General features: G+C 69.9%; 49 protein-coding genes and 2 tRNA genes (2 of these 51 cut by a window edge). 30 read left to right on the top strand and 21 right to left on the bottom strand.

Features of this window, described 5'->3' with window-relative positions; translation table 11 throughout:
* Positions 1-749: the 3' portion of a GNAT family N-acetyltransferase gene (locus tag ACO0LU_RS14420; RefSeq protein WP_424792037.1), read on the top strand. 181 nt of this gene lie to the left of the window's left edge; the window shows 749 of its 930 coding nt (coding positions 182-930); its start codon lies off the left edge, out of view; the stop codon is at positions 747-749.
* 82 nt (positions 750-831) lie between these two features.
* Entirely contained in the window at positions 832-2250 is a 1419-nt protein-coding gene (locus ACO0LU_RS14415) for a plasmid pRiA4b ORF-3 family protein (RefSeq protein WP_424792036.1), read from the top strand.
* 18 nt (positions 2251-2268) lie between these two features.
* Here the strand turns inward: ACO0LU_RS14415 and ACO0LU_RS14410 are convergent, their stop codons facing one another.
* Positions 2269-5703 (bottom strand): SNF2-related protein, encoded by a 3435-nt coding sequence (locus ACO0LU_RS14410; RefSeq protein ID WP_424792035.1) that lies wholly within the window; start codon positions 5701-5703, stop codon positions 2269-2271.
* A gap of 202 nt (positions 5704-5905) precedes the next feature.
* On the opposite strand from ACO0LU_RS14410, the gene ACO0LU_RS14405 reads away from it, so the two are divergent.
* On the top strand, positions 5906-7327 hold the full coding sequence (locus ACO0LU_RS14405) for an L-lactate permease (RefSeq protein ID WP_424792034.1): 1422 nt from the start codon (positions 5906-5908) through the stop codon (positions 7325-7327).
* Positions 7328-7341: 14 nt separating this feature from the next.
* Here ACO0LU_RS14405 and ACO0LU_RS14400 read toward each other — a convergent pair whose 3' ends face one another.
* The 4 genes from ACO0LU_RS14400 to ACO0LU_RS14385 all read right to left on the bottom strand — a co-directional run bounded on the left by ACO0LU_RS14400 (position 7342) and on the right by ACO0LU_RS14385 (position 11301).
* A complete protein-coding gene (locus tag ACO0LU_RS14400; RefSeq protein WP_424792033.1) occupies positions 7342-8604 on the bottom strand; it encodes an MFS transporter in 1263 nt (420 codons plus the stop codon).
* 287 nt (positions 8605-8891) lie between these two features.
* The gene (locus ACO0LU_RS14395; RefSeq protein WP_424792032.1) at positions 8892-10016 is read right to left on the bottom strand and encodes a hypothetical protein; all 1125 of its coding nucleotides are present in this window, start codon (positions 10014-10016) and stop codon (positions 8892-8894) included.
* 176 nt (positions 10017-10192) lie between these two features.
* Positions 10193-10945 (bottom strand): SurA N-terminal domain-containing protein, encoded by a 753-nt coding sequence (locus ACO0LU_RS14390; RefSeq protein WP_424792031.1) that lies wholly within the window; start codon positions 10943-10945, stop codon positions 10193-10195.
* Positions 10946-11076: 131 nt separating this feature from the next.
* Complete coding sequence (locus tag ACO0LU_RS14385; protein ID WP_424792030.1) at positions 11077-11301, bottom strand: hypothetical protein; 225 nt, start codon at positions 11299-11301, stop codon at positions 11077-11079.
* Between the two features lie 143 nt (positions 11302-11444).
* On the opposite strand from ACO0LU_RS14385, the gene ACO0LU_RS14380 reads away from it, so the two are divergent.
* On the top strand, positions 11445-12902 hold the full coding sequence (locus ACO0LU_RS14380) for a DUF222 domain-containing protein (protein WP_424792029.1): 1458 nt from the start codon (positions 11445-11447) through the stop codon (positions 12900-12902).
* 56 nt (positions 12903-12958) lie between these two features.
* Here ACO0LU_RS14380 and ACO0LU_RS14375 read toward each other — a convergent pair whose 3' ends face one another.
* Complete coding sequence (locus ACO0LU_RS14375; RefSeq protein ID WP_424792028.1) at positions 12959-14374, bottom strand: heparan-alpha-glucosaminide N-acetyltransferase domain-containing protein; 1416 nt, start codon at positions 14372-14374, stop codon at positions 12959-12961.
* A gap of 239 nt (positions 14375-14613) precedes the next feature.
* Here ACO0LU_RS14375 and ACO0LU_RS14370 point away from each other — a divergent pair, with 239 nt between their 5' ends.
* From ACO0LU_RS14370 to ACO0LU_RS14360, 3 genes are all read left to right on the top strand, one after another.
* The gene (locus tag ACO0LU_RS14370; RefSeq protein ID WP_424792027.1) at positions 14614-15378 is read left to right on the top strand and encodes a fumarylacetoacetate hydrolase family protein; all 765 of its coding nucleotides are present in this window, start codon (positions 14614-14616) and stop codon (positions 15376-15378) included.
* Between the two features lie 124 nt (positions 15379-15502).
* The gene (gene gltX, locus ACO0LU_RS14365) at positions 15503-17014 is read left to right on the top strand and encodes a glutamate--tRNA ligase (RefSeq protein WP_424792026.1); all 1512 of its coding nucleotides are present in this window, start codon (positions 15503-15505) and stop codon (positions 17012-17014) included.
* A 13-nt stretch (positions 17015-17027) separates the two neighbouring features.
* Positions 17028-17804: an HAD family hydrolase gene (locus ACO0LU_RS14360; RefSeq protein WP_424792025.1), complete on the top strand. Its 777-nt coding sequence runs from the start codon at positions 17028-17030 to the stop codon at positions 17802-17804.
* Positions 17805-17924: 120 nt separating this feature from the next.
* On the opposite strand, the gene ACO0LU_RS14355 is transcribed toward ACO0LU_RS14360, so the two are convergent.
* Positions 17925-18197, bottom strand: a complete 273-nt coding sequence (locus ACO0LU_RS14355; protein WP_424792024.1) for an acylphosphatase — start codon at positions 18195-18197, stop codon at positions 17925-17927.
* A 201-nt stretch (positions 18198-18398) separates the two neighbouring features.
* Between ACO0LU_RS14355 and ACO0LU_RS14350 the strand changes: the two genes are divergently transcribed.
* The 5 genes from ACO0LU_RS14350 (at position 18399) to ACO0LU_RS14330 (ending at position 23512) form a co-directional block, all read left to right on the top strand.
* Positions 18399-18470 (top strand) — tRNA-Gln (locus ACO0LU_RS14350).
* A gap of 54 nt (positions 18471-18524) precedes the next feature.
* Positions 18525-18597, top strand: a tRNA-Glu gene (locus ACO0LU_RS14345).
* 235 nt (positions 18598-18832) lie between these two features.
* Positions 18833-21103, top strand: coding sequence for a penicillin-binding transpeptidase domain-containing protein (locus ACO0LU_RS14340; protein WP_424792023.1), 2271 nt, complete (start codon positions 18833-18835; stop codon positions 21101-21103).
* A gap of 238 nt (positions 21104-21341) precedes the next feature.
* A complete protein-coding gene (locus tag ACO0LU_RS14335; protein WP_424792022.1) occupies positions 21342-22691 on the top strand; it encodes an ABC transporter substrate-binding protein in 1350 nt (449 codons plus the stop codon).
* Positions 22692-22819: 128 nt separating this feature from the next.
* Positions 22820-23512, top strand: a complete 693-nt coding sequence (locus ACO0LU_RS14330; RefSeq protein WP_424792021.1) for an NAD(P)H-binding protein — start codon at positions 22820-22822, stop codon at positions 23510-23512.
* Between the two features lie 44 nt (positions 23513-23556).
* Here ACO0LU_RS14330 and ACO0LU_RS14325 read toward each other — a convergent pair whose 3' ends face one another.
* Entirely contained in the window at positions 23557-24279 is a 723-nt protein-coding gene (locus ACO0LU_RS14325) for an IclR family transcriptional regulator (RefSeq protein ID WP_424788861.1), read from the bottom strand.
* A 114-nt stretch (positions 24280-24393) separates the two neighbouring features.
* Here ACO0LU_RS14325 and leuC point away from each other — a divergent pair, with 114 nt between their 5' ends.
* On the top strand, positions 24394-25875 hold the full coding sequence (gene leuC / locus ACO0LU_RS14320) for a 3-isopropylmalate dehydratase large subunit (protein WP_424792020.1): 1482 nt from the start codon (positions 24394-24396) through the stop codon (positions 25873-25875).
* A gap of 11 nt (positions 25876-25886) precedes the next feature.
* Positions 25887-26525 carry a 3-isopropylmalate dehydratase small subunit gene (gene leuD / locus ACO0LU_RS14315; protein WP_424792019.1) on the top strand — a complete coding sequence of 213 codons (639 nt, stop codon included), beginning with the start codon at positions 25887-25889 and terminating at the stop codon, positions 26523-26525.
* Between the two features lie 102 nt (positions 26526-26627).
* On the opposite strand, the gene ACO0LU_RS14310 is transcribed toward leuD, so the two are convergent.
* Both ACO0LU_RS14310 and poxB read right to left on the bottom strand, forming a co-directional pair.
* Positions 26628-27935, bottom strand: a complete 1308-nt coding sequence (locus ACO0LU_RS14310; RefSeq protein ID WP_424792018.1) for a glycoside hydrolase domain-containing protein — start codon at positions 27933-27935, stop codon at positions 26628-26630.
* 477 nt (positions 27936-28412) lie between these two features.
* The gene (gene poxB, locus ACO0LU_RS14305; protein ID WP_424792017.1) at positions 28413-30131 is read right to left on the bottom strand and encodes a ubiquinone-dependent pyruvate dehydrogenase; all 1719 of its coding nucleotides are present in this window, start codon (positions 30129-30131) and stop codon (positions 28413-28415) included.
* A 144-nt stretch (positions 30132-30275) separates the two neighbouring features.
* Between poxB and ACO0LU_RS14300 the strand changes: the two genes are divergently transcribed.
* The 3 genes from ACO0LU_RS14300 (at position 30276) to ACO0LU_RS14290 (ending at position 33293) form a co-directional block, all read left to right on the top strand.
* Positions 30276-30650, top strand: a complete 375-nt coding sequence (locus ACO0LU_RS14300; protein WP_424792016.1) for a VOC family protein — start codon at positions 30276-30278, stop codon at positions 30648-30650.
* Positions 30651-31034: 384 nt separating this feature from the next.
* A complete protein-coding gene (gene murA, locus ACO0LU_RS14295; RefSeq protein WP_424792015.1) occupies positions 31035-32348 on the top strand; it encodes a UDP-N-acetylglucosamine 1-carboxyvinyltransferase in 1314 nt (437 codons plus the stop codon).
* A 123-nt stretch (positions 32349-32471) separates the two neighbouring features.
* Complete coding sequence (locus ACO0LU_RS14290) at positions 32472-33293, top strand: lysophospholipase (protein WP_424792014.1); 822 nt, start codon at positions 32472-32474, stop codon at positions 33291-33293.
* A gap of 40 nt (positions 33294-33333) precedes the next feature.
* Here the strand turns inward: ACO0LU_RS14290 and focA are convergent, their stop codons facing one another.
* From focA to ACO0LU_RS14275, 3 genes are all read right to left on the bottom strand, one after another.
* On the bottom strand, positions 33334-34212 hold the full coding sequence (gene focA, locus ACO0LU_RS14285) for a formate transporter FocA (protein WP_424792013.1): 879 nt from the start codon (positions 34210-34212) through the stop codon (positions 33334-33336).
* A 127-nt stretch (positions 34213-34339) separates the two neighbouring features.
* A complete protein-coding gene (locus ACO0LU_RS14280) occupies positions 34340-34570 on the bottom strand; it encodes a hypothetical protein (protein WP_424788850.1) in 231 nt (76 codons plus the stop codon).
* 15 nt (positions 34571-34585) lie between these two features.
* Positions 34586-36106, bottom strand: coding sequence for a molybdopterin-dependent oxidoreductase (locus tag ACO0LU_RS14275; protein WP_424792012.1), 1521 nt, complete (start codon positions 36104-36106; stop codon positions 34586-34588).
* A gap of 274 nt (positions 36107-36380) precedes the next feature.
* On the opposite strand from ACO0LU_RS14275, the gene ACO0LU_RS14270 reads away from it, so the two are divergent.
* Genes ACO0LU_RS14270 through ACO0LU_RS14255 form a run of 4 tightly spaced genes read left to right on the top strand, consistent with a single transcriptional unit; the run spans position 36381 to position 40153 of the window.
* A complete protein-coding gene (locus ACO0LU_RS14270) occupies positions 36381-37388 on the top strand; it encodes an ABC transporter ATP-binding protein (RefSeq protein WP_424792011.1) in 1008 nt (335 codons plus the stop codon).
* Positions 37385-38215 (top strand): ABC transporter permease, encoded by an 831-nt coding sequence (locus tag ACO0LU_RS14265; RefSeq protein WP_424792010.1) that lies wholly within the window; start codon positions 37385-37387, stop codon positions 38213-38215. Before ACO0LU_RS14270 ends, ACO0LU_RS14265 begins: the two co-directional genes overlap by 4 nt.
* Before the next feature lie 46 nt (positions 38216-38261).
* A complete protein-coding gene (locus tag ACO0LU_RS14260; RefSeq protein WP_424792009.1) occupies positions 38262-39548 on the top strand; it encodes a sensor histidine kinase in 1287 nt (428 codons plus the stop codon).
* Entirely contained in the window at positions 39545-40153 is a 609-nt protein-coding gene (locus ACO0LU_RS14255) for a response regulator transcription factor (protein WP_424792008.1), read from the top strand. Before ACO0LU_RS14260 ends, ACO0LU_RS14255 begins: the two co-directional genes overlap by 4 nt.
* 90 nt (positions 40154-40243) lie before the next feature.
* On the opposite strand, the gene ACO0LU_RS14250 is transcribed toward ACO0LU_RS14255, so the two are convergent.
* Genes ACO0LU_RS14250 through ACO0LU_RS14240 form a run of 3 tightly spaced genes read right to left on the bottom strand, consistent with a single transcriptional unit; the run spans position 40244 to position 41769 of the window.
* Positions 40244-41119, bottom strand: coding sequence for a DUF4097 family beta strand repeat-containing protein (locus ACO0LU_RS14250; RefSeq protein WP_424792007.1), 876 nt, complete (start codon positions 41117-41119; stop codon positions 40244-40246).
* A complete protein-coding gene (locus tag ACO0LU_RS14245; RefSeq protein ID WP_424792006.1) occupies positions 41116-41268 on the bottom strand; it encodes a hypothetical protein in 153 nt (50 codons plus the stop codon). Before ACO0LU_RS14245 ends, ACO0LU_RS14250 begins: the two co-directional genes overlap by 4 nt.
* Positions 41269-41280: 12 nt before the next feature.
* Positions 41281-41769, bottom strand: a complete 489-nt coding sequence (locus ACO0LU_RS14240; protein ID WP_424792005.1) for a toxin-antitoxin system HicB family antitoxin — start codon at positions 41767-41769, stop codon at positions 41281-41283.
* Between the two features lie 157 nt (positions 41770-41926).
* On the opposite strand from ACO0LU_RS14240, the gene ACO0LU_RS14235 reads away from it, so the two are divergent.
* Together ACO0LU_RS14235 and ACO0LU_RS14230 are read left to right on the top strand one after the other, a co-directional pair.
* On the top strand, positions 41927-42634 hold the full coding sequence (locus ACO0LU_RS14235; protein WP_424792004.1) for a lysophospholipid acyltransferase family protein: 708 nt from the start codon (positions 41927-41929) through the stop codon (positions 42632-42634).
* 74 nt (positions 42635-42708) lie between these two features.
* Positions 42709-44646, top strand: a complete 1938-nt coding sequence (locus ACO0LU_RS14230) for an alpha/beta fold hydrolase (RefSeq protein ID WP_424792003.1) — start codon at positions 42709-42711, stop codon at positions 44644-44646.
* Positions 44647-44708: 62 nt separating this feature from the next.
* Here the strand turns inward: ACO0LU_RS14230 and ACO0LU_RS14225 are convergent, their stop codons facing one another.
* Complete coding sequence (locus ACO0LU_RS14225) at positions 44709-45932, bottom strand: trans-sulfuration enzyme family protein (protein ID WP_424792002.1); 1224 nt, start codon at positions 45930-45932, stop codon at positions 44709-44711.
* A 43-nt stretch (positions 45933-45975) separates the two neighbouring features.
* On the opposite strand from ACO0LU_RS14225, the gene ACO0LU_RS14220 reads away from it, so the two are divergent.
* Positions 45976-47220: a D-alanine--D-alanine ligase family protein gene (locus tag ACO0LU_RS14220; RefSeq protein WP_424792001.1), complete on the top strand. Its 1245-nt coding sequence runs from the start codon at positions 45976-45978 to the stop codon at positions 47218-47220.
* An 11-nt stretch (positions 47221-47231) separates the two neighbouring features.
* Here ACO0LU_RS14220 and ACO0LU_RS14215 read toward each other — a convergent pair whose 3' ends face one another.
* Together ACO0LU_RS14215 and ACO0LU_RS14210 are read right to left on the bottom strand one after the other, a co-directional pair.
* The gene (locus ACO0LU_RS14215) at positions 47232-47702 is read right to left on the bottom strand and encodes a hypothetical protein (RefSeq protein ID WP_424792000.1); all 471 of its coding nucleotides are present in this window, start codon (positions 47700-47702) and stop codon (positions 47232-47234) included.
* A gap of 64 nt (positions 47703-47766) precedes the next feature.
* Positions 47767-48270: a DUF3515 domain-containing protein gene (locus ACO0LU_RS14210; RefSeq protein ID WP_424791999.1), complete on the bottom strand. Its 504-nt coding sequence runs from the start codon at positions 48268-48270 to the stop codon at positions 47767-47769.
* Between the two features lie 69 nt (positions 48271-48339).
* Here ACO0LU_RS14210 and thiL point away from each other — a divergent pair, with 69 nt between their 5' ends.
* The gene (thiL, locus tag ACO0LU_RS14205; protein WP_424791998.1) at positions 48340-49386 is read left to right on the top strand and encodes a thiamine-phosphate kinase; all 1047 of its coding nucleotides are present in this window, start codon (positions 48340-48342) and stop codon (positions 49384-49386) included.
* A 54-nt stretch (positions 49387-49440) separates the two neighbouring features.
* A complete protein-coding gene (locus ACO0LU_RS14200) occupies positions 49441-49872 on the top strand; it encodes a CBS domain-containing protein (protein ID WP_424791997.1) in 432 nt (143 codons plus the stop codon).
* A gap of 206 nt (positions 49873-50078) precedes the next feature.
* Here ACO0LU_RS14200 and rpmB read toward each other — a convergent pair whose 3' ends face one another.
* Entirely contained in the window at positions 50079-50270 is a 192-nt protein-coding gene (gene rpmB / locus ACO0LU_RS14195) for a 50S ribosomal protein L28 (RefSeq protein WP_424788833.1), read from the bottom strand.
* A gap of 311 nt (positions 50271-50581) precedes the next feature.
* Between rpmB and ACO0LU_RS14190 the strand changes: the two genes are divergently transcribed.
* The 4 genes from ACO0LU_RS14190 to rsmD are packed head-to-tail and all read left to right on the top strand — an operon-like array spanning position 50582 to position 55764.
* Positions 50582-52897, top strand: a complete 2316-nt coding sequence (locus tag ACO0LU_RS14190; protein WP_424791996.1) for an ATP-dependent DNA helicase RecG — start codon at positions 50582-50584, stop codon at positions 52895-52897.
* A complete protein-coding gene (locus ACO0LU_RS14185; RefSeq protein WP_424791995.1) occupies positions 52890-53588 on the top strand; it encodes an ABC transporter ATP-binding protein in 699 nt (232 codons plus the stop codon). The genes ACO0LU_RS14190 and ACO0LU_RS14185 overlap by 8 nt, the downstream gene beginning before the upstream one ends.
* A gap of 11 nt (positions 53589-53599) precedes the next feature.
* Positions 53600-55204, top strand: coding sequence for a DUF6297 family protein (locus ACO0LU_RS14180; protein WP_424791994.1), 1605 nt, complete (start codon positions 53600-53602; stop codon positions 55202-55204).
* A 2-nt stretch (positions 55205-55206) separates the two neighbouring features.
* Complete coding sequence (rsmD, locus tag ACO0LU_RS14175; RefSeq protein ID WP_424791993.1) at positions 55207-55764, top strand: 16S rRNA (guanine(966)-N(2))-methyltransferase RsmD; 558 nt, start codon at positions 55207-55209, stop codon at positions 55762-55764.
* A gap of 12 nt (positions 55765-55776) precedes the next feature.
* Here the strand turns inward: rsmD and ACO0LU_RS14170 are convergent, their stop codons facing one another.
* Positions 55777-56277 carry the end of a Gfo/Idh/MocA family protein gene (locus tag ACO0LU_RS14170; protein WP_424791992.1) on the bottom strand. 633 nt of this gene lie beyond the right edge of the window, so 501 of the gene's 1134 nt are visible here — the last part of the coding sequence; the start codon falls outside the window, past its right edge — the gene reads right to left on this strand; the stop codon is at positions 55777-55779.

The raw sequence follows: 56277 nt of genomic DNA, 5'->3' as shown, positions 1-56277 counted from the left end.
ACCTGATCGGTGCCGGCGTGGTGTCCAGCCGCGAGACGCTGGTGGAGGGCCGGGCCCTGATGGGCACGCACGGACACATCCACCCCGACCACCGCCGCCAGGGCCTGGGCACCCAGTTGCTCACCTGGTTGCAGGAGCGGGCACTGGCTCTGGCTGCCGAGCGCTTCCCCGGCGCTCCGGTGCGGTTGCGCACCTCCGGGGGCCTGGCCGATTCACCCACCCAGCGCCTCCTGGAGGCCTGGGGTTACACCCCGGACAACTACTTCCTGACCATGGAGGTGGACCTTGCCGCCTGGACCGACCCGGGCACGGCGACCCGCGCCGTCGCCCCGGACGTAGCGACGCAGGATGGCATCCGCGAGGCGCACAACGACTCCTTCCGTGACCACCGCAACCACAGTGAGGTATCCGCCTCGGACTGGGAGCATTTCGCCACCATGTCCACCCTGCGGCCAGAACTCTCGCGGGTGATCCGCGACGGCGACCGGGTGCTGGCCTACGCGATCGCGGGGGAGCACCAACCCGGGGTTGTGCACATCAACCTGGTGGGAACCCGCCGGGAGGTGCGCGGCCAGGGCCTGGCCAAGGACGTGCTGATCGCGGCCCTGCGGGCGGCGCGCGACGCCGGGTACCGCCTCAGTGAACTGGAGGTGGACTCCACCAGCCCTACCGGCGCCGACCGCCTCTACCGCTCGGTGGGCTACCAGGAGGTGCGGGTGATCTCCCGCTACATCCGCGACGTCGACTGATCGAATCGCGCCGCCGATGTCGCGTGCGGGTTGCAGTTCCGATAAGGCCACGATCCGGTTTCAGGTGGGGCACGATGGGGCGGTGCCCACCACCTACCGTGTCCGGATTGACCTGGACGATGTCACCCCGCCGATCTGGCGGGAGGTGAGCATCGGTGCCGACAAACCGCTCCCGGTCCTGCACTGCGTGCTGCAGGAGGCGATGGGGTGGATGGATTCCCACCTGCACGCCTTCCGCCGCACCGCTGCCGGCGGGCACGTACAGGCCTGGCAGGAGTCCCCGGACGTGTTCGAGCCCTCGCTCCCGGAAGCGCCCTCCGTGCAGGAGGAAGCCGAGGCCACCGTGGCCGATCTGCTACCGGGCAAGGGGGCGCGGGCGACGTATCTCTACGACTTCGGGGACGGGTGGGAGCACTCCCTCACCGTGGTGGAGGTCACCGACGAGGCAGCCGACGACGACGCAGCGCACGTTGTGGACGGAGAGCGCGCCGGCCCGCCGGAGGACTGCGGCGGAGCCCCCGGCTACATGCGCTTGCGGCGGAACCTGACCGCACTGGCCCAGGACCCCGACGCTGATCTGGAGGAGGGCGAGCGGGAGGTCATCCACCTCACTTTCGGCTCCCGGGAACCGGCCCGGATCCTCGCCCTGCTGGACCGATTCGACGTCCGGACCGCCGACGCCCGGGTCCGTGCCGTCACCACGCCCTTGCCCGCCATCGGTGCTCCGTTGTCGCAAGTGATGGCCGAGGCGGAGGCCCGTGGCTCGGTGCTGCTGACGCGGATGGCCCACCTCGCGCGTCTGGATCACACCAACCGGCTTGACCCCGATGCCTACGTGGCGATGATGGACCCGCTCATCTGGTTCCTGCGGCACACCGGCACCGACGGCCTGCGGCTGACCTCCGCCGGATATCTCCGGCCGGCCGACGTAGCGGCCGTGGCACAGCGGCTGCAGTTGCACCAGGAGGGTCCAGGCGCCCACAACCGGGAGTCATACTCGCCCCGGGTGACGGAATTCCGTGAGACGGTCCAGGCCCTCGGGTTGGCGCGCAAGGCCAAGGGCGCGCTGTCGCTGACCACTGCCGGCAAGAGTCTCATGGACAACCCGGTGGCGCTGTGGCGGCACGTGGTGGGCCGGCTCCCGCTGGGCCGCACCGAGTTCGACCGGGCGTGCGCCATGGTGATGTTGCTCGACCTGGCCGGGCAACCCGTGGCGGAGGCGGAACTGGTGACGCGTTTCGATGCCCTGGAGCCGGCGGAGCGATCCGACCGGATACGCAGGGAGCGGGCCCGGGTGGACCACAGACTGGCCGATGCGGTCTCGGCGCTGGGCTGGCGCACCGATGAGGGACTGGTCGACGGGCTGGACGTGCGCCTGCGTGGCTACCTGACCCTGACGGTGCTGCGACGCTGTGGTGTGCTTCCGCACTCCCGTGGGGACCTGCTCTGGACCCCCACCGCTCACGGGCGGGAGTTGCTGATCGCCGCGCTACGCGCCTGAGGCGCACCCGGCACGTGCTCAGGCGAGCAGTTCGCGCAGTTCCGCGGCGCTGAGCGCGCCGGATTTGGTGGTCCGCGCCGGTGCCGGTGCGGTTGAGAATGTGGCCCCAGCCTCGGCGGCGGTTTCGGCTGTGCCACCTTCGCCGTCCTCCGCCAGCACCCCGGCCACGAGTTCGCGTTTGGACTCCTGCAGGGCCAACACCTTCTCCTCGATGGTGTTGGTGGCCACCAGCCGGTAGACCATCACCGGCCGGCGCTGCCCGATCCGGTGCGTGCGATCCACCGCCTGGGCCTCCACCGCAGGGTTCCACCACGGATCGGCCAGGACAGCGTAATCGGCCATGGTCAGGTTCAGACCAACCCCGCCGGCCTTGAGGCTGATCAGGAACACCGGATCATCGCCCTTGGCGAAACCCTCGATCACTGCAGCCCGGCGCTTGGTGGACCCGTCCAGGTAGGCATAGCCCACGCCCTCGGCCCGCAGCCGCTCGGCGATCCGGCCGAGGTACCGGGTGAACTGGGAGAACACCAGCACCCGGTGCCCTTCCGCCGCGGCCTCGTGCAGCAGTGGGAGCAACACCTCGAGCTTCGAACTCTGTGCCGTGGTCTCCGGGTCCACCAGGGAGGCGTCGATGGCCAGTTGTCGCAGCCGGGTGAGCGCGGCCAGGACCTCCACCCGGTTGCGGTCCAGATCCTCCACCAGCCGCAGCACCCGCTGGCGCTCGAGTTGCAGGTGCTTGTCGTACACCCGCCGGTGTGCCGTGTTCAGTTCCACCGGTACCACTTGCTCCTGCTTGGGAGGCAGGTCGGTGGCGACCTGGTCCTTGGTGCGCCGCAACAGGAACGGAGCGATCCGGCGACGCAGCCGGGACATCAGGTCCGGAGCCTGCGCCTGCCCGCTCTCGATCGGGCGGCGGTAGACCGCTCGGAACTGTGCGGGGCTACCCAACAAACCCGGTGCGACCAGCGCCGACATCGCCCACAACTCCTCCAGCGTGTTCTCCAGGGGTGTGCCGGTCACGGCGAAGGTGAGCGGGGCGGCGACCTTCTTGGCGCTCGCGAACGCCTTGGAGGTGTGGTTCTTGGCGTGCTGGGCCTCATCGAGTACCAGGCCGGCCACGTCCAGGTCGGCGTACTCGGCCGCCTCCAGGCGCAGCAGCGCGTAGGAGGTGACGATGACGTCGGCCTCGGCGGCCACCTCGGCGAGCGTGCGCCCGCGGCGGGCCCCAGTCGCGCTGACCTGTGCCACGCGCAGATCCGGGGTGAACTTGGCGGCCTCGGCCACCCAGTTCGGCACCACCGAGGTGGGCGCGACCACCAGCCACGGTCCATGCGGGGCCGTCTCTGCGGGCTCCGGCGGATTCAGCACTGCCGGTGCGGAGGGGATGATCTCGGAGCCGGCAGGTTCCTCGCCTGCGGTGATCGCTGCGACATTGGCGGCCTGGGTGCGCTCATCGAGAATCATCGCCAGCACCTGCACCGTCTTACCGAGCCCCATGTCATCAGCGAGGATCCCGCCCAGTCCGCTGCGACGCAGGGTGGCCAACCACTCATAGCCCGACTGTTGATAGGGCCGCAGCGACGCGCGCAGCCCGGCCGGGACCGGCGGGGGGTCGGGCCGGTGCTGCGCCGCTCGCCGCAGTGCCCGGAACCACTCATGCTCCGAGGCGGACACCAGGCCGAGGGCCAGTAACTCCTCCCACCAGGACACCTGCACGCGTGGAACCCGCAGTGCCTTGCGACGCTGGTCACCCAACTCGCGGGACTCGGCCAGCAGCGCCCGGAGTTGTTCCAGTTCGGGGTCGTCCAGCAGCACATAGGTGCCATCGGGAAGGAAGAGGGCATCGAGCTCGCGGGTCAGGGCCGTGATGACGTGACTGATCGGCACCTCCCGCCCGGCCACGGCCATGGTGACGTCCAGATCGAGCCAGTCCCGCCCTGCCTCGGTGACCGAGACCTGCACCGTCGGCTCGCCGGCGTGGGTGAACGTCGGCAGCGCACTCGCGGTGACCACCACCCCTGCCTCCTGCAACTGCGGAAGGACCTCACCGACCAGGGTGACCACGGCCAGCCCCTGCACGTGCGCGCGCGGACGTGGCCGCTCGTCGGCGACCGTGCCGGGCAGTGGTTGCAGCAGTGCCGCAGCACGGGCGCACAGCGCCCGCTCGGCCTCGGCCTCGCGCCGCGGATCCATCGGCTCAGCGAGCAGGTCGAGGGGGCCGTACCCCTCGCCGTGCTCGTCCCGGTAGTGCACCGACCAGGCCAGCACCGCCTGCGGTGTGGCCGGTTCGTGCGAGGCGGCGGGTACGCCGTCGGTGCCGGCGGCGACCTGAACCTCCAGGTGCAGCGCCGGGGTAGGAGGCGGCGGCGGGATGTAACTGTCATCGGGACTGATCCAGACCTCCCGGAGGATGCGCGGCAGCACCTCCCGCTGGAACTGGCGACGGTCGGCCGCTGGGACGCGCACCGGGGCGCCGGTGCGGTGCAGGGCGAACCAGGCCGGGCTCGCCGGACGGCTCAGGGGAGCCAGGTGCAGACCTGCATCATCGGTCCAGATCAGGCCGTGGGGCGGGGTACCGATCGCGGCCAGGCTCTGCCCGGGTTCCGGCGCGTCCGGATGGGTGAGCACGGTGCCGACCCGGATCTCGCCGTCGCGTTCGGTCACGGTGATCGGCGCCGTACCCGGCTCGGTCTCGATCATGACCGTGCGGTACTCAGTGGCAACCAGTTCCACGCCGGAGGCCACGATCTGCTCCAGAATCGGCCACAGGCCGGGGTTGTCTATCCGGTCCAAGCTGATCCAGTTCGGCTCACCCATCGACCACGGGTCGGACTGGTTGGCCATCCGGCGCAGGGCGTCCAGGGCGTCCACCTGGGACCGGGCGGCACCGTCGATGTGGCCGCCCCGCACGCTCGACCAGGTCGCCCCGGCGTTCACCCAGGCCTTGCGCTTTCCCGGCCGCATCGGCCGCACCCGCAAGGCGCCGTCCTCGGCACGGCCCGCCCAGGAAAAGTGATGAGGTGCACCGGCGGCCGGCGGGTCGAACTCCACCGCCAGGGCCAGTGAGGAGGTGGCGGGCTGCGGTCCTCCGAAGACCTCGGTGAGCACGCTCTGCCAGTGCGCGGGCGCACGGCCGGGCTCTCGGGTGTGGTGCCGCGCGGTCAACAGCAGGGCCACGGCGTGCTTGCAGTCGAACTGCACCGGGCAGGTGCACTGCCCCTCGATCTCATCGACGTTCCCGTGCGAGGTGACCTGATACTCGGCCCGCACCTGATAGGTGCGTCCGCCCGACCCCTGGCAGGTGCCGGCCACGTACCGGTTCCGATGGTCGTGCTCCAGGACCTCGGCCCGGCCCTGGCGTGCGTAGGCCCGGCCCCGGGTGAACGTGTTGGGGCCCACGATCCCGATCAGTTCGATGCCGGTGTCCACGCCGTCCACGTTAGATGGTGCCACCCACATCTAACCTCGGTGCCTGCGGCAGCGGTGGATAGCAGGAGCGGGGCAGGGCGGTGGTGGATAGCAGGAGCGGGGCAGGGCGGTGGTGGACAATCGCTATTTGCCGGCGTCTGCGGCGCCGGGCGATACTGACCGGGCCGTCCGGGCCGGTGATCACCGTGGTCACCGACATCTGGCCCGGCACCTGCCGAGCCACAACATGACTGAACTCATCCTTGCCCTGGCGCCCTTCGCCGTCGTCCTCGGGATGCTCACCGTCCGGATCCCCGCCCTCTGGGCCGGCCTCGCCGGACTCGCGGTCGCCCTGCTCGGCGGTTCCACCGTATTCACGCCCACGGGTGAGGCGGTGGCGGCGACGGCGGCCCAGATGGGCCCGACCGTGCTCGCGGTGGCGCTGATCATCCTGGGCGGCTTGGGGCTGGCCGAGGCGATGGCCCGCAGCGGCGGGCAGGACGCCATCGCCGACTGGCTCGATCGCGCGGAGGCCGGCCAGGACCGCACCGTGTCGCTGCTGCTCCTGGTCTACGGGCTCACCCCGTTCCTCGAGGCTGTCACGGGGTTCGGGATCGGGCTGGTGATCTCCGCACCGCTGCTGATCAGGCACGGACTGGCACCGGTGCGGGCGGTGACGGTGGGGCTGCTCGGCATGGTCACCGCGCCCTGGGGATCGCTGGCCCCGGGCATGCTGGTGGCCTCCCGACTGGGTGGGGTGGACTTCGCCGAACTCGGTGTGTGGTCGGCGCTGCTGAGTCTTCCGGTGCTGGTGGTGAGCATGGTCGGGGTGCTGGCCCTGGCCGGTGGTCGGGTCGGTGCACGGCAGGTGGTGCTCGCCGCCGTCGTGGTGGCGCTTCAGTGGGCGGGCCTGATCGGGGCGAGCCTGCTGGTGGGTCCGCCGCTGACCGGTGTACTGACCGCGCTGGTGGTGATCGTGGTGCTGCTTGTCCTGACCCGCATCAGCCACGGGCCGCTCCCGGCGATCACGACCCGGCTGCGCAGGGGCGTTCGGCCCTACCTGATGCTGGTAGGCGGGATCCTGGTGACCACCGCCGCGCTGGCGATCGCGGGGGATCCGGCGGGACTGGCGTGGCTGTCCAGTCCGGCGCTGTGGCTGATGGCCTCCGCGATGCTGGCTCCGGTGCTACTCGGGATCCCGAGGGTGGAGCGTCCGGGGATGGCGATCCAGGTGCTGAGGCGCTGGCTGCGCCCCGGTGGCACGGCGGTGATGTTCCTGGCGTTGGGCATCGTGATGGCTGTCACCGGGATGGCCGACTACCTGGCGGTCACTGCCGCACAGATGGGGATCGGATTTCTCGCGACGATCCCCGCCATCGGCGCCCTGGGTGGTTACCTGACCGGCTCCAACACGGGTTCGGCCGCCATGTTCTCCACCGCCACCACCACGGCCGCCCTCGGGCTGGACACCAGCCCGATGGTTCCCCTGGCGGCCCAGAACGTGGCCGCGTCGTTCGGGATGAACGCCTCACCCGCACGGATCGCGCTCGCCACGGCGGTTGCCCTACCTGCCGGGGAGCGGTTCCCTGCGCGCTACGTCGCGTTGCTGGCAGGGGCGATCACGGTGGCCGTGGCGATCCTGGGAGCCGCGACGCTGCTGATCGGATGAGTGCGGCGGGTGCCCTACTGATCGCCGACTTCGGGCGGATCGTCCGGCAGCGGTCCGCTCCGACGGTTCGGGGTGCCACCGTGCGTCAGGTAGTACAGTCCCACCGCCACCAGCGTGATCGCCGCCATCACCAGGTACATCGGTGAATACCCCAGGTAGGCCACCGCGAAGCCCAGCAGGATCGGGCCCAGGCCGGTGCCGATATCCAGCATCAGGAAGAACGTCGCGGTGGCGACCCCCACCCGGTCCCGTGGGGCCAGCGTTACCGCGATGGCCTGCATCGAACTCATCAGGGTGCCGAATCCGAGCGCGAGGAACACCGCACCGAGCAGTAGCACCGCCGGCGTGCGCGCGACGCTGATCACGGCCAGGGCTACCGCGAGGGAGAGCAGCGACGGGTAGATGATGGTGTTGTCCCCGCGGGAATCGTGCAGACGTCCGGCGAAGGGCCGCACCAGGAGCACCGACGCGGAGTAGACCACGAAGAACACCGTGGTCATCTCCTCCATCCCCAGCGATGGGGTGTACAGGCTCATGTACGTCATCACCGAGGAGAAGGCCGCCCCGGCCACCAGCATCACCGAGGCCACCGGGATAACGGTCGGCTCGAGCAGGGACCGTAGCACCGGGCCTACCGAGCGTCGCCGTGCCCGCGCACGCGGGCGAGGGGCTGGGGCGGGCGGACTGGGCAGCCGCAGCAGTAACGAGAGGCTGAATGCCAGCACCGCCAGCCCGGTGAAGACGGCGAACAGGACCTGTGGGCCCGGTCCCATCAGCACCGGTACCCCGTACAGCGGGCCGACCGCGCCGGCGATCACGCCGCTCATCCCGAAGTAGCCGGTGCCCTCGGAGCGGCGCCGTGGCGGCAGCAGGGAGATCACCGAGGCCGCCATCGCGGTGTTGACCAGCCCGAAGGCCATCCCGTGCAGCACCCGCACCACCAGCAGCAGGGCCAGGGTGTCGGCGAGGAAGTACAGCGCCAGTGCGCCCACCTGCAGTCCGATCCCGACGACGACGATGCGCCGCCGTCCGAGCACGTCCAGGTATCGCCCCGCGAAGGGCCGGGTGAGCAGCGCGCCGACCACGAAGATGCTCGCCACCGCACCCGCTTGCGGTTCGGTCGCGCCCAGTTCCCGGACGGCGTAGGGGGCCATCGTGACGATGGAGGCCATGAACACCATCGCCAACAGCAGGTTCGTGCTTGTGGCCAGGGTGAAGTCGCGCGTCCAGATCGGTGGCTGCCCGCCACGGGCTCGTGGGGTCCGGGGCGTGGGCATGGATCCTCTCTTGCAGGCGTGACGTCCAGGGCATGCTACGCCGCGGTCCGGTGATCCCGCGCGCCGCGTTCACCAGGTGGGCGGGCGGGGCGGTTCCGCTTCTCCGGCCGCCCCGGCCCGTCGTCGTCGTGCCTGACCTTCGGTGATCCAGCCTCACCCGGGCGGGTGCACGCACGGCGGGGTGCGTGCGCTGCTGGGTGTGTGCGCGGGTGCATGGGCACGGCTGGACGCACGCAGGCCCTGGTGGACGCACGCGCACTGGTGGGTGCACGCAGGCCCTGCGGCCCTCACATCGGGTAGCGCAGCAGCGCCGCGACCGGTCCGTCCCCGGGGATGTCCTCGGCCCGTACCGCCAGCACCCTGGCGCCGGTGCGCAGGGCCCGCCGGGCGATCTCGTCCGCCACGCCGTAGTCCAGGGCATCGGGGGAGGCGGAGAGCGTCAGCGCGCCGTCGGCCTCGTCCAGGAACCCACCCTGGTGGCTGTCGATATCCACCAGCAGGGTGTCCACGGCCCCGAACGTGGCGGCCCGGGCCACCTGCTGGGTGTCCAGCGCCACCCGCTCGCGCGGGTAGTCCTCGTTCAGATCCTGCGCCACGGCGGCGATTTCTTCGGCGTAGAGCCGGTCCATGATCGCCCGCGCCGCCTCCGCAAGGGCGGCGTCGTCGAGTTGATCCGGGTTCCCTTCGATGCCCTCGCCGGCCAGGTTCGTGGAGCTGGAGACCGACCGGTAGATGCTGGCCAGCGGTTCGGCCGCGGCCAGGATCAACGGCACGCTCACGTCGGGAAGCAGCGGGCGCAGAGCGCGATCGACCATCCGGGCGTACTGGGTGAGCCGGACCCGCTCGGTGTCCCCGGAGGACATCCGAGCAAAGGATTGGCGGTTCGGATCATCGGTGCCGCCGACGGCCTCCTCGAGGTTCTCGGGCAACTCGTCCACCGAGACCTCGAACGCGGGGGAGTCCGCGGTGATCTCCACCAACCGGGTAGCGTTCGCCGACAACGCAAGCACGAAAGCCGTGTGCGGGAAGGTGACCGCGCGCAGGATCGGCTTGATGTGGAAGCGGTCGGAGACCTCGTGCACGCTCGTCAACGTGCTCGGCAGTCGGAAGGTGTGGGTCTCGGAGGCAGTGAGGAAGATCGCCAGGGAGTTGGACAGGTAGTTCCAGAACGACGCATCGGCGCGCAGCGCCTCGGCGTGCTCAGTGATCGCCTCGATCAGGCGACGCTCCACCCCGGCTTCGGTCAACTGGTTGGCGGCGTCGCTGATCGCGTTGCGCAACTCGATGCGAGCCGCCTCGTTGTCCGCGCTGACCGGTGAGGTCTGCAGGTAGATCGACACACAGGGCTCGTTGCGTACGGCGGCGAGCCGCTCGATGTCGGCCGAGGTGGGGATGTCGGTGTGCAGGGCCATGGGGCCTCCTCCTTGACTGGGACGGAATGGGGCGTGCGCCTCACCCAGGTGGGCATGGCACCAGCCTATGGAGGTATTCCGGCGCCGGCAGGGGGCCTTGGTCCCATGCGGGTGCCCCTACCGAGCGGGGCCGGCCGCGCGTCGATCGTGCCCGTGGCGTGGTTCCCGGGACCGGGTCACAGGTAGGTCTGCACCTCGGCGTCGCTGCGAAGATCATCCACGTGGGCTCCGACCGCCTCGGAGCGGTTCTGGTTACGCACCTGTGCCTCCAGTTCCGGGCGGATCTCCTCCAGTTCGTAACCGTTCTCCTCGTCCTCACCCAGACCCATGGACTCGTAGAGTTCGACGACCTCCTCGTCGGTGGGTTCGTCGACCTCGATGTCGTTCTCGACCAGTTCCTGGACCAGCAACTGGGTCTGGGCATCGTCTCGGACCTGTTCCTCGGTGACGCCCTGTTCGGCGTAGACGCCTAGCAACTCCTCCACCGACTCCATCTGGTTGGATGTGGCGGTCTGGTCCAGGAGGGCCTCGACGTCCTCCTCGCTGGCCTCGTATCCGCGCTCATGGGCGTCCTGGACCAGCAGTTCGCTGTCGACCATGGAGTTCAACGTCTGGGACTTCAACTCGTTCTGGTCGACCTCCTGCCCGGACGCCTGGGACTCCATCGCCATCTGCTGGAACTGCATCTGGTACAGCGTGACGAACTCATCGCCGGCGATGTCGGTGCCGTTCACAGTGGCGACCACGTCGGGGACGTCCTCGATGTCGGGTTCGGGCATCTCCGGCATCTCGGGCATGCCGTCCTGCTCTTCCATCCCCGGTGCCTCGGCGTCCTCGGCACCGGGGTCCTGCGGGGCGGATTCGCTGCACGCGGCCAGGGCGATCAGGGCGGCGGCGGTGGCGGCGGTGGCCAGCAGTTTCCTCGTCACAGTGCGAGTTCCTTTCAAAGAGGACGGACCGGGCACCGTAACACGCACAGATCGCCGAACCCCAGGCCTCACGGCGGGGCCGGGGTGGTGGGATTGGTCACGCAGCTGGCGGTGGTCGCAGGGTGCAGTGGTCAGTAGCGCCCGATCAGGATCCCACCGGGCGGGTTCGGCGAACTGAGGTTCGCGCGGGGCCCGAGGGCCGCCTGGCTCCGCAGATGCGACCACACCCGCTCCGCGCACGTGACGGCCAAGTGTTCTCGTTCCCGCTCCCGGTTCCTCGGGTCCTGGTCCCACATCTTGCGGGCGGCGCGCACACGCCGACGTTCAGCACGCTTCGCCTGGCGATCCTTGGCCATGGTCGCCTCCCCGGCTCTGGCTGAGGTGCATGCTTCCTGAGGGATACCGGCCTCATTGAGCGTCCACCAGGGTGAGACCGCCCGCCGTGGTCCCGGGAACCCTTCGGCGACCGAATGTCGGTGGTCGTTAGTACGGTTGTTCCATGGCCAATAACCAGACCATCGACGTCGGTACGGTGACGCAGGCGCCGTCGCTACTGGCGCAGATGGCCCTGACCCTGGACGCCCTGGCCCAGGGGGAGTGGTGGCGCGTTCCCGAAGGTGACCTGGTGGAGGTGTTGGGTGCACTGGGCCGGGTACGGCACCAGTTGTCGCGGGCCGAGGTCCGCGCCACGGCCGAGGTGATCGACCGAGGGATTCCGCGCGACCGGTGCCTGACACCCGTGGACTACCTGACCCAGGCGCAAGGTCGGCAAGCACCAACACCCCCGGTGGGGCACGCCCTGATGACCGTGCGACTGGCCGAGGCGGCCCGGACGCTGAACGGCGGGCCCGGGTTGGGCACGGGGCCAGGTGGCGCCCAGGAGGCCGGTGGCGCCGTCGCCCAGCCTGATCCTGCGCAGAACGGTGCCGCCGACGGCGGGCAGGCCGAGCCCGACGACGGGCAGGCCGAGCAGGACGCGCCCCTGCGCGGCACGCTGGCCGCATTCGATCGGGCAGAGTTGGGCCCCTCGCGGGCGGCGGCGATCGTGCAGTTCCACGACGAGGTGGCTCCGCACTCACCCCCGGACGCGCTGGCCGCGGCGATGGCGACGATCAATCAGGGCGCGACCGATACTTTCGGCCCACGCGGGCTGGCACGGGATGCGTTGGGGATCGACCGGGATCCGGAGTCGGTGATCCGCAAGCACGGCTGGACCGACCGACAGTTGCGGGTAGTCCTGGGGACCTCGCGCAAGATCATCAAACCTGCCCGGGAGAAGGAGGAGTCCGAACGGCGTGGGCGAACCTTCCGCTCCCTGCACTCCCTCCCGGTGGGTGAGGACCTGACGGAGTACCGCCTCGTCGTCGAGCCCGAAGGCGCGGCCATCGTGGATGCGGCGATCTCTGCGTTGTCGGCGCCCGAGAAGGACGACGACGGCGCCGCCGATCCGCGAACGCCCGCCCAGCGGCGAGCCGATGCGCTCCTGACGATCGTTCGGCGCGGTGTCTCCGCTCCGGAGGGTGTTTCGCAGACGACCAAGGCACAGGTGATGGTGACGATTCCGCTCACCGCACTGACCGCGGACGTCGATGGTGCGGGTATCACCATGACCGGACACGTGCTCTCCCCGACGACGGTGCGACGGCTGGCCTGCGATGGTTCCATCATTCCGGCCGTGCTCGGCACCGAGGGGCAGATCCTCGAGATGGGACACGACAAGAGGTTGTTCACCCCTGGACAGCATCGGGCGCTGTGGCATCGTGACAAGCACTGCTCGTACCCGGGTTGCACGATTCCTCCGCAATGGTGCGATGCTCACCACGTCCGGCATTGGGCCGATGGCGGCCCGACCGACCTGGACAACGGTGCGCTCCTCTGCGGGCGCCACCACACCTATGTGCACGCGAACGATGTCACGGCCACCGTGACGTACGCCGGGGTCACCTGGCACACCTGACTAGCCCGCCCCGCACCCGGCCGCCCGCGGCTGGGTCCCAGGCCTGCCCGGTGCGGCTAGGCCCGGTGTCGCGGTGGAGGTGTCGGTGCGGCCGGTGGGTATGGCGGTGCCGGTGGTGGGTCCGGCGGTGGACTCTGGTGCTGCACGGGGACCTGGTGTGTTGCTGGGGTCTGCGGGTCGGGGCTCGCAGGATAGTAGGGGTGCTGCTGGTGGGGCGGGTGCTGCACCGGCGCTGCCTGCGGAGGTTGGTAGTGGGGGACAGGGGCAGGTGGTGGCGTCGTCGACGCTCTGGGCCGTTGCGGCGCCTGGTACTGGGCGGACCCTGGTGGAGGAGGAACGTGGTGCTGCGCCGGTGCCGGGTACTGCGGCGAAGCCTGATGGTGCGATCCGGGGGGCGTGGGTCCCGGTCCGGACGCCGGTGGGCGGCGGGAACCGATCAATCGGGCGAGCAGGCGTTCCACCGGTCCTTGGCCCAAGGTCTTCTGCCAGATGAGGGCGAATGCCAGGCTGGCCAGCACCAACCAGATGAGCGGCCAGTTCGAGACCGGGTACCAGACCGCGTCGGCGCCCAGGATGGCGATATAGACGATGTGCAGGCTGTAGATCGTCAGCGACATCGCCCCGACGGCGTTCAGGGGAGTGGCGATCACGCGCAGCGGCGCCAGGGACATCGCGAGCAGGCAGAGGCCCAGCAGGGCCACGGCGAAGCCTGCGTTGCCAAGCATCTCCGGGGTCGAGTTGGCATGCGGCTCGATGGTGATCAGGTCGAAGGCGATCGTGCCTTCCCGTCCGACCAGAGCGCCTTCGGCGAAGGCTCCGGCGCCGTAGCCCAGCGCGGCAACCACGGACCCGATACCAAGGAGGGCGGTAGCCACCCTCGGGGAGCGCAGGTCGGTCTTGCCCACCGCTACGCCCACCAGGATGTAGGCCAACCAGGTGATCGCCGGGTAGTAGCCGGACCACACCTCGGCCAAGCCGGGCAGCAGCGCCAGTTCGTGCACCGGGCCGGCTTCACCGTGGAAGGCGTGCCGGGTCAGGACCAGGATCTGCGGTCCGATCGCGAGCACGATGCCGGCGCACCCGAGCACCGCCATGGCGCTCATGCGTAGGAACGGCACCGCCACGACGAACAACACCGCGTAGGCGGGCAGGATCACCGCCACCGGGGTGCCCAGGAACACCAGGCCGTAGCCGAGGAGGTACAGGATGAGGGCCCGGCGCAGGATCCGACCGCGCTGGAAGGCGAACCTGGCCGGGTCGTCCTGGGCGCGGCGGGTCATGAAGACCAGTCCGATCCCGGCGAGCATCGCGAACAGCGCCGAGGGCCGCCCATCGCCCAGGAAGAACCAGCCGGTGGTGGTCCAGATCTCGCTGTGGCGCTCCATCCCCAGGTGCGCCACGAACATGCCCAGCACCGCCAGCCCGCGGGCGGTGTCGACCCCTACGATGCGCGTGCGCGCTCTCGTCTGCATCCGCCCACGGTACCGACTGGGCATGGCGCGGCGAGACCGGGCATGTGCCCGTGAGACCGGCGATCTGCGGATCCGGTCTCACCGCACACCCGACCGGGCTCGGGTGGTGGACGGGCGACTGGGGCGGTGCACGAAGAGCCGCGTGGGTTGCTGTCGTGCGGGTTGCGCGGGTCGTGCGGGTCATGCGGGCCCCATGCGGGCTGGTGGGGGGCTCGGGCGGTGGCAGTAGGGTGAGAATCATGCAGATCGCACGGTTCGCCCTCGGTGATGACCCGCGCTATGGCGCGGTCGACGACAACGACCTGGTGGTGCTCTCCGGCGACCCGCTGTACACCCCGATCGACCCCACGGGCCAGCGGGTGCCGATCGACTCGGTACGGCTACTCGCCCCGGTGATCCCCCGGTCGAAGGTGGTGGGGATCGGGCGCAACTACGCCGAGCACGCCGCCGAACTGGGCAACGAGGTGCCGCAACGGCCGCTGGTGTTCCTCAAGCCGAACACCGCGGTGGTCGGACCAGATGACCCGATCCTGCTGCCGTCCTACTCCAGCGAGGTGCATCACGAGGCCGAGCTCGCCGTCGTCATCTCCCGGATCTGCAAGGACGTGCCGGCCGAGCGCGCAGACGATGTGATCTTCGGCTACACGGTGGCCAACGACGTCACCGCGCGCGATGTGCAGTCCGAGGACAAGACCTGGACCCGGGGCAAGATGTTCGATACCTCCTGCCCCCTCGGTCCGGTCATCACGATGGACCTGGACGTGGCGGACCTGCGGGTGCGGGCCCGGGTGGACGGTGAGTTGCGGCAGGACGGCTCCACCGCCCAGATGGTGCACAAGGTGCCGGAGTTGATCGCCTACGCCTCCTCGCTGTTCACCCTGCTGCCCGGCGACGTCCTGCTCACCGGAACACCCGCGGGGGTCGGCCCGATCGAGGCCGGTCAGCGCGTGGAGGTGGAGGTCGAGGGCATCGGGACCCTGGGAAACCCGGTGATGCGGCGCTAGTCGCGGTCCTGCCACCTCGCCTGTAGACGTCGCCGGCGTGCAGCCGGTGTCGTCACCAGGCGTGCGATCTGGGCGCTGAGACGAGGATCTAGGCGGGGCGAGTTGCTCGATAGGGTGGGGGATCATGGCTACCCCAGACTTCGCAACCGGCGCCGCTGTGCGTGTGCGGTTCTGCCCCTCACCCACCGGCACCCCGCACGTCGGCCTGATCCGCACCGCCCTGTTCAACTGGGCCTACGCCCGCCACCACGGCGGCAGGATCGTGTTCCGGATCGAGGACACCGACGCCGCACGGGACAGCGAGGAGTCCTACCACCAGCTGCTCGACGCATTGGGCTGGCTGGGCCTGGATTGGGACGAGGGCGTGGAGGTCGGCGGACCGCACGGGCCCTACCGGCAGTCGCAGCGGATGGACATCTACGCCGACGTTGCCGACCAACTGCTTACCGCCGGGCACGCCTATGAGTCCTTCTCCACCGCGGAGGAGATCGAGGAGCGCCACCGGGCGGCCGGGCGGGACCCCAAACTCGGCTATGACGGATTCGACCGCGACCTGACCGAGGAGCAGAAGCAGTCCTACCGCGACGCCGGCCGCACCCCGGTGCTGCGGATCCGGATGCCCGATACCGACATCGTGGTGGATGACCTCATCCGCGGGCAGATCACCTTCGCGGCGGGCTCGGTCCCGGACTTCGTGATCGTGCGCGGCAACGGTCAGCCGTTGTACACCCTGGTCAACCCCCTCGATGACGCCCTGATGGGCATCACCCACGTGTTGCGCGGTGAGGACCTGCTCTCCTCCACCCCGCGCCAGGTGGTGCTGTGGCGGGCGCTGATCGACCTGGGGCTGGCGGAGGCGGTGCCGGCGTTCGGGCACATGCCGCTGGTGCGCGGTGAGGGCAACCGCAAACTGTCCAAACGCGATCCCGAGTCCAACTTGTTCACCCATCGTGAGCGGGGCTTCCTGCCCGAGGGGTTGCTGAACTACCTGGCCCTGCTGGGCTGGTCGATCGCACCGGACCGGGATATCTTCACCCGCGAGGAACTGGTGGCCGCGTTCGACATCGCCGACGTCAACCCCAACCCGGCGCGGTTCGATGTGAAGAAGGCCGAGGCGATCAACGCCGCCCACCTGCGGTTGCTCGACGTGACCGAGCTCGGCGCCCGGGTGGTGCCCTACCTGCACGAGGCCGGCTTGGTCGGCGCGGACACCTGGGAGGGCCTCGACGAGGGTGAACAGCACGTGCTCACCCAGGCTGTTCCGCTGATCCAGGAGCGCATGGTGCTGCTGGGGGAGTCGGTGGGGATGCTCGGGTTCCTCTTCCGCACGCACGCCGACCTGCCCCGGGAGGAGGATGCGCTCAACGCCTTGCGTCCCGAGGCCGGTGACGTACTCGATGCCGCCATCGCCGCGCTGGAGCCGAGCCAGGACTTCGGTGCCGACCACACCCAGCACGTCCTGCGCGAGGCGATCGTGGAGGGCATGGGGATCAAGCCGCGGTTCGCCTTCACCCCGTTGCGGGTGGCGCTGTCCGGCCGGCGGGTCTCCCCGCCGCTGTTCGAGTCCATGGAGATCCTCGGCAAGGATGAGTCGCTCGCACGGCTGCGCTCCCTGCGCGCCCACCTGGATGACTAGCAGGCCCGACGGCGTGCGTGCGGATCCCGCGTTCGGTGCCGCGGGTGCCGGGGTCGAGGCCGTGCTGTTCGACGTCGATGACACCCTCGTGGACACCGCCGGGGCGTTCGCGGCCGCGATCGAGGCCGTCGCACAGGAGTACCTGCCCCACGTCGGTGCTGAGGAGCACGCCGAGATGCTGGCCCTGTGGCGTGCCGACGCCCGCGGCTACTACCGGCGCTTCACCCGCGGCGAGATCACGCACGCCGAGCAGCGCCGGGCGCGTGCCGCCGAACTCCATGAGGCATTCGGCGGTCCGCCCTTGCACGACGATGATGACCTGTTCGCGCGGTGGGACGCCCGCTACAACGAGGCTTTCGCGGCCGCCTGGCGCCCGTTCGAGGATGCCCTGGCCTGCGTACGCGAGGTGTCCGGCCGTGGCCTGGCTGTCGGCGCGGTGACCAACGCGCAGCGGGCGATGCAGGAGAGGAAGTTGCGTCGGTGCGGCCTGGCCGATGACGTGCCCCTGCTGGTCACCCTGGACACCTTCGGTGTGGGAAAGCCCGACCCGCGGGTCTTCACCGAGGCCTGCCGGCTGCTCGGCACCGACGCGACCGCCACGGTCTACGTCGGCGACGAACTGGACCTCGACGCTCGTGCCGCCCGCGCCGCGGGCCTGCGTGGAGTGTGGTTGGACCGCCCCGGTCGACGGCGTGGGGGAGCCTTCGCCGAGGACCCCGAGGCGGCACGCGTGGAGGGCATCGAGGTGATCGCCGGCCTGTCCGAACTCACGGTGTTGCTGGAACCCTGACCGCAGGAACCCGGACGCAGAGCGAGCGCGGGTCCAGGGCCGGCGGGACCCGTCCGGGCGTTGCACTCGGTTCGTGGCTCGTCCGGCACTTGCCGCACTGGCACGGCGCTGCTCGGTCGGTCAGCGCACCTCGAATCCATGCAGGTTCTGGGCCTCGGCCTCCTGCACCTCCACCTCGGTCACCTGGGCGTGCCGGGGCCCCTCCTGGGCCCAGTCGATCAACGTCTGCACGGCCTCGACAGGACCCTGCACGTGTGCCTCGACGTTGCCGTCCGGGGTGTTTCGCACCCATCCGTCCACACCGAGTCGTTCGGCCCGGCGCCGGCAGTTCTGGCGGTAAACCACGCCCTGAACGTGGCCGCGGATCATCAGGTGACGGGCGATCTGATTCATTCGCCCATCGTGACCCATCCCGGCTGCCCGAGCACCTGCGCACGCCGCCGACAGGCTCCAGGACGCAGTTGCCGTCGGGCATGTGAGATCTCCCACCCCCACTGGTTTGGGCACGGCCACCGGGCTCGGGTAGAGTTACCGGCTGGTAGGACGTCCGGGGTTGTTTCGGTGCGCGCGGGACACTCTGACGTCATACCCCCTTGGGGTATGGTGTAATCGGCAGCACGACTGATTCTGGTTCAGTTAGTCTAGGTTCGAGTCCTGGTACCCCAGCGCCGACGATGTGCAGAGCACCCCGTGTGCTCCGGTATGATCGTCGGGCTGCTCGGCCCCGTCGTCTAGTGGCCTAGGACGCCGCCCTCTCAAGGCGGTAACGCCGGTTCGAATCCGGTCGGGGCTACACGCGAGAACCCCTGGCGAAAGCCGGGGGTTCTTTGCTTTGTGGCCGGCTCGGGGCCGACGGCGTCCATGCCTCCGATGATCCACGGCGCTCCTGCCGGAGTCCCAACGGGGTACCGCTGTGACCCACTCCGGCGCGTGCCCCGCAAGCCGGGGCCGGCACCGGGCTACCCTCGGATCATGGTTTCGCCGGCGCCTGCCCGCGAGCACTGTGCGGTCGGGAGGAGGACGCAGTGATGGTCCAGCAGCACCCCAGGAGAACGGCATCGGTTCTCGTGGCCACCCTGACCGCCGTCGGGCTCTTCCTGGCCGGTTGCTCGTCTCCGACCGACGGCGAGGACGCCGACGCCGACGCCCCTGCCCCGGAGTTGAGCGCCGCCGAGGCACTGGCCGAGGCGATGGCCGGTGGGGACTTCTCCGAGGCCCCGATGGGCGCCGAGGAGCGCGAGATCGCCCAGGGCGACGTCGATGCGGCCCTTGAGCAGATGGAGGGCATCGACCGGGAGGTGGAGGTCAGTTGGGTCTCCAGCCCGTATGAGGAGGATGAGGGCCTGGCCGCCGATGCGGCGATGCGCTGGCATTGGAGCATGCCCGGCTCGGAGCAGACCTGGTCCTACCCGATCTCGGTGCACTTGTCCGCCGAGGACTCCGAGACCTGGCACGCCACCTGGTCCCGGGACCTGATCGCCCGTGAACTCGGTGAGAACGGGGTGTTCGTGGTCGAGCGAACCGATGCCGACCGGGGTGCCATTCTTGATGGTGACGGGGAGATCCTGGTGGCGGAGCGACCGGTCTTCCGGATCGGGATCGACAAGACGTTCATCGAGTCCGACGACTGGGCCGACGCCGCGCTGGCCCTGGCCGAGGAACTGGACTTCTCCAACCCGCAGGCCTACGCCGACCGGGTCCTGGCCTACGGCCCGCGGGCGTTCGTGGACGCGGTGGTGATCCCCCAGGACAACCCTGAGGGCCTGGATCTGGACGCCCTGCGGGCCCTGGACGGAGTGCACTTCGTCTCCGGGGTGCGCATCCAGGGCCCGACCGAGTCCTTCGCCCGCCCGGTGCTGGGCCGGGTGGGGGAGGCCACCGCCGAGATTATCGAGAACTCCGAGGGAAGCATCGAGGCCGGTGACATCATCGGACTGTCCGGCCTGCAGGCCCAGTACGAGGAGGTCCTGCGCGGCAGGCCCGCCGTGGCCATCTCCGTCGTTGACGGCGCCCCGACCTCCGACGCCAGCGAGGGGGCCGATGACGGCGAGGGTCCCGGCGAGGACGACGACGGCGCCGGTGGCGAGACTGATGACGGGGGAACAGGCGACGGAGCCGCCGGCGACGGGCAGCCCGAGGGCGCCGAGCCCACGCAGGTGTTCGCCTTCGACGCGGGCGCCGGCATCGATCTGGAGACCACCCTGGACGCCGACATGCAGCTCCTGGCCGAGGAGATCCTCGCCGAGGTGGAGCCGGCCAGTGCCCTGGTGGCGCTTCGGCCCTCCGACGGCCACGTCCTGGCGGTGGCCAGCGGCCCGGGATCGCAGGGCTGGTCCACCGCGACCCTGGGCCAGTACGCCCCCGGCTCGACGTTCAAGATGGTCACCGCCCTGGCCATGCTGCGCGAGGGGATGGAACTGGAGGACACCGTGCAGTGCCCCGAGACGCTCACGGTGGACGGGCGCACGTTCTCCAACAACCCGGGCTATCCGGACGAGATGCTCGGTGACATCACCATGACCGAGGCGATCGCGCACTCGTGCAACACCACGTTCCTGGCCCAGCACGACCGGATCGGTCCGGCCGATCTCGCCTCGGCCGCCACGGCGCTGGGACTGCTGGACTCCGGCGAGTTCGGGTATCCCCTGTTCCTGGGTTCGGTGCCACAGGAGGTGGGAGCCACCAACCATGCGGCGGCCATGATGGGTCAGGGCCAGGTGCTCGCTTCCCCGATGGGCATGGCGGTGGTCGCCGCGTCCTTGTCCGCCGGGCAGACGGTGCGTCCCACCCTGATCCGCAACCTTGCCGACCTCACCGCCGACCCTGCTGAGAGTGTCGAGGGCGATGACGCTCCCGAAGGGGGCGACACCCAGGATTCGAATACCGACGGCGACGACGGCGACGACGGCGCCACCGGGGGTGAGGACGACGGAGCGGCCGGGGAGTCTGAGCAGGACGGCGCCAGCGGGGTTCCCGGCGACGACGGTGACGGAACCGACGGCGGCGAGGGTGCCCAGGCCACCGAGACCTCCCCGCTGACTCATGAGGAAGCCGCTGTGCTGCGCCAGGCGATGCGCGCCGTCGTCGTCGATGGCACCACGCCGATGCTCGCCGATGTCGACGGCCCTCCCGTGGTGGCCAAGAGCGGCACCGCCGAGCACGGCAGCGACGAAGCCATCCGTACCTGGGTAATCGCCATCCAGGGTGACTTGGCCGTGGCGGCCTTCGTCGAGGACGGGGAGTACGGGGCGGCCACCTCCGGTCCACTGGTCGCAGAGTTCCTCGACGGCATCAACTGACCGACGTCAACGCATCCCACAACTCCAGGTGTCCGCGCAGCCGGTCCCGTGCATCACGATCCGGACACAGATTGCGAAAGCGTTACCGCGTGCGTGAAGAGCCGCTTATGCTGCGGAGCACCACACACCCCGTGGTGCAACAGATGCAGTGACGGGTGGCTCCGGCGGCTCAGGTCCGACCGACCCGGCGCCACGCCCAGCCAGCATGAAGCGTGACCTTCGAGAGGACGATGGAGTCATGAAAGCAGAGAAAAGCAGACGACGGCTACGACTTGCCACCGCGCTCGTGCTCGGGGCCGGGTTGGTCGTGGCAGGGTGCGCCCAGGATGCGCCTTCGGATGAACCGGAACCGGACAGTGGCGCCGAGGATGGTGCGACCGACGGTGAGGAAACCTCCGGCGAGGACGTCGAACTGCGGATGTACTGGTGGGGCTCGGATCTGCGGCACCGGATCACCGAGGAGGCCATCCAGGCCTATGAGGCCGAGAACCCCGGTGTCACGGTTCAGGCCGAGTACGCCGACTGGTCGGCCTACTGGGACCGCTTGGCCACGATGACCGCCGGCGGGGATATGCCCGACATCATCCAGATGGACCTGCAGTTCCTGTCCGAGTACGCCGCCCGTGGCAGCCTGGCCGACCTGGAGAACCTCCCGATCGACTTCAGCGAGTGGGATGAGGGCACGGTGGACAACGGGCGCACGCCCGACGGGCTGTTCGCTGCGGTGGCGGGGATCAACGCCCAGGTCGCCCTGCTCAATCCGGCGGTGTTCGAGGAGGCCGGCGTGGACCTGCCCGATGACACCACCTGGACGTGGGACGACTACCTCGAGATCGGCCGGCAGATCAGTGACTCGGGAGTCGGGTACGGCACGTCTCCGATCATCTCCGACCACGGCGCCGAGGCGTGGCTCAACCAGCGCGGGCTCAGTCTGTTCACCGACGACGGCGGGCTCGGGTTCGAGGCCGCCGACCTGGCCGAGTACTACGCCTACATCGAGGAACTCACCGAGAGCGGCGCAGCACCGGACCCGGCGACCCAGGCCGATGACATCTCGGCACCCTTGGACCAGTCCCTGTTCGGCACCGGGCAGAGTGCGATGAGTTTCTGGTGGAGTAACCAGTTGGCCGCGGTGGAGGACGCCTCCGGGACCGATATCGAGATCGCGCTGCGGCCCAGTTCCAACGCCGGGGACTCACCCAGCGGGACCTACTACAAGGCCTCGATGTTCTTCTCCATCGCCGAGACCAGCCCGCACCAGGAGGAGGCTGCCGCGTTCCTGGATTTCATGCTCAACAGCGAGGAGGCGGCCCCGATCGTACTCGCCGAGCGGGGCATCGCGCCGAACCTGACGGTGCGTGAGGCCATGCTCGATGACCTCACCGAGGCCAACGTGCGGGTCTCGGAGTATATCGATGACATCGCCGACGTCGTGGACTCCCCGCCGCCGATCCCGCCCGAGGGCGGCAGCGTGGCCCAGGAACTGATCCAGCGGATCGGCCTTGAGGTGGTCTTCGGCCAGTCCACCCCGGAGCAGGCCGCCGAGTCGGCCTACGCCGAACTGTCCGACAGTGTGGTGGGTGGCTGAACCGCGGTTGATCGTGCGTGATCTGGCTTGATCACGTGTGCGGGGACCACCCCGGAGATCTCGGCGAGACCGAGGCTCCGGGGTGGTTCAACGAGCGCCCGGCGCCTGGTGTGTTTACGGTGGCGAACATGCGAGTAGTCATTGCAGGAGGGCATGGACAGATCGCCATGCATCTACTGCGCAGCCTTGTCGGGCGCGGTGATGCGCCAGTGGGCCTGGTTCGCAACCCCGATCATGTCGGTGACCTGGAGAGAATCGGCGCGCAAGCGCAGGTGCTGGACCTGGAGCAGACCGATGAGGCCTTGGTGGCCGACGCTCTCGCCGGTGCCGATGCGGCGGTTTTCGCCGCCGGGGCGGGGCCCGGAAGCGGGGCGGCGCGCAAGGACACGATGGACCGGGCCGGGGCGGAGTTGTTCGCCAGTGCCGCCGTCCGGGCAGGCGTGCGCCGGCACGTGCTGATCTCGGCGATGAGGGCCACGAGGGACCCCGGACCGGACGTGGAGGAGGTCTTCGCCGCCTACCTGCGCGCCAAGGGCGCCGCCGAAGAGGCGGTGCAGGCGATGGATCTGGACTGGACCATCTTGCGCCCGGGCATGCTGACCAACAATGAGGCCGGCGGCTTGGTGGAACTCGCGCCCGCGGTAGCCAGGGGCGAGGTATCCCGTGCGGATGTGGCCGCAGTGATCGTCGCACTGCTGGACACCCCGGCCACGGCCGGGATGGTGCTCGAGGTCGTCGGCGGTCAGCAGCCCATCAAGGATGCCGTGGCCGAGTTGTTCGACACCACCCGGATCGAGCATCCCCGCTCGAAGCGCGGCTGAGGATGGACTTCAGGAGGCCGTAGCGGCGATCCCACCGCCGCGGTTCAGTCCTCCGGTGTGGAGCGCAGCACGTCGGTGAGGCGGTTTGCGGCTGCCATCACCGCGTTGGCGTGCAGCCGGCCGGGCATGCGCGTCATCCGCTCCACCGGCCCGGAGATGGACACCGCGGCGATCACCCGGCCCGACGGTCCGCGCACCGGCGCGGAGACCGAGGCGACCCCGGCGTCACGTTCGGCAACCGACTGTGCCCAGCCACGCCGTCGGACGCCGGAGAGCACCGTGGCGGTGAACTTCGCGCCGTGCAGACCTCGGTGCAACCGATCCGGTTCCTCCCAGGCCAGCAGGACCTGGGCGGCCGAGCCGGCCTCCATCGTCAGCGTGGCCCCCACCGGGATGGAGTCGCGCAGCCCCATCTGCTTCTCCGCCGCGGCCACGCAGATGCGTTGATCACCCTGGCGGCGGAACAGTTGCGCGCTCTCGCCGCTGTGGTCACGTAGGGCGGTCAGCACCGAACCGGCTGCGGCGAGCAGCCGGTCCTCGCCCGCGGCCGAGGCCAGTTCGGCCAGCCGGGGGCCCAGGATGAAGCGGCCCTGCATGTCCCGCGCCACCAGCCGGTGGTGCTCCAGGGCGACCGCCAGGCGGTGCGCGGTGGGGCGGGCCAGATGGGTGGAAGCGACCAGTTGCGCCAGGGTGGCGGGCCCGGCCTCCAGGGCACCGAGCACGGTGGCGGCTTTATCCAGCACGCCGACTCCGCTAGAGTTGTCCATAGGACGATACTGCCGTCTCGGGACGTGAGACGCAAGTCCCGCTGCGCGGCAGGGCGAGGATCCTGTGGTGAACCGGGCGGAACCGCCCGCTGGAAGAACTGGAAGGTGATGGCGATGGCCGGAACACTGGCTGAGAAGGTCTGGCGAGACCATGTGGTGCGCCGCGGCGATGCAGGGGCACCGGACCTGCTCTACATCGACCTGCACCTGGTGCACGAGGTGACCAGCCCGCAGGCGTTCGAGGGCCTGCGCCTGGCCGGACGTCAGGTACGGCGCCCGGACCTGACCCTGGCGACCGAGGACCACAACACCCCCACCCTCGACATCGACCTGCCGATCGCCGACCCCACCTCGCGCACCCAGATCCAGACGCTGCGCAACAACGCGGAGGAGTTCGGGATCCGGCTGCACTCCCTGGGCGATGCCGATCAGGGCATCGTGCACGCCGTGGGGCCCCAGCTCGGTCTGACCCAGCCGGGCATGACGGTGGTCTGCGGTGACTCCCACACCTCCACCCACGGTGCCTTCGGTGCGCTGGCCTTCGGCATCGGTACCTCCGAGGTGGAGCACGTGCTCGCCACCCAGACCCTGCCGCTGACGCCGTTCAAGACAATGTCGATCACCGTCAACGGCGAACTTCCCCCGGGCACCACGTCCAAGGACATCATCCTGGCGATCATCGCCAAGATCGGCACCGGCGGCGGTCAGGGCTACGTGCTGGAGTACCGCGGTGAGGCGATCCGCAACCTGTCCATGGAAGCGCGGATGACGGTCTGCAACATGTCGATCGAGGCCGGCGCACGGGCGGGCATGATCGCCCCGGATGAGACCACGTTCGCCTACCTCAAGGGCCGCCCGCACGCCCCCGAGGGTGCGGACTGGGACGCCGCGGTGGAGTACTGGAGGACGCTGCGCACCGATGACGACGCGACTTTCGACGCCGAGGTGGTGCTCGAGGCATCGGATCTGGAACCGTTCGTGACCTGGGGCACCAACCCCGGCCAGGGGCTGCCGCTGTCCGCGTCGGTGCCGGTGCCCGAGGAGATCGCCGAGGACAACGAGCGCACCGCCGCCGAGCGGGCGATCGAGTACATGGACCTGGTGCCCGGGCGCCCGCTGCGGGAGGTCGCGGTGGACACGGTGTTCATCGGCTCGTGCACCAACGGCCGGATCGAGGACCTGCGCTCGGTGGCCAAGGTGGTCAAGGGCCGCAAGAAGGCCGACGACGTGCGCGTCCTGGTCGTCCCTGCCTCGGCCCGCGTCCGGCTGCAGGCCGAGGCCGAGGGTCTGGATCGGATCTTCACCGACTTCGGCGCCGAGTGGCGCAACGCCGGTTGCTCGATGTGCCTGGGCATGAACCCCGACCAACTCGCCCCCGGTGAGCGGGCGGCCTCCACCTCCAACCGCAATTTCGAGGGCCGCCAGGGCAAGGGTGGGCGCACCCACCTGGTCTCCCCGCTGGTGGCCGCGGCGACCGCGGTACGCGGCACCCTGTCTGCGGTGGCCGACCTGGAGTGGGACACCGAGGTGGATCTGACCAGTTTCGACGGCACCCCACTGGCGCCGTTGGACCCCAACGCGTTGATGCACGTCTGAGAGGGAGAACGATGGAGAAGTTCACGACGCACACCGGGATCGGTGTTCCCCTGCGGCGCAGCAATATCGACACCGACCAGATCATCCCGGCGGTCTACCTCAAGCGCGTGACCCGCACCGGGTTCGAGGACGCCTTGTTCGCCGCCTGGCGCAATGACCCCAAGTTCGTGCTCAACCACGAGGTCTACGGTTCCGGCTCCGTGCTGGTGGCCGGGCCGGACTTCGGCACCGGTTCATCCCGCGAGCACGCGGTGTGGGCGCTGAAGGACTACGGCTTCCGGGTGGTGCTGGCGGCCAGGTTCGCCGACATCTTCCGCGGCAACTCCGGCAAGCAGGGCCTGCTGGCCGCCGAGGTCGCCCAGGAGGACATCGAACTGATCTGGAAGGCACTCGAGGCCCAGCCCGGCCTGGAGATCACGGTGGACCTGGAGCAACGCACGGTGATCTGTGGCGACATCGTGGCCTCCTTCGCCATCGATGACTACACCCGCTGGCGACTGATGGAGGGGCTCGATGACATCGGCCTGACCATGGAGCGCGAGGATGACATCGTCGCGTTCGAGGCCAAGCGCGCGAACTGGCGTCCCAAGACGCTGCCGGCCAGGCACCTGCCGAGCGTGCCGATCGAGGCGGCCCGCTCGGTGGGTTGACCGGGTGACCGCACTGGGCCCGCACCCTCAAGGCCGGGAACACCCTCCTCGAACCGGCCATGGACGAGGCGATGTATGCGGACGGTCGATGAGTACGCGGCGCTAGGGGCAGCGGGGGATCGGGCGGCTGTAGCCCGTGTTCGACCGGTTCGAGACGTAGTAATCGCTCACCCACCGGCCGTCCCGAAGCCGGTTCCAGACCGTGGTGGTGCCTACCCGGGAGCCTGCCTTCTGGCAGGTCACGTAGGCCAGGGCCCCACTGGGCAGCGGGCTGCCGGTGATGCGGTATGAGGCACCCGGACCGGTGCGGGCGTTCAGCGAGGCCGCGGTGACCTGGCCGGGGTACATGCATCGGGGGAGCGCAGCGGTGAAGCCGGTGCTGGAGGAGGTCGAGACCCATCGATCGCTGACCCAGGCCCCGGAGGTCAGGCGACTCCACACTGAAGTGGTGCCCACTTTGCTTCCACTGCCCTGGCACACCACCGACAGGGTCGCGCCGGGGTTGTAGGTGCGTACCACCGGGTAGGACGCACCCGGTCCGGTGCGGGCATTGAGCGGGGTGGTGCTGGTGACCCGGTAGGCCCGGGCCACGGTGGCTACCGGTCCCCGGACGCGGTCGTTGTCGATGTTGAGCCGCACCCCGCCCCAGGTCTCGTTGTGGTCACCGCGGTATTGCTTGGACCGCTGCCATACCGCCCACTGGGAGTTGGTCGCCGTCGGCCATCCGGTCAGCGAGGAGTTGCCGTCCCACCGGGCCATCCAGACCGCATCGGGGCGCGCGTAGGTGGTGGAGGTGTAACTGGCCGCCAGGTCCCGCAGGCCGGAGTCCTGGTGTACGTAGACACCGGCAAGGTAACCCGAGGCGTGCAGGGTCTTGGTCCACGCCGACACGTACCTGCGCACGGCAGTACGGCAGGAGGCGTCGGCGCGGTTGTAGTGCTCGACATCGGCGTACAGGGCGCTGCCCGGAAGCAGACCGAGCGACTTTGCCCGGGTCAGGGCGTCCTTGGCGTCGGCGTTGCCGCGCGAGGTCGCGTTCGAGGCCGTGTAGCGGTAGGGCTTGTCCCCGTACATACAACTGGGCTGGTACCCCATGTAGGTGGGCAGCAGTCGCCAGCCCATCGCGTGGACGTCCCGCACCCATGCCTTGGTGAGGCTGGGCTGTTCGCAGCCACGGTTGAGGCCGCCGAAGTAGATGTTCACCAGGCTGTAGGGGGAATTGTCGCGCCAGGCCCGCATGGTGGACAGGGGCGGCGCCGAGCAGGTGTCGAAGCCCAATCTGTCGGCTCTGGTGGCCGAGGAACCGGAGGGGTAGGCGACCTGCGTCTCGGGCTCCGCCATCGCCGGTTGGGCGCTGGGTCCGACCAGGTCGACCGACAGCACCGCCAGACCCAACAGCAGGGCTGCCACACCGAGGAATCCCGCTGCTGAACGCGATCGCTTCCGCTCATTCGGCATTACCCACCTCCGGGTCCACCCCCGTGGTACTGCACAGTGTGCGCCCCCGACACCCGGTGCGCAAGGGACGTAGGTCCTGGCCGATCCGTGGCCGTGGAGCGCGCGGCGACGCGCTGGGTGCGAGCCACCCTGAGTGGTGTGCGGCGATGAGTGATGCGGCGCCGCGGCCGTGCCAGGATGCCTGGCATGGAACCGTTGCCGAAGTACTGGAGCCCGGTGGAGGAGCGGGTCCAGGACCCCACGGGCAAGACCTACGTGCTGCGCCTGTGGGGGTGGTCGGTCACCTCGCCCGGCCATGCCGCCGTGGTCGCCTCCCGCCGACTGGGGGAGGTGCTGCAGAAGCTCCGGACCGGCCGGCCGCTCGGCGGAGGTTACTACCCGCGCACGCAGCGAAAGCGCGGCGTGGCCGGTACCGCGGCGCGTGTCGCCTCAGAACACCTGGCGCAGGTTTGCCCGGGCCAGGTCGATCAACTCATCACCGCGACCGGACATCACCGTGCGGATCATGTACAGGGTGAAGCCCTTGACCTGCTCGGCGGTCACCGCCGGTGGCATCGTCAGTTCGTTGGGTTCGGTGACCACATCCAGCAACGCCGGGCCGTCATGGGCGAAGGCCTCATCGATGGCACCGGACAACTCGGCCGACTTCTCCACCCGGAACCCCCGGATGCCCATCGATTCGGCCACCACCGCGAAGTCCGGGTTCACCAGTTCGGTGCCGAACGGCGGGAAGCCGGCCGCCTTCATCTCCAGATCGATGAAGTTCAGCGAGGAGTTGTTGTACACCACGATCTTCACCGGCAACCGGTGCTGGGCCACGGTGAGGAGTTCACCCAGCAGCATCGCCAGGCCACCGTCACCGGCCATCGCCACCACCTGGCGATCGGGATGGGCGAACTGGACCCCGATTCCTTGTGACAGCGCGTTGGCCATGGTGCCGTGCGTGAAGGAGCCGATCAGCCGCCGTCGACCGTTCATGCTCAGGTACCGCGCTGCCCAGACCACCGGGGAGCCGACGTCGGGAATGAACACCGCGTCCTCGGAGGCCTGTTCATCGAGCAGCCGGGTCAGGTACTGCGGCCGGATCGCCCTGCGGCTGCGGGTCGGCGTCGCCAGATCGTCCAGGCGCTCGCGGGTGCGCTGGTAATGCTTCACCGAGGCCTCCAGGTGGCGCCGGTCCTTGGACCGCAGCAGCGGGAGCAGGGCGCGGGCCGTCTCACCCACGTCGCCCACCAGGCCCAGATCCAGTCGGGTCCGCCGGCCCAGCTGCTCCCCGCGGATGTCGACCTGGATGATGGTGGCGTTCTCTGGATAGAACTGCTGGTAGGGCAGGTCGGTGCCGAGCATGAGAAGCGTGTCCGCCTCCGCCATCGCGCGGTACCCCGAGGCGAACCCGAGCAGTCCGGTCATCCCGACGTCGAAGGGGTTGTCCCAGGCGATGTGTTCCTTACCGCGCATCGCGTGCACGATCGGCGCGGCCAGGGTGTCGGCCAGGGCGAGCACCTCCGCGTGCGCGCCGGCGGTACCGGCGCCGGCCAGGATCGTCACCTTGTCGCAGTTGTTCAGCAGTTCTGCCGCCCGGCCCAGGTCGTCCTCGGTGGGCAGGACCCGGGGCCGTGCGTGCTGCACCGTGGTGATCGCCTCGTCCGCGGCCTCGAGCAGGGCCACGTCCCCGGGGATCACCAGAACCGCCACGCCCCGGCGCGAGACCGCCTCCTGCATCGCGATCCGTAACGCCCGGGGCATCTGCTCGGCACTGGTGACCGTCTCGGTCCATACGCTGCACTCAGCGAACAAGTCGGTGGGGGTGGTCTCCTGGAAGTAGCGCGAGCCGATCTCACTGCTGGGGATGTGTGCGGCCAGCGCCAACACCGGCACGCGCGAGCGCTGGGCGTCGTACAACCCGTTCACCAGGTGCAGGTTCCCTGGTCCGGCCGATCCGGCGCACACCGCCAGCTCACCGGTCGTGGCGGCCTCGGCGGCGGCGGCCAACGCCCCGGCCTCCTCGTGCCGGACCGTGATCCAGTCCATCTCGGAGGTGCGCATCGCCTCGGTGATCCCGTTCAGGGAGTCCCCGGCGATGCCGTAGATGCGCTGCACACCGTTGGCAGCCAGGTTCTCCACGATGTTCTGGGCGATGGTGACCATGGGCTCCTCGGTTCGGTCGGCGTCGGCTCTGCCCTCACCGTGCCGCACCGGAGCAGATCGCGCCACAGGTTCGCGCCGGCCCGGCGATCGAGCCGGCGGAGGAATCACCTGTCCGTGGATCCGGCGGCTGGCTAGCCTGAGGTGATGGCCGTGCTACGTAGCCTCGTGATCGACTGTGCCCACCCCGCCGCTCTCGCCCGGTTCTGGGCCGGTGTACTCGACGGATACCGGGTCCGCGACTACGACCGTGCGGAGATCGACAGGCTCGCGGCGCTCGGCCACACTCCGGAATCCGATCCGAGTGTCGCGGTCGATGGCCCCGGCCCCGGCTTCTTCTTCACCTGCGTCCCCGAGGGCAAGGTCACCAAGAACCGGATGCACATGGACATCGAGGTCCGCGACCGGACTGCCGCGGTGGCCACCCTGACCGAGCGGGGTGCCCGGATCGTGCAGGAGTTCCCGGAGTGGACCGTGATGGCCGACCCGGAAGGCAATGAGTTCTGCGTGTTCGGGCAGTGACCGCACGCTCAGCCACGAAGTGAGTCAGTCGTTGCGCACTCAGCCCGCCCGGATTGCACTGACAGCACGGAGCACGAGGTGAAACCGGCGGGCCGCCGATCATCATCGGCGGAGCCAGCGCGCCGGCCCGGCGGAGGGGATTGACCAAGGGGACGCGGACCTGGCCCGCGAGGCGGCGACGCTGATCCGGACCGAGGCAGGTGAGGTGGACCGGCATGACGTTGGTGGTCCTGCGAAGAGTTCGTGATCGTTCTGCGTTAAAGCTCACGCCGCCGTCTCCCGCACGGCCGATCTCGGCCCGGCGCCGTACGCTAGGGGTGCCCCACGGGCATCGATCGGGCACGCGCGTTGCCCACCACGACACGGACACGACCAGGAGTACCGATGAGCCTGATGAAGGTACACGGCGGCACACCGCTGCACGGGGAGATCACGGTGCGCGGAGCGAAGAACTTCGTCTCCAAGGCGATGGTGGCCGCGCTGCTCGGCGAGGGCACCAGCGAACTGCGCAACGTGCCCGATATCCGGGACGTCAACATCGTGGGCAATCTGCTCAAACTGCACGGCGTGGTTGTGGAGTGGGACGTCGAGGACGGGATCGTGCGCCTGGACCCGGGCAATGTCGAGACCGCGCACAAGGCCGACATCGACACCCACGCCGGTACCTCACGGATCCCGATCCTGTTGTGCGGTCCGTTGCTGCACCGCCTGGGGGAGGCGTTCATCCCGGACCTGGGCGGCTGCCACATCGGGGATCGCCCGATCGACTACCACCTGGAGATCCTGCGCCAGTTCGGCGCTCAGGTGGACAAACTGGACTCCGGCATCCTGATCACCGCCCCCCGGGGACTGCACGGCACCAAGATCGAACTGCCCTATCCCAGCGTGGGTGCCACCGAACAGTTGCTGCTGACCAGCGTGCGCGCCTACGGCCTGACCGAGTTGCGGAACGCCGCCATCGAGCCGGAGATCATGGATCTGATCGCGGTGCTGCAGCGCATGGGCGCCATCATCTCGGTGGACACCGACCGGGTGATCCGGATCGAGGGCGTTCCGCGCCTGGGCGGTTTCACCCACACGGCGCTTCCGGACCGGATCGAGGCGGCATCCTGGGCCGCCGCCGCACTGGCCACCCGGGGCGACGTGTTCGTCCGTGGCGCTCGCCAGCCGGACATGATGACCTTCCTGAACACCTTCCGCAAGGTTGGCGGGGAGTTCGACATCCGCGACGAGGGCATCAGGTTCCACCACCCCGGCACCGGGCTGAAGTCGATCGTGCTGGAGACCGACGTGCACCCGGGCTTCATGACCGACTGGCAACAGCCCTTGGTGGTCGCGCTGACCCAGGCCTCGGGACTGTCGATCGTGCACGAGACGGTGTATGAGAACCGGTTCGGCTTCACCCAGGCGCTGCGGCGGATGGGCGCCACGATCCAGGTCTACCGCGAGTGCCTGGGCGGGGGACCGTGCCGGTTCGGGCAGCGCAACTTCCACCACTCCGCGGTGATCTCCGGGCCCGCCCCGCTGCGGGCCGCCGACATCGAGGTGCCCGACCTGCGCGGCGGGTTCTCCCACCTGATCGCCGCCCTGGCTGCGGACGGGGTCTCCCAGGTGCGCGGGATCGAACTCATCGACCGCGGGTATGAGGACTTCCGTGGCAAACTCGACGCTCTCGGCGCCAAGGTCGAGTCCGGCTGAGGGCGCTCCGCGGAAGGTCGACGGCGGAACCCGCCGTGGCCCGCCACCTCACCCTCGTGCGCCCGGGCCGGTAGGATGGCAGACCCGCAGGTCTGCGGGTCTCGCGCGCGAAGGAGCACACCGATGCAACCCACCCGGACCTGGTCCTTCACCGGAACGAACGGTCGTATCCACGCCGAGGCATGGGATGTCGAGGGCCGCCCGACCCGCTACGTCGCGGTGCTGTGCCACGGCTACGGCGAGCACATCGGACGCTACGGACACGTCGCCGGTGCGTTGGTGAACGCCGGTGCCGAGGTCTACGGCCTGGATCACACCGGTCACGGCCGCAGCAGCGGGGAGCGGGTGCTCATCACCGATTTCGAGGACGTCGTGGCCGACCTGCGCAGCGTGATCCGGCACGCCGCGCGGGAGAACCCGGGTATCCCGTTGGTTCTCATCGGCCACTCGATGGGCGGCATGATCGCCGCTCGCTATGCCCAGGTGCACGGCAGTGAACTCAGCGCCCTGGTGTTGTCCGGGCCGGTACTGGGCCGCTGGAGGGCCGCCGAGCAACTCGTAGCGGCTGAGCAGATCCCCGACGAGCCGCTGGATCCGGCCACACTCTCGCGCGATGAGCAGGTCGGGCTCGACTATGCCGCCGACCCGTTGGTGTGGCACGGACCGTTCAAACGCCCCACGGTTCAGGCCATCGTGGACACCCTGGAGCAGATCGACGCCGGCGGAGCGCTCGGGACCTTGCCGACGCTGTGGGTGCACGGGGCCGAGGACGCATTGGTGCCGGTAGCCGACAGCCGTCTCGGGATCGAGGGGCTGGGGGCTGCGAACCTGACCGAACAGGTGCTGCCCGGCGCCCGGCATGAGGTGTTCAACGAGACCAATCGCGACGAGGTGCTGGCCCTGGTCACTACGTTCATCGACGAGGCGCTCGACGGCGCAGGATGAGCAGCACCGCGCCAGGTGCCAGCAGCCCGACAGGTGGTGACTACTCGCCGTCGACCGTCGGTTGCGCAGCGGAGCGACGGACCAGCCGGTGGAAGATCGTCCAGTACATCACGCCGATCATCACCCCGCCGCCGACGATGTTGCCAAGCGTCACCGGCAACAAGTTGTCCACGTAGAAGGCGCCCCAGGTCAGCTCGCCGAAGTCCTCCGCCGCCAGACCCGTAGCGGCCCAGAAGGCGTCATCGGCGCTGGTCCTGATGATCACCCCCAGCGGGATCAGGAACATGTTGGCCACCGAGTGCTCGAAGCCGGTGGCCACGAACAGCGCGATCGGCATCGTCACCGCGACCACCTTGTCGGTGGTGGTGCGACCGGAGTAGGCCGCCCAGATCGCCAGGCAGACCAGCAGGTTGCACAGCACGCCCAGGGCGAACGCCTCCACGAAGGAGTGGCTGACCTTGCTGGTGGCGCTGTTCAGCACCACCGTGCCCCAGCCGCCGTCGACCATCCGCCAGGTGCCCGCCACATACACCAGCACCACCATCGTCAACGCGCCGAGGAAGTTGGCCACGTACACCACGGCCCAGTTGCGCAGCAACTGCCACCACGTGATGCGCCCGGAGGCGCGGGCGGTCAGGGTCAGAGTGTTGGAGGTGAACAGTTCCGCACCGGTGAGCACCACCAGCACCAGCCCGGTGGTGAACACCAACCCGCCCAGCACCCGGGCCACACCCCAGGGCAGTGCCTCCGCGCCGACCTGGCTGGTGACGAAGAAGACGAAGCCCAGGGCGATATAGCCCCCGGCGGTCAGCCCGAGCAGGAACGAGGCCAGCGGTCGGTTGACCGCTTTGGAGTAGGCGGCGTCCTCGGCGGCCCGGGCCATCTGGGCCGGGGTGAGGATGCCGTAGGAGTCATTCATCGCAGAACTTCCTCGTTCGGGACGGGCCGTCGATGGACGGGCCCACGTCGATCACGGGCGGGCGGCGCGTTCGAAAGCCGGGAGGGGCCGGGCGTGGTGCGGTTGTGGCCATGCCCGCCCGCTGGTGTCAGGACAAGCCGTACTGACCGGCATCCTTGACAGCCTTGGCCAGAGCGGCCTTGTCGATCTCGACGTCGTCCTTGTGCTTGATGATCATTCTCGTCTCGTCGCCGGAGAGCCGCTCGAAAGCGACGGCCCCCACGTCCTGGACATTGCTGACCGACATGCGCACGGCCAGTACGTCGTCGTTGGAGGTGATGCCACTCAGGGTGTAAATGGTGGAGATCATGGCTGTCATGGCTGGTCCTTGCCTCTAGATGCGGCCGTTGAACGCTTGCATGGCGGAGTCCTCACGGGTGCCGCCACGTCCGTCACCGTACTCGGCATAGTCGGTGATCCATTCCACGGACTTGACCCACTTCACCATCTTGTAGCCGTGGTTGGACTCCACCCGCAGACGCAAGGGTGCACCCAGGTGGATCTCCAGGGGCTGATCGTTGCGCTCATAGGCCAGGATGGTGTCGTCCTCAGCCAGCATCTCCAGGTCCAGCACCGCGTAGAAGGGTTCGCGTGGCCGGTGATCGTACATCTCCTGGGCCAGCCCGTGGGATTCGATCATCACGTAGTGGGCGTCGGCCGGGCGGGGGCCGAGCAGGTCCAGCACATCCCGGACGCGTACCCCGCCCCACTTGGAGGTGGCCGACCACCCCTGCATACAGGTGTGAATGGCGACGTACTCGGTCTTCGGCAGTGCCTTGAGGTCATCGAGGCTGAGTTCGAGGACCTTGCCGTCGATCTCCCCGCCGACTCTCAGGCGCCAGTCCTTCCACTCGTTGTCGCGGTGGGTCAACCACTCGGTGGATTCGTCCTTGGTGGGCGGCAGGCCGTTGGTCCAGTGGAACTCGGAGAGGTCCTCGGCGGTGTAGGTGCTCTGCTTGCCCATCCGCGGCTTCATCCAGTTCAGGGTCAGTTTGCGCACCGGCTCGGTCGCGGCGACCAGGAACCGCTGGGCCCGGGCACGGTCGGAGAGGGACCAGTAACTCAGCGCGATCCAGAAGGCGAAGACCACCACGATGGTGGCGATGACGATGGTGAAGGCCTGGGCGTACCGGGAGGTGTCGGTGACGCCGAAGACCATGTGCGCGAGGTTGTACTCGGGGTGGACCAGGAACACCAGACCCACGTGCATGATGATGAACAGGGTCATGATGACCATGCCGATGAAATGCAGCGAACGCGCGCCCTGATGGCCCCCGAGCGCCTTGACGAACCAGGGGAAGCGCGAGCGCACCGCCGGGGCCATGCCGAGGCCGGTGAGAATCATGAACGGCGCGACGATGAAGATGATGAAGGTATAGCCGAGCATCTGCAGGGCGTCGTAGGGCTGGAAGTGCTCGATGCTGGGCACGCCGAACCCGAGGTAGATCACCAAGGAGTCCCAGGCCTCGCCGAAGACGTCCCAGGAGGTCGGGATGATGCGCCGCCACAGGCCGGTCCCGAAGAGCAGGGCGACGTAGACGAGGCCGTTGAGCAGCCACAGCGAGGTGCCCAGGCCGTGCCAGTGCCGGCCCAGCCCGATGTTCTTACGGCCCGGCAGCCCGATCAGCGGGTGCAGGCTGCGCTCGTCCATGAGCGAGGTGTAGACGCCCTCTTCCTTGGGCAGTGTGCGGCGGGTGAACTTCAGCCACTCGGTTCCCGGCTTGCAGTCGTTGCGCCACCAGAAGCGGGGGAGCGAGGAGATGATCTCCCAACCACTGCGAATGAGGATCCCGATGAGTACGAAGTTGATCAGGTGCGACGCGCGCAACCAGAGCGGAAAATCGCCGCCGTCCATGCCGGCCTCCATTGATGTTGGGTCGTGTCGTTCGTTGACGACCGTGGGTAGTTCTCCTCACACCGTACTGGCCAAAGTTGCTGGTGGGAGCCGGTCGAGGCAATTATTACACGGTGTAGTTGTAGTTATAGCCGATGCGCACTCGTGGTGGTCCGCCCGTGCTGCGGGCGTCGTCCGCCCATGACGAATGTCACGGGCGAGGCGTGCGTCCGAGCTCGGATTCAGTGCGATAGCGCACCTGTGCCGACGCGCGGACCGGCCCAGACTGAGGGGTATGGACGAGGAGATCATCACCGTCGAAGCGCTGCGCCGAACCTATGGTCGGACCCGGTCGGCCCCCGGATTCGACGCCGTGCGCGGCGTGAGCCTGCATGTGGGCCGTGGGGAGTTGTACGCCCTCCTGGGTACCAACGGTGCGGGGAAGACCTCGTTGCTGGAGATGATCGAGGGCATCGCCCCGGCCACCGCCGGGCGAGCGCGGGTGCTGGGTAGGGACCCGCACCGCGAGCGGGCCGCAGTACGACCGCACACGGGCATCATGTTGCAGGAGGCAGGGTTCCCTCCCCAACTGAAGGTCGCGGAGTTGGCCCGTGTCTGGTCCCGTACCCTCTCCCGGCCCCGGGACGTCGGAGAAGTGCTCGGTGAGGTGGGCTTGTCCCACCGGGCCGGTGTCGCGGTCAAGAGCCTGTCCGGTGGGGAGCGGCGACGGTTGGATCTAGCGCTGGCCATTCTGGGCAGTCCCACCGTGCTGTTCCTGGATGAGCCGACCACGGGCCTGGACCCGGAGAGCCGGCGGGCCAGTTGGGATCTGATCCGGTCGATGGTCGACGACGGTGTCACCGTGGTGCTCACTACCCACTACCTGGAGGAGGCCGAGGAACTGGCCGACCGGATCGGCATCATGCATGAGGGCCGGCTGGTCCGGGAGGGCACCGCGGCGCAGATCGTGGCCGACGAACCTGCCCGGATCTCCTTCGTCCTACCCGAGTCGGCACCGGCCCTTCCAGCCCTCTACGGACGGCACCGGGTGCGCACCGGTCGGACGGTGCGGCACACCGTCAGCACCCACCGGCTGCAAACGGACCTGCGCCTGTTGCTGAACTGGGCCGCGCAGGCCGGCGTCGAACTGGCTGAACTCAACGCCAGGGCCGCATCGCTGGAGCAGGCATTCCTGGCGATCGCCGGCCGGGAGGGTCCCGAACGCGACGCGAGCACGGCCGGCCGTGAGCAGGGCGGCTCCGGACCTGGCGGGTCCGGCACGAACCAGGAGGTAGGAGCATGAGTGTGACCACGACAGCGACCAGCACGCTGCTCGGCCGCGCGGCGGGAGTCCTACGCCGCGTCGGGGCGCTGGCACGAATGGAAGCAACGCTGCTCGTGCGCAACACGACCGCGCTGGCGACCGCGATCGGGGCACCGCCGCTGATGGTGCTGCTCTTCATCCCGATGGTGGACTCCCTCGCCGACACCGAGGGCGTATTCGCGGCGCTGATCATCGCCATGATGGCCACCTTCGGTCTGCTGTTCATCGCCTACTACAACCTGACCACCACGGCAGTGGCCCGCCGGGAGGAGTTGACGCTCAAACGGCTCATCACCGGAGAGATCTCCTCGGCGGAGGTGTTGGCCGGGATGGCGGTCCCGGCTGTGCTGATCGTCGGTGCTCAACTCGTGCTGGTCACCGTCGTCGTCGCCTTCGTCTTCGAGATGCCTGCACCGACGAACGCGGTGCTTGTGCTGGTCGCGGTCGTCGGTGGCCTCATCGCCTTCTCCCTTTTCGGCTACGCCTCATCCGGGTTGACCAAGACGGTGGAGTCGGCCCAACTGACCACGTTGCCGGTGATCTTCGGGACGCTGCTGGCCAGCGGACTCGTGTTCCCCTTGACAGCACTGCCCGACACCGTGCAGCGCATCGCGGAGTTCACCCCGCTGGCACCGGTGGTCACGTTGATCCAACTGGGGCTGACCGGCATCGGGCCCGACGGCCAGGTCCATACGTTCGCCGAGAGTTTCGGCGCGGGGTTGCTTCCGATGGTGGTCCTGGTGGCATGGTGCGTACTGGGCGCGCAGGCGATCAAGAAGTGGATGCGGTGGGAGCCCCGTCAGTGAGACCCCAGGGTCCGCCGGTGCGCCAGGAGGCGCTACCGTGGCGTCGGTGACCACCAGCGCGAGCGCCAGTCTCTTCCGCTGGTCCGCGCTGAGCAACCCCCAGCGGTTCGAGGCCTACAACCGGTGGTCCTTCTACAGTTTCCTGGCCGCCGTGCCGCTGCTCTCCCTGGCGCAACTGGCCGGCCCCACGCCGTGGACGGGCGCGCAAGGACTGAGCTACTTGGGTGTGATGATGGCGCACACCGTGGTGTGCCTGGTGGTGGCATCGAGGTCCTTCGACCACATCCTCGGGCGGATGCCCCTGCCCCGCCGAATGCTGGTCGGGCTGGGCGGGACGGTGTCGGCCGGCCTTGTGGTGATCGCCGCCGTGTACCCCGGAGTCGGCCGCGCCGAGGACCCGCGGGCGCTGCTCTATGCGGTCCTCATCCTGCTCGTCTCGGCGCTGTTGGCGGTGTGCCCGCTGATCAAGGCCCCGTACGTGGCGATCGGCAGTGGCCTGACCGCGCTGGTCGCCGCAACAGTCGTGGCCATGGCCGGGGCCCTGAACTACATCCCGGTGGCTGGTTTCGTCGGGCTGGCGCTGTCGTTGTCGATGGCGTTATCGATGCGGATCGCGGTGTGGATGGTGCTGGTGATGTGGGACCTGGACCGGCGCCGGGAGGTCGACGCCAGGCTGGCCGTGGCCGAGGAGCGGTTGCGATTCTCCCGGGACCTGCACGATGTGTTCGGGAGGACCCTGTCCACGGTGGCGGTGAAGAGCGAACTGGCCGCCGCCTTGACCGAGCGCGGCGACTCGCGGGGGATCGAGGAGATGGAGCAGGTGCGCACCCTCGCAGAGGAGGCGCTGAAGGAGGTCCGTGAGGTGGTGCAGGGCTACCGGGCCGCCGACCTGCCGACCGAGATGGCCGGTGCCCGGGCGATCCTGACCGCGTCGGGGATCGAGGTCCGGGTGGCCGGGGAGCATCTGCACCTGCCCGCTGGCGCCCAGCGGGCCCTGGCCTGGGTGGTTCGCGAGGGCGTGACCAACGTCGTGCGGCACTCGCGGGCCACCGAGTGCACCCTCGAACTGAGCGAACGGGACGAGGGCTACCTGCTGCAGATCACCAATGACGGCGTCGCCGAGACCGGCGTCCCGATGCCCGCCCGGTCGGCCGGCGGTAGCGGCCTACGCGGCCTGACCGAGCGGTTGGGTGCCCTCGGCGGGACGCTGCAGATACCACCGGCCCCGCCGGAACACTTCGTGCTGTGCGCCTGGGTTCCCGGCCACGCCGAGGTGCCGCTCCCCGCGCACGGCACGTCCGACCACCCTTCGCACGCCACGGAGTCACCATGACGATCACGATCCTGCTCGCCGACGATGAGAACCTCATCCGGGATGCGCTGGCGAGCCTGCTGGGTCTGCAGGAGGACCTGGAGGTGGTGGCGCAGGCCGCCTCGGGGACCGAGGCGATCGCGGCAGCGGCCAAGCACCGGCCGGACGTGGCCGTGCTGGACCTGCAGATGCCCGGAGCGGACGGGATCGAGGTGGCCGAGCACCTGGGTCGGGAGGTGCCGGGCTGCGCTGCGGTCATCGTGACCAGTCACGGCCGGCCCGGGTATCTGCGCAAGGCCCTCGAGGTCGGGGTGCGCGGGTTCGTGCCCAAGACGGTCTCGGCGAGCGTGCTGGCCGATGTGGTCCGGCAGGTTCATCAGGGCGGTCGCTACGTGGACCCCGAACTCGCCGCCGACGCGATCGCCTCCGGCGCGAGCCCGCTGACCCCGCGGGAATCGGACGTGCTGGAGTTGGCGGCCGACGGCGCCCCGGTGGAGGAGATCGCCGCACGCGCACACCTCTCGGCCGGGACGGTGCGTAACTACCTGTCGGCGGTGGTGTCCAAACTCGGAGTCGCCAACCGTCACGAGGCGGTGGCCAGGGCCCGTGCCCAGGGCTGGCTCTGAGGCAGGGTGCCGAACTCCTGAGACCTGCACCGCCCACGGCCGGCGGGCCGCACCGAGCGTTCGCAGCGACGCAGTATCCCCGGACCGATGTCAGCGACTGTTCGTGATGTGGATGTCACCGCTGATTGACCTCGCCTCGACCGTCAGCACCTGCTCATCGCTGTCGGGAGCCCTGCTGGCAGCCAGGGTGGACTTGGTGTGACCGGAGGTGCTGGAGCAGTCCAGGAAGACGGGGGTTCCGGCCGGGACCGCGACGGTGACGTCCCCGGAGGCGCTGCTGGCATTGATCGTCCCGTGGGTGGCCTTGCGCACCTCCAGGTCCCCGGAGGCCGAGCGAATCCGTGCTGTTCCCGCCAGTTCGCCGATCCGGGTATCCCCCGAGGCGGTGGTGGAGACGACGTCGGTGGCCGACTCGATGATCAGGTCCCCGGAGCCGCTGTTGAACTCGATGTGCCCGCTGGCCCGGCCCAGGCGCAGGTCCCCGGAGCCGGACTTGAAGCCGCCGTCGGTCAGCGAGTCGACCACCACATCCCCTGATCCGCTGGACACCTTGACTGCACCCGCCTGCTCCAGATACACGTCACCGGAGCCCGTGCGCACCTGCACGCTCCCGACCGCGCCGCGGGCGGTGAGATCCCCCGAGCCGCTGAAGACCTCGAGGTCGGACCCGGGCGGCACCTGGACCTCGATGTCCAGCCGCGGGGTGGACCCGAAGAACAGTCCACCCGCGCGCGGGACGGTGATGTTCAAGACCTCACCGTTGAACTCGACCAGGGTGTCCTCGGCGTAGGCGCGGCCGGTGGAGTTCTCCCGGTGGGGCTTCAGCCGCACGGTCGCTTCCGCGGTATCGGCAGCGGTGATGGTCAGGTCACTGCTGCGGGTGCCGGCGTGCACGCGCACCGGCCCGGTGACGGGAAAGGCGTACTGGGTCATGTCGATGGCCTCGTTCTCGTTACGGGTGCTCAACGCTTCGGCCCGGTATTGTCCCGGCGCCGACCGGCGGGCCGGGTGGTGCGCTCCCTGCGACGCTTGGGCTTGCGCAGGTGGAACGGTGGTGGGTCATCGGCATTGCGTACGATGTGGAATCCGAAGTTGGATGTGGGAATCAGTTCCATCGAGGGGCTCCTTCAGCGCACCCAGCCGGTCATCCGCCGGCCGGTGCTGGTGGTGCGGGTGCTGGACGGTGCCGGGTGGAGTGCGTGTTGCGCGGCGCGCACCAGCCAGGCGTTGGTGGACAGGCCCTCGGTGGCGGCGGCTTGTTCCACCTGTGACTTGAGGGACTCGGGTAGGCGTAGGGAGATACGGGAGATGTCGCCGTCCTCCGCCGGGGGCGGCGGGACGGGCGGCTCGGGCGGGGTTGGTGGTTCGACGTCCGGGCCCGGGGTGACGACGACGTCCGGGCCGCCGCCGCGGAAGCGGACCTCGACGGTGTCGCCGTCGAGTTGCAGCGTGATCTGGTCGGATAGATCGGCAGCGAACTCCGTCAGCGTCAGGCGCAGGGCCGACTCCATGGTGCGGCCCAACCGTTCGGCCGCCTCCTGTACCTCGGCGGAGGAGGTTTGTGCGGCCGCGCCCAGTGCTTCCTGGAGCGCTTGGAGGTACCGATCGAGATCCATAGCGCCACTATGACATCACAATGACGTCAATGCAAGGCTTTATGGCGTCGAAGTGGCGCAATCATGATGCCGTACTGATCTTCGGGTCGCGACGTCCCGGCGTCCATCCAGGTCAGGCACGGTGAAGGAGTGGTGCTGCGGCGCGTAGCATCACGTCGTGACCCACCCTCCCGTACCGCGTTCCTACCGGGCTGCCGTCGCCGTGGCCCGCCCGGTGATGCGCGCGATGACCAGGAGACGGTGGGAGGGTGGGGAGAACCTCCCGCAGGGTGGCTTCATCGCGGCGGCCAACCACCTGAGCCATGTGGACCCGTTCACGTTCCTGCACTTCCTGATCGACCACGGCCGTTACGCCAAGGTCCTGGCCAAGCACTCCCTGTTCACGATTCCGGTGCTCGGACACCTGTTTCGTTCCACCGGGATGATCCCGGTCCACCGGGGCACCGAGCGGGCGGCGAGCGCGCTGAACGAGGCCCGGGCGCGACTGGCGGTCGGGGAGGCGGTGGCGGTGTTCCCGGAGGGCACCCTGACCAAGGATCCGGACCTGTGGCCGATGGTGGCCAAGACCGGTGTGATCCGCCTCGCCCTGGCCACCCGGGCCCCACTGATCCCGGTGGGGCAGTGGGGGGCGCAGGCACTGCTGCCCCGGGGACGCCGTATTCCACGGGCCATCCCCCGCAAACCGGTCACGGTGTTCGCCGGGGAGGCGGTGGATCTGAGCGACCTCTACGACCTGCCCCTGGACGCCGAGGTGCTGCGCGAGGGCTCGGCCCGGCTGATGGCAGCCATCACCGCGCTGGTGGCCCGGGCCCGGGCGGAGACACCACCGGCCACGCCGTTCGATCCGCGCACCGGCCCGGCCTGAGCGCCCAGCCGGGTGGTGCCGGGGCGGGTAGTGCTCGCCGGAGGGCCGACTGGGCACGCGGTAGCGTGGCCGGGATGAACCAGAGCGCCCGATTGATCAACGACCTGCTCAGCATCCGCACCTGGACCGCCTTCGATATCGACGGCGAGGGTCGCGTCCTGGCCGGCCATGACGAACTCGGCTCGATGCAGTTGGTCGAGATCGGTACCGACGGCACCCGGACCGCGCTCACCGACCTGCCCGGGCGCTGCACCGGCCGGTACTTGCCCGGCCGGCGCGCCGTCGTCGTCCAGCACGACGCCGGTGGTGACGAAAACTGGCAACTGTCCGCCCTGGACCTGGAGACCACGCCTGCCACACCGGCGCGCCTGGAGGACCTCAGGCCCCTGGTTCGCCATGAGCGCTACATGCATGTGCTGCAGGACGTGACCGAGGCCGGCCTGGTCTACTCCACCAACCGGCGCAACGGCGTGGACATGGACGTGGTGGTGCGGTCCCACGATGACGGCACCGAACAGGTGGCCTATGACGGCGGTGGGTACGTCGTCGCGGTGCGTGCCTCGCATGACGGCACGAGCGCCGCCGTGGTGCGCCTGAGTCTGCAGCCGGCCTCCACGGTGGTGGAAACCGTCGGTCCCCACGCGTTCGGTGCCGCCGGACCGGCTGGCGCTTCGAGCGGGACCGGTGGGGCAGCCGACACGGCCGGGACCGGCGGCGCAGCGGAGACGGGCGGGACGTCGCGGACCGTCACCGACCCCGACGAGCTCGCCTCGCATCGCCAGGTGCATTGGGGCGCCGAGGACGACGGGCTGATCCTGTCCAGCAACCACGGCCGGGAGTTCCACGCGCTGTGGCGGGTGGACGAGGACGGTTGGCGCCTCCTGGTCGGCGACGAGGCGGCCGACCTGGACTGCTGGGTGAGTCCCGATGCGAGGCGCATGGTGGTGGGCCGGCAGCGCGACGGCGCCATCGCCCTGTCCCTTTACCGCACCGACGGCACTCACGAGCGCGACTTGGACATCCCCGAACTGGGGAGCGCATCGGTGACCTGGTCGACCGACTCCGCCAACGTGGTGATCTCCGGATCGACGCCCACCGAACCGGGTGCGATCCACCGGGTGCGGGCCGTGAGCGGGCAGGTGGACCTGATCGCCTCCTCCGCCGCCGAACTCGAGGAGGCTCTGCGCGATCGGCTGATCACGCCCAGCGTGCACCGGGTGCCGACCCCCGACGGCGAGCAGGTGCCCTGCTTCGTCTACGCCGGGGCGACGGTGACCGATGACGCCGCAACGGGCCAGAACCAGGCCCGCTCGGCATTGAGCGGGGCGTCGGTGATCCACATCCACGGCGGCCCGGAGGCCTCGGCCGACCTGATCTTCGCGCCGGTGATCCAGGCGCTCGCGGCCACCGGACTGACCGTGCTGGTGCCGAACGTGCGAGGCTCGGCCGGATACGGCAAGCGGTGGATCTCCCTGGACGACGTCGAACTGCGGCTGGGCTCCGTCGCCGATCTGGCCGCGCTGCACGCCTGGCTGCCCGACCTGGGCCTGGACCCGGGCAGGTCGGCGCTGTGGGGTGGTTCCTACGGCGGCTACATGGTGCTCGCCGGGCTCTCGATGCAGCCGCAGTTATGGGCCGCCGGGGTGGACATCGTCGGGATGAGTTCCCTGGTGACCTTCCTGCAGAACACCTCCGACTACCGCCGAGCCTACCGGGAGCGGGAGTACGGCACGCTGGAACAGCACCGGCCGTTCCTGGAGAAGGCATCCCCGATCACCTATCTGGACCAGATCAGGGCACCGTTGTTCATCATCCACGGCGCCAACGATCCCCGGGTACCGCTGAGCGAGGCCGAGCAGATCAAGGAGGCCCTGGATGCCTCCGGAGTGCCCAACGATCTGCGTGTCTATCACGACGAGGGCCACGGGCTGTCCAAGCGGTCCAACCGGCTGGACGCCTATCCCGCGGCGCTGGACTTCCTGCGCACCCACCTGGCGGTTCCACAGCACTGAGGGTGGGCAAGCGCAGGCACGCCGGGGCACGGACGTGGCCGCACCGGGCGTGCCGGCGGGTCTCAGCCGTCCTGCGCGGCGGCGACGGCCAGAGCCTGGAACAGGTCGGCAGCGAGATCCTCGACGTTCTCGATACCCACGCTCAGGCGCACCAGGTCCTCCGGCACCCCGTCGGGCTCGGTGGGGATGCGGCGACGGCGCTCCAGCAGCGACTCCACCCCGCCCAGGCTGGTCCCGGGCATCCACAGCCGCACCGACTCCACCAGCGCCTGTGCCCCCGCCCGGCCACCGCGCGGGCGCACCGTGATGACCGACCCGAAGGTGTCCAGTTGCGCGGCGGCGCGCTGATGCTGGGGGTGGGAGGCCAGCCCCGGGTAGCCCACCTCGACCACGTGCTCATGACCTTCCAGCCGGGCCGCCAGTTCGGCTGCGTTCGAGCTGGCGCGCTCCAGCCGCAGCGCCAGGGTGCGCAAGCCACGCAGGGCCAGCCAGGCCTCCCACGGCCCGGGAATCGCCCCGCCGAGGGTGCGGCGGGCACGGATGGCCGTGGCGATGTCCGCGTTGTTGCTCAGTGCCGCCCCGATCAGCACGTCGGAGTGGCCGGCCAGGTGCTTGGTGACCGAGTGGACCACCACATCGGCCCCGTGGGCGAGGGGCCGCTGCCCCAACGGCGTGGCGAAGGTGTTGTCCACCACCACCAGGGCGCCCAGCGTGTGGGCGCCCTCGATCAGCACCGGTAGGTCGGCCACCTCCAGCATCGGGTTCGTCGGAGACTCCACCCACAGCACCACCGGCGCCCCGGGGCCCCGGTCGGCCGGGGTGGTGGTGGCGTCGTCGTCGGCCGCCTCCCGCAGCACCGCGAGCACTGCCTCGGTCCGCGCAATCGGAACCTGATGCACCCGCACCCGGCTGCGCCGGGTGAGGTCCTGACCCGCCTCGATGGTGGCGTTGTAGGCGTGGATTGGCAGCACCAGGTGCCCGCCCGGGGCCACCAGGTTCAGCGCGGCGTCGATCGCGCCCATCCCGGAGGAGAACACCACAGCGGGTTCGGCGGCGCCCTCGAGGAGGGCGAGTGCCTCCTCCAGCGGCTCCCATGTCTCGGTGCCGTGGCGGGTGTAGACCCGCTGACCGGACCCGAGTTGCGCGGCGGTGCTGAGGTAGGTGGAGGACAGCACCACCGGGGGGTTCACCGGCGCCTCCTCCAGGCGTGCCGGCCGGCCGGCTGCGACCACCTGGGTCTCGGGGCGCCAGCCGGAACCGGGGCGGGCGGGCGTGTCGTTGTCCATCGGGCCAGACTAAGAGTGTCGAAGGGTATTACGCTCAACGGTGATGAGTGATTCCAGGATTCGAGTGGCCGTGGTCTTCGGGGGCGCCAGTAGCGAGCATGCGATCAGTTGTGCGACCGCTGCGGGGGTGCTGGGCGCGATCGATCGGGACCGTTTCGAGGTGGTGCCGATCGGGATCTCACCCAAGGGGGAGTGGGTGTTGGCCGCTGATGATCCGCAGCGGTGGGCGCTCGACTCCGGTGGCACCGGTCAGCCCGCCACCGATGCGGCGGTGCCCGGTGGCGACAACCCCGGTGCGGGCAAGGCCGGAGACGACAACTCCGGTGATGCCGGTGCCGAGACGGGCTCGCAGGCCCCCGGGGCGGGCGCGCCGCGCGGCCCGGTGGTGGGGGCCGAGCACGGACTGGTCACGCTCCCGCTGGGGGACGGCACGCAGGGGCTGACCGTGACGGGTTCGGGTCAGGTGCCCAGGGAACTGGCCGCCGTCGATGTGGTGTTCCCGCTCCTGCACGGCCCGTTCGGGGAGGACGGCACCGTGCAGGGTCTGCTGGAACTGGCCGGCCTGCCCTACGTCGGCTCGGGTGTCCTGGCCTCGGCGGTGGGGATGGACAAGCACTACATGAAGGTGGTGCTGCGCGACTCCGGCCTGCCGGTGGGACCGTGGCTGACCCTCACCCCGCGGCGATGGGCCGAGCACCCCGAGGACGTGACCGCCGCCGCGGGGGAGCTGGGCTGGCCGGTGTTCGTCAAACCTGCCCGGGCCGGGTCGAGCGTGGGGGTGTCGAAGGTCGAGGGACCCCAGGGGCTGGCCGAGGCGATCACGCTGGCCCAGGCCAGTGACCCCAAGGTATTGATCGAGGCGGCGATCGCCGGCCGGGAGATCGAGTGCGCGGTACTGGGCGGACGCGATGGTGGCCCGCCGCGCACCACCGTGCCCGGGGAGATCGTGGTGGGTTCCGGCGAAGGGTTCTACGACTTCGAGACCAAGTACTTCGACCCGGGCGGTGCGGAACTCGTCTTCCCCGCCGACGTGCCCCAGGACGTGGTGGATCAGGCGCGGGACCTGGCCGTGCGCACCTATGAGGCGCTGGGATGCGAGGGCCTGGCCCGGGTGGACTTCTTCTACACCACCGAGGGGACGTTGTTGGTCAACGAGATCAACACCATGCCCGGGTTCACCCCGTTTTCGATGTTCCCGATGCTCTGGCAGCGCTCCGGGATGACCTACACCGAGTTGATCACCGAACTGCTCGACCTCGCCCTGCAGCGCCCGGTCGGGCTTCGCTGAGCGATCGCCGGTCAGCCCCGCTGTCGGCCGACCTGCACCTGACGCACCCCCTGGGCCAGCAGGGCCAGCACCACCACCCCCAGCAGCACGTAGCTGGTGCGCCACTGGACCCCGAGGAAGGCCACCACCACCAGGACCACGCTCGTGGCAACCACGGTGTCGCGCCACGCTGCCGCGGTGGCCCGGTCGCTCCAGCCCGGGTCGTCGGCCGAACCGCGTGGCCCACCTCCGGGCCGGGTACCGGTGCCACGTGCAGCACCCTTGGCCGAGCCCGCGCCCGTGGCACGCGTACCGACAACGCCGCCGGTCGGCGCGGAGCCGAACAGGATCCAACCCAGCACCGTCAACGGGACCGCGAGCACGGCCGCCACGACGGCCAGCGTGAGCAGGTAGGCCTCAGGGTTGGTCCCGGCGGCGATCACACCGACGGCCACCGCCAGCACGATGGCCGAACACACCGCCGGCACCCGTCGTCGCATCATGGTCACGTCCCGTCCCTCCACTCACGTCGCGGCCACGACGGGTCCGGCGCGCTCGCACCGCCACTCACAGCGGGTCCTCCTCCAGGCTCAGGCACTCCCGGGTCTGGGGTACCAGCGTGATCGCCGGCGCCAGGTCGGACAGGATCGCGTCGTGTCCCTGCCCCTCCCATTGTTGCGGTACCTGCACCTCCACCGCGGGTGAGCGCCCGAACGTGGTGAGGGTGAGGACGTCGGCCTGCCCGTCCTCGGGTTCGCGCATCACCCAGTCCACGGTAGGCCCGTCCGGGCTGGTGATGGTGACGCAGTGCTCGGTGGTGGGGCCCAGCACCTCCACCCCGCAGCGCAGCGTGATCGGCGGGTCGCCCCAGGCGCGGGTGGACTGGGAGGTGGTCGAGCGCCGTTCCAGCCCGCCCAACTCCTGCGGGGTGGCGCGCAGCACCTCGGCGCACATCGGGTCCGAGGCGTGCGGGCCCGGTGCCACGGTTGCCGCCGGTGTGCATCCGGCCAGCACCACCGCACCGGCCGCCAGCCCACCGGTGACACCCAGTATTCGCCGCAGCACACCCATGTCCCCACCGTATCGGTGACCAGCGGCGCACTTGCTGGTCCGGATCACGGCGGGCGATACCCTGGTCGGATGCGCGTGGGTGAGATCAGCGAGGCCGATCTGCTCGCCCGGATCCTCCCGCGGCTGCCCCGCGGGCGGACCACTCTGGTGGGCCCCGGCGACGACGCGGCCGTCCTGGCCGGGTCCGCAGCACCGCAGGTGGTCACCACCGACGTCCTTGTGCAGGACCGCCACTTCCGGCTGGGCTGGGGCACCGGCGCCGACCTGGGCTGGCGTGCGGCGATGCAGAACCTGGCCGACGTGGCCGCCATGGGGGCGGTGCCCACCTCCTTGGTGATGGCACTGGTACTGCCCGGGCACGTTCCGGTGCGTTGGGTTGAGGACCTGGCCGAAGGGTTCGCCCAGGCGTGCGCACCGCATCACGTCGGGGTGGTCGGTGGGGACCTGACCAGCGGGGATCAGATCGTGGTCGCGGTCACCGCCTTCGGTGTGATCGACGACGGCGAGCCGGTGCTGCGCAGTGGAGCCCGCCCCGGTGATGTGGTCGCCGTGAGCGGTGTCCTGGGCCACGCCAGGGCCGGGCTGGCGCTGTTGGAAGCCAGGCGGGCGGAGCCTGCCGATCTGGTGGGAGCCTTCCTGCGCCCGACCCCGCCCCTGGGTGCCGGTCCGGCTGCGGCACGCGCGGGCGCGCACGCATTGATGGATATCTCTGACGGGCTGGCCCGGGATGCCGGCCGGATTGCCGTGGCCTCCGGGGTGCTGGTGGATCTGGACCCGGCCGCGTTGGCCGCCGATATCGCAGCACTGGCCCCGGTCGCCGCGCAGGTCGGTGCCGACGCGACGGCCTGGGTGCTCGGCGGCGGTGAGGACCACGGGGCACTGGCCACATTCGCGCCGGCGGCAGCGCGCAAGCGGGGGAGTTCGTCCTCACCACCGGTGCGCACCCCGTCCGCGCATCCGCGCGGCGAGGGCGCTGCGTCGTCGTGGGCCCTTCCCGAGCAGTTTCGCCCGATCGGGCGGGTGCAGGCGGTGCCGCCGGGCGTCGCACCGGGTGTGCGCTGGGGCGGGGACGCCCTGCCACCGGGCACCGAGGGGTGGGATCACTTCGGGCGCTGAGACATGGGCAGGATGTTCAGGTGTGATTCTGCTCACAGTGAGATATCGTGTGGTATGCGTATCTCAGAGGTAATCCGTCGTAAGGGCGCGGCCGTGATCACCATCCGGCCCGACGCCACCGTGCGCGACCTGCTCAGGGTGCTGGAGGAGAACGGGATCGGGGCGGCCGTGGTCTCCGAGGATGAGGGCGCAACCTTGGTCGGGATCGTCTCCGAGCGGGATGTGGTGCGTGCGTTGCATCGCGACGGGGAGTCGGTGCTGGAGGCCCAGGTGAGTGCGTTGATGACCGCCGAGGTGGCCACCTGCCTGCCCGAGGACGATCTGGAGTCGCTCGCCCGGGTGATGACCGAGCGGCGTGTTCGCCACCTCCCGGTCGTGGTCGAGGGCCGGCTCAAGGCCCTGGTCTCCATCGGTGACATCGTCAAGCATCGCATCGACGAACTGCAGGCCGAACGCGATCAGTTGGTCGACTACGTGCGCCGCTGAGCAGTCACCGGCTGAGTATCCGAGCCTCACCGCCGAGTAGTCAGCGTTCGAGCAGTAGCCGCCGGGTAGTCAGCGTTCGAGACGCCCGGACTCAGCGGGCCCGCCCACGGACGCGACGAAGCCGCCCACCCGCAGGTGGACGGCTTCGGCGAGAAGGTGCGCGCGGCCGAGAACTCAGGACGCTCGCGGCACCTCGAGGGCGGGACTCAGACCGCGCGGACGACCTTGCCGGCCTTGAGGCAGGACGTGCACACGTTCAGCCGCTTCGGGGTGCCGTTCTGGACGGTGCGCACCTTCTGAATGTTCGGGTTCCAGCGCCGCTTGGTCCGGCGGTGGGAGTGCGAAATGGAGTGGCCGAAGCTCGGTGACTTGGCGCAGACGTCGCACGTGGCAGCCACGGGAATCTCCTTGGTTGGTCGTGTGCTCGTCACCTACTCATCGGCGACAGGCCTGATATCGGCAGGCCATCGGATGTTCCCGGGGGCCCGCGCGCCCATTCGGGCAACCGGTACAGGATACCGGGCCGGGGGCCGGGTCACAACGCCATCCGGAGCGGGTGCGTGGGTGAGAATGGTCACCTTCACCTAGCGCCGTCACCCGCTACCCACGGCGCAGGGAGAGGGATGCCTGCGACGTCGGTGGGCGCCGATCGGTCGGTGGGCGCCGATAGCATGGCGCCAGCCCAGCACATCCACGAGGAGGCTCAGGTATGCCGGGACAGGTCAGCCCGGGCAGGGCCCTCGAACGCGTGGTCGGGCGCGCCGCGGAGCGTCTCGCCTCGTTGGGCATCCACTCCCTGCCGGACCTGCTGTATCACTTCCCGCGCAAGATCATCCCGGTATCGCACTACTCGTCCCTGGCCGAGGTGACGCCGGGGGAGTACGGCACCGTGATCGTCGAGGTGCAGCAGATCCACAGCAGGCCCACCCGTCGGTACGGCCTGCACCTGACCACGCTCGTGGTCACCGATGGGGTCGAGACCGCCGATGCGGTCTTCTTCGGACGGGGCAAGGGAATGGAGTTCGCCCTCCGCAAGGCGATCCCGCCCGGTAGCCGGGTGGAACTGTCCGGTGATGTGGACTGGCGTGGCGGGCGGATCCAGTTCAAGAACGTCACCTACGCCCCGATCGATCCGGATGAGGCACTGACCGAGGACGTGCGGAACCTGCATGCCGACCTTGCCGAACTGGAGACCGGGCAGCGTCAGCCGAAGCGGTGGGAGCTCCGCCCGGTCTATCCCGCCACCGCCGAGGTGCCCTTGGACCTCGTGCGCGCGTCGATCGAGGTGGCCCTGGCCCACCTGGACAGCGCCGGCTTGCACGACCCGATTCCGGCCGAGGTGCTGCGTGCCCGCAACCTGATGCCGCTGGCCACCGCCCTGGAGACCATCCACAACCCGCCCACGATGGCGGAGTACGAGGCGGCCCAGCACCGCTTCCGGTTCGAGGAAGCATTCCTACTGCAGACGGCGCTGGCCCGCCGGCGCGCCGATATCGCCGCCCACGATGCCCGGGCGCGCCCGGGCCGCTCCGGCGGCCTGGTCGAGGCCCTCGACGCGGCGTTGCCGTTCGAGCTGACCCAGGGCCAGCGCGAGGTCGCGGCCGAGATCGCGGCCGACCTGGCCGCCCCTCACCCGATGCAACGGCTGCTGCAGGGCGAGGTCGGCTCGGGCAAGACGGTCGTGGCCGTGCGGGCAATGCTGCAGGTGGTCGAGTCCGGCGGGCAGGCCGCGCTGCTGGCACCCACCGAGGTGCTCGCCCAGCAGCACGCCCGCTCGATCGCCGACCTGCTCGGCCCGCTGGGGCGCGCCGGGTTGCTCGACGGCGACGACGCCGGAACCCGCATCGTGCTGCTGACCGGGTCGATCACCGGTGCTCGGCGCCGGCAGGTCCTGGCCGAGATCGCCTCCGGGGCAGCCGGCATCGTGATCGGCACGCACGCCCTCCTGCAGGAGCAGGTCCAGTTCGCCGACCTGGGGTTGACGGTGATCGATGAGCAGCACCGCTTCGGGGTGGAGCAGCGCGAGGCCCTGCGGGCCAAGAGCGACGTGGTGCCACACCAGTTGTACATGACCGCCACCCCGATCCCGCGGTCGGTCGCGATGACGTTCTTCGGCGACGTGGAGGTCTCCACACTCCGCGAGATCCCCGCCGGGAGGGCGCCGGTCACCACCCACATCGTTCCGGCAGCCAACGAGCGATGGCTCGCCCGGGCCTGGACCAAGATCGCCGAGGAGATCGACCGCGGCAACCGTGCCTACGTGGTCGCTCCGAGGATCTCCTCGGGCACCGCCGAGGAGAGCACCGACCTGGTCGATGACGACGTCGCAGGCCCTGCTGCGTCCGCGGCCCGTTCCGGCCGGGCCGGGAGGGCAGCCGGCCCGGATGGCGGGCCCTCAGGTGCTCCGGTGCCGATGAGCAACGTCACCGATGTGGCGCAGATGCTCGCCCGGCACGAGTTGTTGGCCCAGATCCGCCAGGGCATGTTGCACGGCCGGTTGCCGGCGGAGGAGAAGGATGTCGTGATGGCTGCCTTCGCCGACGGGCGCGCTCCGTTGTTGGTCACCACCACGGTGGTGGAGGTCGGGGTGGACGTGCCCGAGGCCACCGTGATGGTGATCCTGGACGCCGAGCGGTTCGGGCTGTCCCAGCTGCACCAGTTGCGGGGCCGGGTCGGGCGCGGCAGCGAGCCGGGGTTGTGCTTGCTGGTCACGGCGGCCGAACCGGGAAGTCCGGCCCACGAGCGCCTGGCGATCCTGGAACGCACCAACGACGGTTTCGTCCTGGCCGAAGAAGACCTGAAGACCCGCAGGGAGGGTGATGTGCTCGGCTCGGCACAGTCCGGCCGGTCCCGCTCGCTGCGCCTGCTGCGGGTGGTCACCGACCGCGACATCATCGCCCGGGCCCGCGAGGACGCGCGGGCCCTGATCGAGCAGGACCCTAACCTGGTGCATCATCCCGAACTGCTGACCGCGATCACCACGATGGTCGACCCCGAACACGAGGAGTACCTGGACCGTGCCTGATCCCACCCCCCTGGTACGGACCAAGGGCCTCACCCTGGGGTACGGAGCGGACCTGGCCAGCCGGGTCTGCCCACCGGTCTCGGTCTCGGTCGCCCCCGGCCAGGTGCTGGCGGTGATCGGCGCGAACGGCACCGGCAAGTCCACCTTCCTGCGGGCGGTGGCCGGGCTGCTGCCCCCGCTGGCCGGGTCGGTGCAGACCTTCGGGCGCCCGGTGGACGAACGCGCCGCCTGGTTCCGGGCCTACACCGCGATGCTGCTCGACGAGGACTCCTATCTCCCGGCCCTGACCGTGCGCGAGCACCTGCTGCTGACCGCCCGTGGTCACGGCGTGAAGGGGGTGTCGGATCTGGTCTCCGACCTGGTTGCGGAGTTCGGTCTGACCGACCGTCAGCACGCCATCCCCACCGCGCTGTCCTCGGGACAACGGCGCCGGCTGCTGCTCTCGGCGGTGTTCGTGCGGCCGCGCAAACTGCTCCTGTTGGACGAGCCGGAGCAGCGCCTGGACTCGGGAATGCGGGACCGCCTCGCGCAACGCCTGGTCGCCGAACGGGCTGCCGGTGGTGGCGTGGTGATGGCCACCCATGACCCGGTCCTGGTGCGCCGCTCCGCTACCGCGGCGGTGCTGCTCACCGAGGACGGGGTCACCCGGCACTCGCCGGAGGACGGTGCCCGGGCGATCGAGGCGCTGTGAACCGAGGCGCCGTGAATGACGGGACCGAGGCCCTCGGGGGTGGGCAGTGGCCACCGCCGCCCCAGGACGCGCTGTCCGGCGTCGACCTTCGGCGGTTGACCCGTCAGGCCACCGAGGCGCACGGTGGTGGCCGGATCAGTGAACTGGTCGGAGAGGTCTACTCCGTCCTGGTAGCCGGGGCGATCGCCTGGCTGGTGGTGATCGGTGCCGTGCAGGCGCTCGGAATGGAGGCCGATACCGGCCAGGCACCAGCCCTGATCGAACCGGGCTGGTTGGCTCTGGCCGCGGCGGCGCTGGCCGCCGGCGTCGTGCTCAGCCTGTTCGCCCGGTTGGGCCCGATGGCGATGGGGGCCGGTCACGCCACCTGGTGGCTGCCGATGCCCGCCGACCGGTCCGGGATGCTGCACCCCCGGCTGTTGGCCATGCCCGCGGCGGGCATGGTCCTCGGAGCGGCTCTGGGGGCCGTCGTCGGGGTGCTCGCGGACCCCGGGGACCTGTTCCGGTCGGTGGCCTGGTCCATGGTCTCCGGTGGGGTCGCGGGCATCGTGGCGGCGCTGGTCTGCGTCGCCGGGCAGATCCGGCTGGGTGCCGAGCGGCCACGGCGGGTCCGCCCGCTGGTGGTGACCGGGGACGCCCTGGTGGCCGCCGGACCGGTGCTCGCGCTGGTCGCGGCGCTGCTGCGGCCCCCACCGTTGAACCTGGTCGGGGCCCTGCCGCCGGCCACCGCCATCCTCGGCGTGGCAGCGGTGCTGCTCCTGTGGTGGTGTTGGCGCCGGTTGTCCCAGGTGGGTGGCAGCGAGTTGCGCCAGCGCGGGGCCGTGACCGGGGCCGCGGCCGGGTCGGTGCTCTCCCTGGACACCAGGGAACTGGGGCGGGCGCTGTCGGTGCCGGGTCTGCCCCGGACCCGGCGCAGGTCGGCCACCTTCGGTGGGGTACGCGGGCCCGTCCTGGCCCTCATCACCGGTGATGCGATCACGATGCTGCGCAACCCCCGGCATCTGATCCAGGTGGGCATGGCGGTGGCGGTCGCCTTGGTACCGCTGGTGGCCGGAGCCCCGCTGGCGCTGGCGGTGGTGGCCTTCGTGATCGCCGGGTACCTGGCCGCGCTCGCCACCGGGGAGGGCGCCAGGCTGGCGGAGGTGGCGCCGGTGCTGGACCGCACCTATCCGCTTGGTGCGGCGATGGTGCGCCGGGTCCGGGTGGTCTGGCCGTTGCTGGTCCTGGTTCTGTGGTGCCTGGTGGTGACCACCGGGTGGGCGCTGGCCTACGAGGACTGGCAATGGGTGCCGCTCGGCCTGGTCGCCGCACCCACGCTGGCCGCAGGGGTGTTGCGGGCCGCCTACCGCAAACCTCCGGACTGGGGGATGCCGTTGGTGCCCGGGCCGGCCGGCCCGATGGCCCCGGGCGTGGTCACGGCGTTCTCCCGGGGGCCCGATGTGGTGGTGCTGTGCCTGATCCCGCTACTGGTGGCGGCCCTGGCCACCGGTCCGGGCACTACGGTGCTGTTCATCCAGATGGCCACCTCCGCGGTGGCGCTGTCGATCGCATGCTACCTACCCGCCCCGGACCGGAGCCCCGGCGGCGAGGGTGGCGTGGCTGCGCAACGGAGAGGGTGAGGATGTCGCGCATCATCGCAGGGGAGTTCGGCGGGCGGCGGTTACGGGTGCCCGCCCAGGGCACCCGCCCCACCAGTGACCGGGCCCGGGAAGCCCTCTTCTCCCGGTTGGAGCATCTGGGCGCCCTGGACGGCGCGCGGGTCCTGGACCTGTATGCCGGCTCCGGTGCGCTGGGCCTGGAGGCGCTCAGCCGTGGCGCGCGCGAGGTGGTGATGGTGGAGTCCGCACGCCCGGCAGCGGCCGTCTGCCACGCCAATGCTCGCACCCTGGGCGTGGCCGATCGGGTGCAGGTGATCACCGTCCCGGTCGAGCGGTACCTGGGCCGGTCGGCACCGGTGCAGGGATTCGACCTGGTGCTGGCCGACCCGCCCTATGACGTGGTGGACCTGGACGGCGTGCTCGAGGCCCTCGCCCGGGACTGGTTGGCGGCTCGGGCGGTGGTGGTGCTGGAGCGGGCGGCCCGTGCCGCGGACGTGGACTGGCCGCCGCCGCTGACGCCTATGGACGTGCGCCGGTACGGTGACTCGGTCCTCTGGTTCGCCGACACCAGGTCGGACTGAGACAGACCCTGCTTACGTGGTGGCCGGCTGGGTGAAGGGTGCGCCCAGCTCGGTGAACGTGCGGCCCTGAACCGCCACGCGCTCGCACCAGGCCTCGATGTCGGTGACCACCGGGTGGTACCCGTGCTCGTCGTCCAACCAGGTCACGTGCTCCGGGGCGATCGGGGTCGGGTCCGGCGCGGTGCGGACGGCCTCGAGCACCCGCATGAAGGCTCCGGTCTCACGCACGTCGGAGAGCAACGGGACCCCGGAGTTGAGGTGATCACAGAGGTTGTGCAGCAAACCGGTGCGTCCGAAGGTCAGTCCCACCGGGTCGAAACCGTTGCGCACGGTCAGCGTGTCGTCGGTGTAGGAGAAGTCCAGTTCCCCCTCGCTGCCGAACACGGTCACCCGCGGGGAGGAGTGCCCGGGTGCGGTCAGGGTCAGCCCGAAACAGAGGCTGAGTCCGTTGACAGTGCGCACACGCACAGCGGAGGTGTCATCGGCCTCGATGTCGTGCGCGCGGAACAGGTC

Source organism: Pseudactinotalea sp. Z1748, assembly GCF_049725185.1.
GTDB lineage: Bacteria > Actinomycetota > Actinomycetes > Actinomycetales > Beutenbergiaceae > CALKWS01.
This window is presented reverse-complemented; position numbering and strand designations above follow the sequence as displayed.

Excerpts from the sequence above, each read along its gene's own strand:
- ACO0LU_RS14405 (WP_424792034.1), top strand. The coding sequence starts at position 5,906 with ATGACTGAACTCATCCTTGCCCTGGCGCCCTTCGCCGTCGTCCTCGGG.
- ACO0LU_RS14400 (WP_424792033.1), bottom strand. The coding sequence starts at position 8,604 with ATGCCCACGCCCCGGACCCCACGAGCCCGTGGCGGGCAGCCACCGATC.
- ACO0LU_RS14395 (WP_424792032.1), bottom strand. The coding sequence starts at position 10,016 with ATGGCCCTGCACACCGACATCCCCACCTCGGCCGACATCGAGCGGCTC.
- ACO0LU_RS14385 (WP_424792030.1), bottom strand. The coding sequence starts at position 11,301 with ATGGCCAAGGATCGCCAGGCGAAGCGTGCTGAACGTCGGCGTGTGCGC.
- ACO0LU_RS14380 (WP_424792029.1), top strand. The coding sequence starts at position 11,445 with ATGGCCAATAACCAGACCATCGACGTCGGTACGGTGACGCAGGCGCCG.
- ACO0LU_RS14375 (WP_424792028.1), bottom strand. The coding sequence starts at position 14,374 with ATGCAGACGAGAGCGCGCACGCGCATCGTAGGGGTCGACACCGCCCGC.
- ACO0LU_RS14370 (WP_424792027.1), top strand. The coding sequence starts at position 14,614 with ATGCAGATCGCACGGTTCGCCCTCGGTGATGACCCGCGCTATGGCGCG.
- gltX (WP_424792026.1), top strand. The coding sequence starts at position 15,503 with ATGGCTACCCCAGACTTCGCAACCGGCGCCGCTGTGCGTGTGCGGTTC.
- ACO0LU_RS14355 (WP_424792024.1), bottom strand. The coding sequence starts at position 18,197 with ATGAATCAGATCGCCCGTCACCTGATGATCCGCGGCCACGTTCAGGGC.
- ACO0LU_RS14340 (WP_424792023.1), top strand. The coding sequence starts at position 18,833 with ATGGTCCAGCAGCACCCCAGGAGAACGGCATCGGTTCTCGTGGCCACC.
- ACO0LU_RS14335 (WP_424792022.1), top strand. The coding sequence starts at position 21,342 with ATGAAAGCAGAGAAAAGCAGACGACGGCTACGACTTGCCACCGCGCTC.
- ACO0LU_RS14330 (WP_424792021.1), top strand. The coding sequence starts at position 22,820 with ATGCGAGTAGTCATTGCAGGAGGGCATGGACAGATCGCCATGCATCTA.
- ACO0LU_RS14325 (WP_424788861.1), bottom strand. The coding sequence starts at position 24,279 with ATGGACAACTCTAGCGGAGTCGGCGTGCTGGATAAAGCCGCCACCGTG.
- leuC (WP_424792020.1), top strand. The coding sequence starts at position 24,394 with ATGGCCGGAACACTGGCTGAGAAGGTCTGGCGAGACCATGTGGTGCGC.
- leuD (WP_424792019.1), top strand. The coding sequence starts at position 25,887 with ATGGAGAAGTTCACGACGCACACCGGGATCGGTGTTCCCCTGCGGCGC.
- poxB (WP_424792017.1), bottom strand. The coding sequence starts at position 30,131 with ATGGTCACCATCGCCCAGAACATCGTGGAGAACCTGGCTGCCAACGGT.
- ACO0LU_RS14300 (WP_424792016.1), top strand. The coding sequence starts at position 30,276 with ATGGCCGTGCTACGTAGCCTCGTGATCGACTGTGCCCACCCCGCCGCT.
- murA (WP_424792015.1), top strand. The coding sequence starts at position 31,035 with ATGAGCCTGATGAAGGTACACGGCGGCACACCGCTGCACGGGGAGATC.
- ACO0LU_RS14290 (WP_424792014.1), top strand. The coding sequence starts at position 32,472 with ATGCAACCCACCCGGACCTGGTCCTTCACCGGAACGAACGGTCGTATC.
- focA (WP_424792013.1), bottom strand. The coding sequence starts at position 34,212 with ATGAATGACTCCTACGGCATCCTCACCCCGGCCCAGATGGCCCGGGCC.
- ACO0LU_RS14280 (WP_424788850.1), bottom strand. The coding sequence starts at position 34,570 with ATGACAGCCATGATCTCCACCATTTACACCCTGAGTGGCATCACCTCC.
- ACO0LU_RS14275 (WP_424792012.1), bottom strand. The coding sequence starts at position 36,106 with ATGGACGGCGGCGATTTTCCGCTCTGGTTGCGCGCGTCGCACCTGATC.
- ACO0LU_RS14270 (WP_424792011.1), top strand. The coding sequence starts at position 36,381 with ATGGACGAGGAGATCATCACCGTCGAAGCGCTGCGCCGAACCTATGGT.
- ACO0LU_RS14265 (WP_424792010.1), top strand. The coding sequence starts at position 37,385 with ATGAGTGTGACCACGACAGCGACCAGCACGCTGCTCGGCCGCGCGGCG.
- ACO0LU_RS14255 (WP_424792008.1), top strand. The coding sequence starts at position 39,545 with ATGACGATCACGATCCTGCTCGCCGACGATGAGAACCTCATCCGGGAT.
- ACO0LU_RS14245 (WP_424792006.1), bottom strand. The coding sequence starts at position 41,268 with ATGGAACTGATTCCCACATCCAACTTCGGATTCCACATCGTACGCAAT.
- ACO0LU_RS14240 (WP_424792005.1), bottom strand. The coding sequence starts at position 41,769 with ATGGATCTCGATCGGTACCTCCAAGCGCTCCAGGAAGCACTGGGCGCG.
- ACO0LU_RS14230 (WP_424792003.1), top strand. The coding sequence starts at position 42,709 with ATGAACCAGAGCGCCCGATTGATCAACGACCTGCTCAGCATCCGCACC.
- ACO0LU_RS14225 (WP_424792002.1), bottom strand. The coding sequence starts at position 45,932 with ATGGACAACGACACGCCCGCCCGCCCCGGTTCCGGCTGGCGCCCCGAG.
- ACO0LU_RS14220 (WP_424792001.1), top strand. The coding sequence starts at position 45,976 with ATGAGTGATTCCAGGATTCGAGTGGCCGTGGTCTTCGGGGGCGCCAGT.
- ACO0LU_RS14215 (WP_424792000.1), bottom strand. The coding sequence starts at position 47,702 with ATGATGCGACGACGGGTGCCGGCGGTGTGTTCGGCCATCGTGCTGGCG.
- ACO0LU_RS14210 (WP_424791999.1), bottom strand. The coding sequence starts at position 48,270 with ATGGGTGTGCTGCGGCGAATACTGGGTGTCACCGGTGGGCTGGCGGCC.
- thiL (WP_424791998.1), top strand. The coding sequence starts at position 48,340 with ATGCGCGTGGGTGAGATCAGCGAGGCCGATCTGCTCGCCCGGATCCTC.
- ACO0LU_RS14200 (WP_424791997.1), top strand. The coding sequence starts at position 49,441 with ATGCGTATCTCAGAGGTAATCCGTCGTAAGGGCGCGGCCGTGATCACC.
- ACO0LU_RS14190 (WP_424791996.1), top strand. The coding sequence starts at position 50,582 with ATGCCGGGACAGGTCAGCCCGGGCAGGGCCCTCGAACGCGTGGTCGGG.
- rsmD (WP_424791993.1), top strand. The coding sequence starts at position 55,207 with ATGTCGCGCATCATCGCAGGGGAGTTCGGCGGGCGGCGGTTACGGGTG.